Source organism: Escherichia sp. WS2035 (assembly GCF_046487065.1).
In the GTDB taxonomy this organism is placed as follows: domain Bacteria; phylum Pseudomonadota; class Gammaproteobacteria; order Enterobacterales; family Enterobacteriaceae; genus Escherichia; species Escherichia coli.
The window spans coordinates 115,343-173,013 of sequence record NZ_JBJQKD010000002.1 but is presented as its reverse complement, the minus strand read 5'-3'; the positions used below and the strand labels follow the sequence as shown (position 1 = coordinate 173,013).

Here is a 57,671-nt window from a genome sequence, read left to right as displayed (position 1 = left end):
GTTTTATGGCATCTCGCCAAGCTATATGGACGGCATTTTGTCGACCCGTACGCCTGCGGCGTTAATTACTGCGCTTAATCAGCAAGGCTATCAGCTGGGGTTATTCTCGTCAGATGGCTTTACCAGCCCGCTGTATCGCCAGGCATTGTTGTCAGATTTCTCGATGCCGAGTGTACGCACCCAATCCGACGAACAGACCGCCACGCAGTGGATTAACTGGCTGGGCCGCTACGCACAAGAAGATAACCGCTGGTTCTCGTGGGTCTCTTTCAATGGCACAAACATTGACGACAGCAATCAGCAGGCATTTGCACGGAAATATAGCCGGGCAGCAGGCAATGTCGATGACCAGATCAACCGCGTGCTCAATGCACTGCGTGATTCTGGCAAACTGGACAATACGGTGGTGATTATCACTGCCGGGCGGGGTATTCCGCTGAGCGAAGAGGAAGAAACCTTTGACTGGTCCCACGGTCATCTGCAGGTGCCATTAGTGATTCACTGGCCAGGCACGCCGGCGCAGCGTATTAATGCGCTGACTGATCATACCGATCTGATGACGACGCTGATGCAACGCCTGCTACATGTCAGCACACCTGCCAGCGAATATTCGCAAGGTCAGGATTTGTTCAACCCTCAACGCCGCCATTACTGGGTTACCGCCGCGGATAACGATACGCTGGCAATTACCACCCCGAAAAAGACGCTGGTGCTGAACAATAACGGTAAATACCGCACTTACAACTTACGTGGTGAAAGAGTGAAAGATGAAAAACCACAGTTAAGTTTGTTATTGCAAGTACTGACAGACGAGAAGCGTTTTATCGCTAACTGATTAATTATAAATCAGTTAGCAAAATATCTTACTTGCAATCGGTGTGGAAAACGGTAGTATTAGCAGCCACGAGTCGGCACGTAGCGCAGCCTGGTAGCGCACCGTCATGGGGTGTCGGGGGTCGGAGGTTCAAATCCTCTCGTGCCGACCAAAAATCCCAAGAAAACCAACCTATTGCGGTTGGTTTTTTTATATCTGCATTTAATTCGATAAACAGACCGCGACACATCACGGCCTGTTTATTTTCTGTTATCAGAACGTCCAGACCACACCCGCCTGAGTTGTGCTGCTTTCTTCACGGGAGAAACGGCTGTCGATACCAAGCGTTAGCCCCGTCAATGTTTGCTCAAAGCCAGCGCCTGCATCAGTGGTCACGTTGTTGCGGCTGTTAATTGCCGAACTCCACATCGCCGTATCGTAATTAACGCCTTTTACGCTACCAAGACGCCCACGCACGGTGTCCAGTTCTGCATCAAATACCAGCGGTTGTGCTGCCGCCATATTCAGCACATCCGTGGTTGAAGGGGGCATTTGTGCGCGATTCTCTGCGAGACTCCAGCTATGGTTGCCATTATCCAGCAAGGTATATTCATACGTACTGATATCAACAACGCCTCCGGCATTGCCCAACGTAAATGCCGCATCACCGCGCCCGTTGTTACCAGTGTAAGGTTATCTCCTGCTGCCGGGCTGGCACCGGTGTCCGTCACGAATATTTTGAAATCACCTGTTGCTTTAACCTCCAGTAGCCCTCCCTTTTCTATAACGGCAAAGACGGCAATCCCATCTTTTTCAACAATTAAGCGCCCTCCTTTAATCGTGGGATCAGTCGCCGCGCCATAAACCTGTAGCACTCCATTATTGATCGTAGTCTGGTTTACCGCGCCACCCATTTGAACAATTTGATAACCATCATTTAATACTGAGTATTCTGCGGTGCCATTTATTTCAATGTACTGATATCCCCCGTTAATTTCAGTATTACTACTTACACCAAATTCTTATATATGCTGTTCTCCGCCAGGATTGATTTTCGTATTATTGGCGGCCCTACAAACCAGCTGGATATCTTTTTCCAGGACAACACCATCAACTGTCTCACCATACTCAACAGTTGATGCCAATGCTATGGGCGAATATAACGCTGTAGCCACCAGAACAGATATTGCGGAACGACAAAGAGAAACAGAACCAGATTGGTGCATTAAGCTTTCATCCTATGAAATTAATTGCTGTTAAAAGCATTGGGGACAGAAAATACCCATAGCTCCATACCCGGAGTCAGTTTTTAAAAACTGTTTAAAGAAATGCACAAGTATTGTGATTGATTTTTTAGTTGTTTTTCCTGATGAGAAGCTGATGCAAAATTCCGTCTTTATAATAAAGATGATGCCAAAGCGAACGACAAAGTTGTAGTTTTCACTACATGTCCATACATAAAATGGGGTAACATTCACGCGCCTGGTAGCGTTACCAACGCTACGCTCAAACATAATGATTCTAATAAAACCTCAGGAGACTACTATGCCTGAAGCAACGCCTTTTCAGGTGATGATTGTGGATGATCATCCACTTATGCGACGCGGTGTTCGTCAGTTACTGGAGCTTGATTCTGGCTTTGAAGTGGTCGCCGAAGCGGGCGACGGCGCAAGCGCGATCGATCTGGCGAATAGACTGGATATCGACGTGATCTTGCTGGATCTCAATATGAAAGGCATGAGTGGCCTGGATACCCTCAATGCCTTGCGCAGGGATGGCGTTACCGCGCAAATTATTATCCTGACCGTATCAGATGCCTCCAGCGATGTCTTTGCACTGATAGACGCAGGCGCAGACGGTTATCTGTTGAAAGACAGCGACCCGGAAGTGTTACTGGAAGCGATTCGTGCCGGAGCGAAAGGCAGCAAAGTCTTTAGCGAACGCGTCAATCAGTACTTACGTGAACGTGAAATGTTTGGCGCGGAAGAAGACCCCTTCAGCGTGCTGACAGAACGCGAGCTGGATGTTCTGCACGAGCTGGCACAGGGGCTGTCAAATAAACAGATTGCCTCGGTGTTGAATATTTCCGAGCAGACAGTAAAAGTCCATATTCGCAATCTGCTGCGTAAACTCAACGTCCGCTCACGCGTGGCGGCCACCATTCTGTTCCTGCAACAACGCGGGGCACAATAAAAATAGCCCGATGGCATCACCATCGGGCCACTTTTTATTTACTCTCCTGCGGCGACAAATGTTGCATCGCCTGCGCGATACTACGTTCGATCACCGCACGGCGAGTATCGTTGGCAGGTAAGAGTTTCAACATCATTTCCCACGCGGCAACGGCTTCGCCAAATCGTTGCTGCTCAAAGGCATTAAATGCATACATGCTTAACACACGGATATTGCTATGGTCCGTTCTCACCAACTGGCGCAGCAGTTCGCCGCCGAGGCGGTTGTCGTTGGGATCAGATGAACGTGTCAACGCTTCAGCGTATCCCAGTGCAGCATCGCTGTTTTTCGGATCGAGGCGATACGCAGTGGCGTATGCATCGGTGGCGATACTGGCGTTACCCAGCGCCATGCCAACGCGGCCCAACATAATCCAGCCTTCTATATCTCCCGGATTTTTTTGCAGTTGAGTACGCATCCCCAGCGCAAGGCGCGACATCTCTTCTTCGTTGAGCGGATCGGCTTTCGGATCCAGCGCCCTGTCCAGTAACGCCGGAGCCTGTGCCGTGGCCTGCTGCCAGATTTTCACCTGCTGATAATTGCCAGTCTGGTAGTAGCTGACGCCAGCCACAATTAACGCCACCACAATACCCGGCAGATAAACAACATATCCGGCACGCTTACCTTCCGGCACGCTTTGTTCTGGAAACGCTTCCGGCACCACGCGTACCCGACGCCGCGAACGGGCGTATATGACCCAACCGCCAATGCCAATAGCCACTACTGGCAGCACCCACAGCAGCACGGTCAGCGGCGTTAACGGCGGATCGTAAGTGACGAAGTTGCCGTAACGCGCCACCATATAATCGACAATCTCTTTCTTACTTTTGCCTTCCTGCATCAGTTCATACACTTTCTGGCGCAGGTCGGTGGCAATCATCGAGTTGGAATCGGCAATGCTGTTGTTCTGGCATTTCGGGCAGCGCAGTTCTTCAGTGAGCTGACGGAACTGTTGTTCCTGTGCTTCATCTTTAAACTGCAACACGTCGATGGTCGCCAGCGCTGAGCCGGAGATCATCAGCATCAGCACGCCCAATAAAAACCTCATTGTGCGGCCTCCTTACTGTATTTCTCCCACAGTGGCTTGATCTCTTCTTCCCAGACGCGAGGATTGAGATCGCCCGCATGGCGATAGCGAATGATGCCGTTGCCGTCAATAAGGAACGTTTCTGGCGCGCCATAGACACCGAGATCCAGCCCTAACATGCCGTCGCCATCAAACAGGCTTAGCGCGTAAGGATTGCCCAGCTCTTTCAGCCAGCTGATTGCCTTCTGGCGATCGTCTTTATAGTTCATGCCGACCACGCGGATGCCCTGCGCAGAAAGCTGATTCAGATATTGATGTTCCGCACGGCAGGTCGGACACCAGGTCGCCCAGACGTTAAGCAGCACTGGTTTGCCCTGAGTCAGCACATCCGCCTGATAAAACTGCCCCGGATTGTCCAGTGATTCGAGGCGAAACTTCGGCACTGGCTTGCCAATGAGCGCCGATTCCAGATTGGTCGGATCATCCCCTTCGGCATTACGCGCCAGCTGCCACAGCAGCGCCGCGGCAATCGCCAGGAAGATAATCAACGGAATTAACAATACCTTGCGCTTCATGCAGCCTCCGGCGCAGTTTTCTGCGGGTTCACGCGCTTACGATAGCGAGGATCAAACAGACACAGCAGTCCGCCCAACGCCATCATCAGCCCGCCCGCCCAAATCCAGCGAACAAATGGTTTGTAGTAAAGACGCACGGCCCACGCGCCGTTTTCCAGCTCTTCACCGAGCGCCGCGTACAGGTCACGCGTGATGCCACCGTCAATCGCCGCTTCGGTCATCATCGACCCGGCAGTGTTGTAATAACGTTTTTCTGCATACAGCACTGTTTCCGGCTTGCCATCTCGCGTTACGCCGATAGTCGCCACACCGCCACGCCAGTTTGGACCAGTCACTTCTTTGACATCACGGAAGGTGAAGCGATATTCATGAATATCGACGCTATCGCCGGACTTCATGCGCACATCACGCTCAACGCTATAGTTCTGACTAAAAGCAATGCCAACAATTGTCACTGCCAGCCCCAGGTGAGCTGCCACCATCCCCCAATAACTGAAGGTGGTTTTCGTGCCGCGTGAAATACGCAGCGCAGCTTCCGCAATTGCCAGCACCGCAATCCAGCAGGCCATTGCCAGGCCGAGCACCGTCATCGCCACAACTTTGCTTTCGAACAGCCACGGCAACAGCAGCGACAGCACCAGCGTAGAGATGAAGGCGATAATCAACAAATTGCGGATTTTACGTGGGCGATCGCGTCCCCAGCGCACCAGAGGGCCGACACCAAGCAGTAGCGCAAACGGCACCATCAGCCAGGTAAACATGGTGTTGAAGAACGGTTCGCCAATCGAAATACTGCCCAGTCCCAGTTGCTTGTGCACCAGCGGCAGCAACGTCCCCAGCAACACCACCAGCATCGCGGCTACCAGCAAAACGTTGTTCGCTAACAGCAAAGATTCCCGCGACCACAGCGCATTGTTTACGCGTGAGCGAACTTTGTGTCCACGCGCGGCAAACAGCAGCAGCGAACCGCCAATCACCAGCACCATAAAGGCGAGGATAAACATACCGCGCGCCGGATCAGACGCAAACGCGTGTACCGATACCAGCACGCCGGAACGCACGAGGAAAGTCCCCAGCAGACACAACGAGAAGGCACTGATTGCCAGCAGTAATGTCCACGCTTTGAAGCTGGCGCGTTGTTCAGTGACCGCCAGTGAGTGCATCAGCGCAGTCCCCACCAGCCACGGCATAAACGAGGCGTTTTCTACCGGATCCCAGAACCACCAGCCGCCCCAGCCGAGTTCGTAATAGGCCCATGCGGAACCGAGCACAATGCCGAGCGTCAGGAAGATCCACGCAGCCAGCGTCCACGGACGAGTAAAACGCGCATAAGTGCTGTCCAGACGCCCACTCAACAAAGATGCAATGGCAAAAGCAAACGCCACCGAGAAACCGACGTACCCCATATAGAGCAGAGGCGGGTGGAAAATCAGCCCCGGATCCTGCAACAACGGGTTAAGATCGCGCCCTTCAATCGGGAAATTCGGCAGCGTGCGTGAGAACGGGTTAGAGGTAAAGAGAATGAACAGCAAAAAGCCGACACTGACCATCCCCATTATCGCCAGTACGCGGGCAACAATATCCAGCGGAATACGCTGACTAAAAATCGCTACCGCAAAGGTCCAGCCGCTCATCAGTAGCACCCACAGCAGGAGCGAGCCTTCATGCGCGCCCCAGGTAGCCGCCACGCGATACCACACCGGAAGCTGGGTATTGGAGTTGCTGGCAACATAGGTGACGGTAAAGTCGTTGACCACGAAAGCATTGACCAGCACCAGAAATGCGCCAGCCACAGACATAAACAGCAGCCAGGCAAACAAGCGGGAAGACGCCATCATGCGCGCGTCCCCGCGCGCCACGCCCCATAGCGGATACACAGACAGCAGCAGCGCAATTCCTAGCGCCAGACACAGCAGCCCGTTACCAATTTCTGGCATCATGATGCTGGGTCCTTATAAACACTCGCCGGGCGACGGTGGTTAGCTTCCATCGCTTTCTCAACTTCTGGCGGCGTGTAGTTTTCATCGTGTTTCGCCAGCACTTCTTTCGCGAGGATATGATTGCCTTTTTCCAGTTCGCCCTGCACCACAACGCCCTGCCCTTCACGGAACAGATCCGGCAAAATGCCTTCGTAAGAGACATCTACTGAACCTTCAGCGTCGTAAATGGTGAAAGTTACTTTTAGCGAATTGGGATCGCGCTGCACACTCCCCGGCATCACCATCCCGCCAACGCGCAGACGCTGACCGACTTCCGGCATCTGCTGAGTTTCACGCTTGCCGTAGAGAATCTCCCCCGGCGTATAAAAGAGATCGATATTCGAGCGCAGCGCATATAGCACCAGACCGATAGTCAGCGCCAGCCCCGCCAGCACGGCACAGGCAATCCACAAGCGGTTTTTACGGCGAATATTCATGCAGCCTCCTGCTGTTGCGCAGCACGTAAACGCGCCTCACGCGCCCGCTGTTGCGCCACGCCACGCAGAATTGCGCGATGTTGCATCACCGAGTGCACGACTAAAACCACCAGCGGAATAACGGTCATCACCACCGCCAGCCAGACAAAAAAGGCGTAACCGCCCATTGCGAAAAATTCATTCCAGGAAGCAAATGCAGGGGTCATTTACGGCCTCTTTTCAGTATCAGTTCACTCACCCACGGACGGCGTTTTTCCATCAGCAAAATCAAATTACGCATCCGCATCAGCGTCAGCGTGGCAGACAGGAGCAGGAAGCCCAAAATCGACCAGCGCAGCGGCGAACGCATCGCCGGATCGATACTTTGCTGCATTCGCGTTGATCCCTGATGCAGGGTGTTCCACCACTCTACGGAGTAATGAATAATCGGCAGATTCACCACGCCAATCAGCACCAGGATACCTGCCGCACGCCCAGCCAGACGACGGTCGTCGAAGGCGTGCCACAGGGCAATGACACCAACATACAGAAACAGCAGCACCAGTTCAGAAGTCAGACGTGCATCCCATACCCACCAGGTGCCCCACATCGGTTTTCCCCATGCAGAGCCGGTAACCAGGGCAATAAAGGTAAACACGGCACCAATGGGGGCCATCGCCGCCACCGCCAGGTTGGCCATTTTCATCTGCCAGACAAGGCCAATAAACGCCGCCACCGCCATTGATGCATAAATGCCCATCGACCAGATCGCCGCAGGCACATGCAGGTAGATAATGCGGTAGCTATTTCCCTGCTGATAATCAGCCGGAGCAAAGCCGAACCCCCAGATCCAGCCGACGGTAAGCACGACCACACTGGCAATTGCCAGCCACGGTATAAACCAGCCACAGATTTGATACAGCCGTGGTGGGATCGCCAGTTGATGCAGTGTTTTCCACATAGTTTCGATACCAGACTCGAACAAAAATCAGTAATCCAGCGTTATTGAATGCTGATTCGTAACGCTGCCGCCGTCGCAAAAGGACTTAATGTCGCGGTGCCTGCCAGCAACGCGCCTAAAATTGCCAGATACCCATCAACGGGCAAATGCATAGAAGCCGCGTCCATCGCGGCGGTGGCAAAGATGAGTAATGGGATAGTCAGCGGTAACACCAGTATGCTGAGCAGCACACCACCGCGCTTAAGTCCCACTGTCAGCGCCACGCCCGGCGCACCAAGAAAGCCAAGCGTAGGGGTTCCCAGCAGTAGCGTTAACGCCATCACTTGCCAGCCATAAACATCCATTCCCAGTAGCATTGCTACCAGGGGCGAAAGGATGAGTAACGGCAGACCGGTTACCATCCAGTGCGCCATCACCTTCGCCAGCACAACGGCGGGCAAGGGTAACGGCAACAACATCAATTGTTCAAGACTGCCGTCCTGCAAATCGTCACGGAACAGTCGCTCGAGTGCCAGCAAGGATGAAAGCAGCGCGGCAACCCAGATAATACCCGGCGCAATACGCGCCAGCAGTTGCGGCTCCGGACCGATACTGAGCGGAAAAAGGGTAATGACAATCAGGAAGAACCACAGCGGGTTGGCGATTTCGGCGCTGTGGCGAAACGCTACGCGCAGCTCAAGACGGAAAATGCGCCAGAACATCATGCGGCCCTCGTTTGCGTCAGTGAAATGCGGCGAATTTTACTTTCAGCAACGTTGAGCGGCTGGTGGGTAGTCAGAATCACAATCCCCCCCTGCTCCGTATGCTGCGCCATACGCTGGGTCAGACGATCGACGCCATTAACGTCAATCGCGGTAAAAGGCTCGTCGAGGATCCATAACGTGGCACGGGTCAGCCACAGACGCGCTAAAGCGACGCGGCGTTGTTGCCCGGCAGAAAGTTGATTTACCGGAATATCTTCGAATCCGGCAAGCCCGGCCTGCGCCAGGGCTTCCAGACATTGTGCGGTATCGCCATCGCGATGATAAAAGTGCAGATTTTCTAACGCCGTCAGCCGGGTTTTGATCCCCGGCTGATGGCCTATCCATAACAGGTTTTGATGGTAGCTGTCGCGTACCTGATGCAAGGGCTGCCCTTGCCAGAGAACCTCGCCTGCATCAGGGCGAGACAACCCCGTCAGCAAACGGAGAAGCGTTGTCTTCCCCGCGCCGTTGCTACCGGTGATTTGTACCCACTCTCCTGCGTTCAGCGTAAATGATAAACCACTAAATAAGGTTCGTTCATCCCGCTCGCAAAGTAACTCTCTGGCTTCAAGCATACTCACGCAATAACCCTGTTAAAAACCTGGCTCGACTTCACGCATGTCGGGCAGCTTGTGCGCTATCCCTTTATGGCAATCAATACAGGTTTGCCCATCTTTCACCGCCTGGTCATGCATCTTCGCGGCAACCGATTTCTGGGCGGTTGTATCCATATACTCGAAGTTGTGACAGTTACGGCACTCCTGCGAGTTGTTGTCCTTCATGCGCCGCCACTCATTCTGTGCCATCGTCAGGCGATGAGCTTCAAATTTCTGCGGCGTGTCAATAACGCCAAAAATTTTACCATACAGCTCTTTACTTGCTTTGAGCTTGCGTATCATCTTTGGCACAAACTCGTGCGGAACGTGACAATCCGGACAGGTCGCACGGACGCCGCTACGGTTGTTGTAGTGCACGGAATCCATGTATTCCTGATACACCGTGTTACGCATTTCGTGGCAGCTAATGCAGAACTCTTCGGTATTGGCTTTTTCCATCCCGGTGTTAAAGCCGCCCCAGAAGACGATGCCACCGACAAAACCGATCAACAGCAGCGTCCCCAGCGCCAGACGGCTGGGGGTACGCCACCATTTCCACAGGCGCTTAATCAGACCAGGCTTACGGTCAGAATTTCCCATAATAACCTCTTATTTCCCGTAACCTTTTGACGGGGTAAAGGTATTCCCCACGATTGGCGCGGTATCGGCCTGCGGTACGTGACATTGCAGACAGAAATAACGACGCGGAGCCACTTCCGCGCCCACTTTGCCGTCGCTGTCCATAAAGTGAGTAGGACTAATGCGCGGCGCGCCAGTGGTGCGATAACTTTCGACACCGTGGCACTGCAAGCAGCGGTTGGTATTGGTCGTTACCTGATAACCTTCAACGCTATGCGGGATCATTGGCGGCTGATTCACATAGTTCAGCGGCATCCGATCCTGCTCTTTTGGCATCCGAATGGCCCCTTCCTGCGTCCCGGATACTTCCGGCGACTGGCTAAAATCGACGCCATTAGCCGCCCAAACCGCGCCGCTTACCACCAGGGCCAGCATCGCCGTCCATTGACACAGCGCTTTCTTCAGGTCATGGCTTTTCATGATTTCGCTCCCGAACTCCATCGTGTAGTTATTGTAAATACATCCTCAGAACAGACATCCACGCAGCGACCGCACGTCATGCAATCGCGGCTGGTGACCTGCACCGGGCTTTGTTCATCCAGCACCGGGGCACGTAGCACATGCGGTTCCGGGCAAACATGAAAACAATCCATACAGCGGTTACATTTCTGCCGATCGGTGGCCGCAACGGTAATCACACCTTTGCTACCCAGCACGCCATACAGTGCACCAACCGGACAAATGTGCCCGCACCAGCCGTGTTCAACGACCAGTAGATCAAATAAAAACAGCGCGAGAATAAGCAGCGCGCCGCTGCCGAAGCCCATTACCAGGCTACGCCCCATCAGGGAAACGGGGTTGATCCATTCCCAGATGAGCGTGCCAGTTAAGGCCGATCCCACCAGAATGATCACCAACAGCACGTAGCGAATGTGGCGAGGGATCGTCGCAGACTGATTGAGGTCAAATCGTCTGCGTAACCAATTTGCTAAGTCGGTAATCGGGTTCAGCGGGCAGACCCAGCTGCAAAATAATCGCTTTCCTGCCAGGGCGTAGAGCACGGTGATAATCACCGCACCAGTCAGCGCTACCGTGGCAGGCAGATGACCGCTGGCAAGACTTTGCAGTGTCATCAGCGGATCGGTCAGTGGAACGGTGTCGAATAACAGGCTACTGCTGTAGTTGCCGTGCAAGATCCACACACCAAACCACGGACCGCTCAAAAACATCCCCAGCACGAAGAACTGACAAAGGCGACGTAACACTAACCAACGGTGACTGCGCCACCAGCCTTTTTTCTCCAGCGCCTCGCGCCCGGCGTCACGTTTACGATTTGCCATTGTTCCCCTCCAGCCAGCCGAAGCGGTAATGGTGACCTAACTCCCCTTTCGCCAGTGACAGCGGTAACACCTTGATTGCCGGTTGTTCCAGCACGCACACTTTTTCGCACTTACCGCAGCCGGTACAGGCGTCGCTGTGAACCGTCGGCAGAAAGCGGGCGTGCTTACCGGTTCGCGTGTTGCGCTCCAGCTCCAGGGTGATGGCCTCATCAATTTTCGGGCATTCGCGATAACAAACATCGCAGCGCAGCCCCTGAAAGTTGAGACAGTTTTCCTGGTCCACCAGTACCGCCAGCCCCATCCGCGCGTCGTCGATCGATTCGATCTCACGATCCAGCGCACCGCTCGGGCACACTTTGGCGCACGGAATGTCCTCACACATTTCGCAAGGAATATCCCGTGCGACAAAATATGGCGTGCCCGCCGACAGACCAGAGGCCAGCGTCGCCAGTTTTAAGGTGTCGTAAGGGCAAGCCTGAACACACTGACCGCAACGCACACAGGCACTGGCAAAGGCGTTCTCGTTTATGGCTCCGGGCGGGCGCAACCGCACACCAGATGCGCGTGCGGTTTGCTGTTGTAACCCCAGCGCCACACCCACGGCAGCCAGCCCGCCTGCTGTGCGAACGACATCGCGCAGAAAGCGGCGGCGACCATTTTGAGGTTTCGCTGACCGGGACATAATGGCTTACACCTTCTCCAGTTTGACCGCGCACTTCTTGAAGTCCGTCTCTTTCGAGAGCGGATCGGTCGCATCCAGCGTCAGTTTGTTAACCAGCTGTGCGGCGTCGAAGAACGGCATGTACACCAGGCCCTGCGGCGGACGGTTACGACCGCGCGTTTCGACAATCGAGATCACTTCGCCACGGCGAGAAACCACTTTCACTTTGTCGCCACGGCGCAGATCGCGCGCTTTCGCATCCAGCGGGTGAATAAACAGAACCGCTTCCGGGAAGGCGCGGTGCAGTTCCGGTACACGGCGAGTCATACTGCCGGTATGCCAGTGCTCCAGGACGCGTCCGGTAGAGAGCCACAGGTCGTACTCTTCATCCGGCGCTTCCGCCGCAGGTTCGAACGGCAGCGCGAAGATCACCGCTTTGCCATCCGGTTTACCGTAGAACTTGTAGCCTTCGCCCGCTTTCACGTACGGGTCGTTACCTTCGCTGTAACGCCACTGCGTTTCTTTACCGTTCACCACCGGCCAGCGCAGACCGCGTGCTTTGTGGTAATCATCGAACGGCGCGAGATCGTGACCGTGACCGCGACCAAACCATGCGTACTCTTCGAACAACCCTTTTTGCAGATAGAAGCCCAGCTCGCGAGATTCGTCGTTCAGCTGATCTTCCGCCAGTTCGGATACCGGGAATTTGCTCACTTCCGGAGTGGCATACAGAACCTCATACAGCGTTTTGCCACGCAGTTCCGGTTTCTTAGCCAGCAGCTCTTCCGGCCACACTTCTTCAGTTTTGAAGCGACGGGAGAACTGAACTAACTGCCAGAGATCCGATTTTGCTTCACCCGGTGCCTGTACCTGCTGACGCCAGAACTGAGTACGGCGTTCGGCATTACCGTAAGCCCCCTCTTTCTCTACCCACATTGCGGTCGGCAGGATCAAGTCCGCTGCCAGCGCACTGACCGTCGGATATGGATCGGAAACGATGATAAAGTTGCGCGGATCGCGCCAGCCCGGCATACGCTCTTCATTAATGTTCGGTCCGGCCTGCATGTTATTGGTACACATGGTCCAGTAAACATTCAGTTTGCCGTCTTTCAGCGCACGGTCTTGTGCCACCGCGTGCAGACCGATTTTCGCCGGAATGGTGCCACTCGGGATATTCCACTTCTTCTCGCAAATATCACGATGTTTCTCGTTAGTCACCACCATGTCCGCAGGCAGACGGTGAGCAAAGGTGCCCACTTCACGCGCAGTACCACACGCGGAAGGCTGCCCGGTCAGGGAGAACGGACCGCAACCCGGCTGGGAAATTTTGCCGGTCAGCAGGTGCAGGTTGTAGACCAGGTTGTTGGCCCACACACCACGGGTATGCTGGTTGAAGCCCATCGTCCAGTAGGAGATGACTTTCTTGTTCGGATCGGCATACAGCTGCGCCAGTTGTTCTAACTGGTCTTTCGGCACGCCGGTCATTTCGGCGGTTTTTTCCAGCGTATATTCAGCAACGAAGGCTTTGTAATCTTCAAAGCTCATCGGTTCGGAGGCGTCAGAACCCGGATTCTTCGCTGCTTTTTCCAGCGGATGGGTCGGACGTAAACCGTAGCCGATGTCCGTCGCCCCTTTGCGCAGGTTAACGTGTTTGCTGAAGAAGTCCTGATTTATCGCATTGTTTTGAATGATATAGTTGGCGATATAGTTCAGGATCACCAGGTCAGATTGCGGCGTAAAGATGATGCCGTTATCCGCCAGCTCGAAGCTACGATGCTGGTAGGTAGAAAGCACCGCCACGGTAACGTTCTGGTTAGAGAGACGACGGTTAGTGATGCGCGACCAGAGGATCGGGTGCATCTCCGCCATGTTTGCGCCCCACAGCACAAACGCGTCAGCCTGCTCGATGTCGTCATAGCAGCCCATCGGCTCATCCATACCAAAGGTACGCATAAAGCCAACTACTGCCGACGCCATACAGTGACGCGCGTTCGGGTCGATGTTGTTCGAACGGAAGCCCGCTTTAAACAGCTTGGACGCGGCATAACCTTCCCAGATAGTCCACTGACCAGAACCGAACATACCGATCGATTCCGGCCCTTTTTCTTTCAGGGCGGTTTTGAATTTCTCTTCCATCACATCGAAGGCCTGATCCCAGGTGATTGGGGTAAATTCGCCTTCTTTATCATATTTACCGTTTTTCATACGCAGCAGCGGCTGCGTCAAACGGTCTTTACCGTACATGATTTTGGGCAGGAAATAGCCCTTAATGCAGTTCAGGCCACGGTTAACCGGTGCGTCCGGGTCGCCCTGACAAGCCACCACACGCCCCTGCTGCGTTCCGACCAGAACGCCGCAACCCGTACCGCAGAAACGGCACGGCGCTTTATCCCATTTAATGGCTTCCTGCTGACCAACAACGGCGCGGGCAACGCCCGGCACGCTGAGACCGGCAGCCGCCGCAGCGGCCGCAACGGCGTTAGCTTTCATAAAGCTACGACGACTGAGTTTCATGGTGTTTCCTCACCTTGCTCTTCCTGCTGGTGATAAACCAGCGACACCGCCAGCACGCCCTCTACGTTGCGTACTGACTCAATGGTTTGGATCAGCGTTTCGCTGTCTTCTGCTTCCACCACCACAATCAACTGACCGCTCGGCGCGTCGCTGACAGCAACTTCACAGCCGGTAAAGGCGTTCAGTTGGGTGCTGATGTCTGAAATTCGTTCGCTTTTGGCCTGCACGACCAGGCTGCAAACTTGCCAGTTAGTGTGCATGGAGATACTCCGCAGTTATGGCTGATACCGGACAGCTGGCTGCACATGCTCCACATCCGTTGCAAAGTTGGCTATTAAGTTGCGGCTGGTAGATCCCGGAGAGCGTCGGGCGAAAGATAATTGCCATTGGCTCACAGCTATCCTGACAGCGGCGGCATTCAACTGACTGATACGCCAGGCACGCGTCCCCAATGGTGAACTGCAAATCCCAGGCCCTGGTGTGGCGCGGAGAAAATAGCGATTCGGGGCAAGCCTGCGCGCAGGCGTAACAGAAGCTGCACTCGTTATTTTTGAAATTAACGCTCGGATAGCTACCCGCGCCGCGTTGCAGAATGTTGTTTTCACAAGCATTAATACAGGCGTCGCAGCGGGTGCAATGGGTCAGAAAATGAGATTCATCACCGGACCAGGGCGGACGGATACCGTTACTGGCTTTGCGCCAGCGACCAGTGAGTATGCCCCGACGGGATGCATCAATCTTCACATTGACCTTCCATCATTAACGCGCTCTGAAAATTGAGAGCGACCAAATAAACCGCATAATTAATAAGCCATTTTTATAGCCGCTAAGATATTAAAGGATGTGTCAAAGATGCATACCCCGATCGGGGTAAAACCTGTAGCAGGATCAAAAGAGTGGCGGGAAGCGTGGCAAAAACGGGCTTTTGCTCACATTTCAAATGGTTATAAACATATTTATATAGCGATTAATTCGCCAGAGATATTTCTGCTGGTTTGTTTTCTCATCAGAATTTAACACTAAAAGAGCAGGTAAAATTATCTGAATGTTCTTTAAGTTATTCATAAAGCAAATTAATAAATCTGATGAATATGTTAACCTTCAGCGACATCATCGGTGAAAACCTATAAATGAAGAAGGAAAGCAAAAAAATGAAGACCATTCTACCTGCAGTATTGTTTGCCGCTTTCGCCACCACTTCCGCCTGGGCGGCAGAGAGCGTCCAGCCACTGGAAAAAATCGCGCCTTATCCACAAGCTGAAAAAGGCATGAAGCGTCAGGTGATTCAGTTAACTCCGCAAGAAGATGAATCTACCCTGAAAGTAGAACTGTTAATCGGTCAGACGCTGGAAGTCGACTGCAATTTGCATCGTCTCGGCGGGAAGCTGGAAAGCAAAACGCTGGAAGGCTGGGGCTATGATTATTATGTCTTTGATAAAGTTAGCTCGCCGGTTTCCACGATGATGGCCTGCCCGGATGGCAAGAAAGAGAAGAAATTTGTCACCGCGTATCTGGGCGATGCTGGAATGCTGCGTTACAACAGCAAGCTGCCGATCGTGGTGTATACGCCAGACAATGTGGATGTGAAGTACCGTGTCTGGAAGGCGGAAGAGAAAATTGACAACGCGGTTGTTCGCTAAACTGCTTTGAAGTGCTGCAACCTGTAGGCCGAATAAGGCGGTTACGCCGCATCCGACATCTAACGCCCGAGCCGGTTGCCTGATGCGACGCTGAAGCGTCTTATCAGCATACGCCACATCCGGCAAACCATGCCGGATGTGGCACATCATTACAACGCAATATCCGCCACTTCTTTTTGAACGGGTTGCGGTTTCAACTGCGGTTTCGGCGTACTATCTGCTGCCTGCGGCTTGTCGTATTTCAGACCCAGCACTTCGCTGGTGTACTGCAACTCGCGTTCTGTTGCCGCTACATCACCGTTCAGCTTGCGTCCATAAGACGGAACGATCGCTTTCAACGTAGCCTGCCATTGCGGGCTGGAAACGCGATCGCCAAATACTTTTTCCAGCAGATTCAACATAATCGGCGCGGCGGTTGACGCCCCTGGCGATGCCCCCAGGAGCGCGGCAATGGTCCCTTGCTGGTCACTGACGACTTCAGTACCGAGACGCAGTACGCCACCTTTATCGGCATCACGCTTGATAATCTGCACGCGCTGCCCCGCTTGCCACAAACGCCAGTCCTCTTTTTTCGCCTGCGGATAGTACTCTTTCAACACTTCAAAACGATCCTCTTCACTCAACATCACCTGACTCACCAGATATTTCACCAGATCGAAATTATCCAGCCCAACGTGCATCATCGGCATCACGTTAGAGGTGGTGGTGGAACTCATCAGATCCCATAATGAACCGTTTTTGAGGAATTTGGTTGAGAAGGTGGCAAATGGCCCAAACAGCACTACGCGTTTACCGTCAAGAACACGGGTATCGATATGCGGAACCGACATCGGTGGTGCGCCAACGGATGCTTTACCGTAAACCTTCGCCAGATGGTGATTAACCACGTCCGGGTTTTCCGAAACAAGGAACTGTCCGCCCACCGGGAAACCAGCGTAGTCTTTCGCCTCCGGAATCCCCGATTCCTGTAACAGTTTCAGCGCCGCACCGCCCGCGCCGATAAAGACAAATTTGGCGCGGATGTTCTGTGCAGTGCCGTTTTTCAGATCGGCAACGGTGACGGTCCAGCTGTTATCGTCATTACGCTTTAGGGCGCGGACTTCGCTGCTGAGTTGCAGCGAGAAGTTAGATTTCTTCTGTAAGGAGGCGATCAACTGGCGGGTGATCTCGCCATAGTTCACATCGGTGCCAATTTCTGTGCGTGTTGCCGCTACTTTCTGTTGCGGATCGCGCCCTTCCATCACTAACGGTGCCCACTCTTTGATCTGCGCGTGATCTTCAGAGTAACGCATACCGCGAAACAGCGAGCTTTGTTGCAACGCGGCGTAACGGGCGCGCAGGAAATTAACGTTATCCTCGCCCCAGACAAAGCTCATATGCGGAACGGTATTGATAAATGAACGCGGAGTACGCAGCACACCACGCTCGACCTGGTGCGCCCAGAACTGGCGGGAAATCTGAAATGCTTCGTTAATGGCGACTGCTTTTTCAATACTGATACTGCCGTCGGCATTTTGCGGGGTGTAATTGAGTTCCATCAGTGCAGAATGCCCGGTTCCGGCGTTGTTCCAGCCGTTCGAACTCTCCTGCGCGACACCTTCCAGGCGCTCCACCATGGTCATCGACCATTCAGGCTCCAGCTCGCGTAAATAGGTCCCCAACGTGGCGCTCATAATGCCGCCGCCAATCAACAGTACATCAGTTTCCTGCTCCTCGGACGCTTTCGCTTTTGCCGCCATCGAAACGGCATTAAGCCCCACGGCCATCGAGAAGAGCATGGCAGTCACTTTTTTCATCTTGTTAATGCCTTACTTTTAGTCGCTTTATTGCAGGTGAGATTTGCGCGGCATCAACGGTAACACTTAAGTAACAACATTTAAATAATGTTTATAAATTATATTCTAATTTTAGAAACATTATAATTTCGTTGATTAATTATAGGGTTATTAGAAACGAAGGTATTTTTAGAATATTGACCTGGCGGCAGCAGTCCGCCAGGTCAGCGTCGTAATATTATGCTGTCCGGGCAACGGCATCACGCGAAGCAGCATCGCGCTCTTCGCCTGTCAGCTCGCTAAGTTGCCCGTTGCGCATTTCCAGCAGGCGGTCGGCGTGGATAAAGTAATGATCATCATGACTGATGGCGAAAATAGTTTTACCCATCTCCTGCATCAGCGGCAGCAGCACCTGATAAAACTCACGACGGAAGTGTGGATCCTGATCCGCCGCCCATTCATCCAGCAGGATAATATCGCGTTCTTCTGCCAGCGCCAGCAACAGCGCCACGCGTTTTTTCTGCCCTTTTGATAACTTCAGGTTAACAATACGCCCGTTGCTTAACTCAAGCTTATGAGCCATTTTCAGCTGCGCCAGCCACTTCTCAACCAGTTGCGGGTTAGCGGGTTGCCCCTCCGGCCCCAGCAGTTGATCAAACAGCCAGACATCGGTAAACACTGCCGAAAACAGTTTTCGATAATCTTCCGGTTGTTCGCCGCTGACAGGTTTGCCATCCAGCAAGATTTCGCCATTTTGTGGCTGGTACAAGCCCGTCAGCAACATCGCCAGCGTCGATTTTCCACTACCGTTGCCACCAATCAGAAACAGCAGCTCGCCACGTTTAATGGTGAGATTAATTGGACCAACGGAAAACGCGTTATCCTGATAGCTAAACGTCACGTTACGCAGCTCCAGCGTTTGCCAGTTGGGAAACGCCTGCGGGCGCGGAAACTCTGCTTTGAAAGGCGCGAGCGCGAATTTGTTCAGCTTATTAAACGCCACCTGCGCCGTCAGTAGCGTCGGCAACGCGCCAACCGCCGAAAGCAGCGGCGTACGCAGGAATAACAACGTCAACGAATAGGTCGCGGCAACGTTGGTATCAGCCCAACCGAGACTGTTCGCCATCCAGAACACCAGGCCGATTGCGCCCAGCATCATGATGTTTGACCAGTTCACGGCACTAAGATGGAAGGTGTCTGCGCGGATAATATGATGGCGATACTCTTGCGCATCAGGAATGTAGAGGTTGTTAAACACATACTCGGCGCGTTCACGGTTCAGAGTCAGCTCTTTGCGCCCTTCGAGTACGGTTTGAAAATCCGTGTACAGCTTATCTTCGGTTTCACGCAGGGTCGCCATATGTTTGTACACCCGCGCCACCAGTATAAAACCACCCCAGATGGTGACTGCCATCCAGATAGCCGTTACCAGCAACATTTTGCCCGACAGCATCCACAAATACGCCGCTGAACCGATAGTGAGAATGATCCCCTGCACCAGTTCCGGCAGACGCACAAAAGCAATGGTGATATTGCGCACATCGCTGGTTAACCCCGCCAGCAACGAGGCGCTACCAAGTTGTTCAATGCGCTCGACATGGGTATCCAGAATCCGCTTGATAAATTCACTACGCAGTCGGTAAACGAAGTGATGCCCCAAAGTGGTGAGCGCCAGTTGCGATCCGAGAGTGACTGCCATCAACAGCAGCAATAACCCCAGAAACTCCGGCAATACCAGCAGACTGGTATCCGCCGTTTCGATAAGGCGCTGATTGATAAAAGCAATTAAGCCAATGCCTAATGCCGCACTGGCGAGGCTTAGCGCCATCACACTGATAAATGGCCAGCGATACTGCCGCCAGACAAGTACAAGAAGTTCCATGCAGAAAACCCGGACAATGAATTACAGCCCGCAGTTTAAACATCTTCGTGCGCACAGCAATAATAATTCTTATTTTTATTCTTTTTTACCTGCCTGACGGAATGTCAGGTTGTAGCGGCAGTCGGTGGTGAGTGGATGCCCCCCCACTTTCAACGGTTGAATGCCATGATAAAACAGCCGCGACTCACCACCCCATACCACCACATCGCCATGTTCCAACAACAAACGTTTGAGCGGATCATTTCGTTTCAGGCCGCCAAATTGAAAAATCGCGGGTAAGCCCAGAGAAACAGAAACAATTGGCGCGCGCAGATCCGGTTCGTCTTTATCCTGATGCAGCGACAGTTTCGCGCCAGGAACGTAGCGGTTGATCAAACAGGCATCTGGCTGGAAATCTGGATAGCCCGCTGCCGTAGCCGCACGTTGACATAAATGATGAAAACTCTGCGGCATGGCGGGCCACGGTTTATTTGTTTGCGGATCAATGGGCGAATAGAGATAACCTTGCCGATGGGTCGTCCAGCCCAGATGCCCACAGTTGGTCATCGCCACCGACATGGTATATCCGCCTGGAGTGACCATCTGGCGAAACGGCGACTGGCTGGCAACGTCATTAATATCGCGGATCAGTTGCTCCGCAGCGTTAAAAGCAAAACGGTGCAAAATCACCGCTCCAGCCGCCAGTGGTTCTTGCCACGGTTCAGCATCGGCAAACAGATCCAACATTACCTCTCCTCATTTTCAGCTTCGCGGCGTAGCAGTTGCGCTTTACGCGACACGCCCCAGCGGTAACCTGAAAGCGATCCATCACCGCGTACTACCCGATGACAGGGTATAACGATAGCTAGCTTGTTGGCGGCACAGGCGCTGGCAACAGCCCGTACCGCTTTCGGTTTGCCGATGGCGTTAGCCAGTTGCTGATAACTGACGGTTTCACCGCAAGGTATCGTGCGCAGTGCCTGCCAGACTTGTTGCTGAAAAGCAGTGCCGCGAATGTCCAGCGGTAACGTCAGCGGCGTATCGCGTTGATTGAGGCTGGCGATCACTTCACGCACATGTTGCTGAAACGTCAGATCAGCAGGCGCGCTGTCGGCAGCGGGAAACATCTGCTGTAACTCGCTGATTAGTGTCGCGTCATCATCGCCCAGTAATATCGCGCAAATCCCCCGCTCACTTTCTGCCACCAGGCAACGGCCCAGCTCACAATCAGCCAGCGCGTAACGCACCGCCAGATTTTCGCCACCGTGACGGAATTGTTTAGCCGTCATGCCCAGCGTTTCGTCGGCTTTGCGGTAGTAACTGCTGCTGTCGGGGAATCCGGCGTTAAGAATAGATGTAGTCACGCTCTCCCCTTTCGCCAGCAATTCGCGCAAACGGCGAGCGCGCCAGGCCTGTTGCCAGGCTTTAGGCGTCATTCCGGTAGTCGCTTTAAACAACCGATGCAAATGAAATGGACTCATCGCCACCTGGTCGGCTAAGGCTTCCAGCGTTACAGGCGTTTCCTGTTCCAGAAGTCGGCAGGCGTGGGTAATTTTATCAAGGCGATGTTGCAGGGGATTGGCTTTGTCTGGCTGACAACGTTTGCAGGGACGAAAGCCAGCGGCAAGCGCCTCGCTGGCATTTGCGTAGAAGGAGACATTTTCCCGCAAGGCATGTCTGGCTCGGCAAGACGGACGGCAAAAGATACCCGTGGTGCGCACGGCGAAAACGAATTCGCCGTCGGCATTCGAGTCGCGGGCTAAGACAGATTGCCAGCGTTGATCGTCAGTTAAGCGTATGGCGTATTTCATAATCAGCTCTCTGGTTAAGGATAGCCTTTAGTCTGCCCGGTCACCATCGCACAAAAACCAACAATCTTGCGCTTTAATTTTTTTCGCTGATAAGGAAGCTTTTAAACTGCGGCGACATCCAGGCTTTAAAATTATCGCCCTCTTTGGTGATCATGTAGACCGCCAGTCCTTCCCGGCGAACAACCTCTTTGGCTTTCTCCGGTCCGAGTACCATCAAGCCAGTATCCCAGGCATCGGCCTCCAGCGCCGTCGGGGCAATCACCGTCACGGATACCAGATTGTGTTCGATAGGACGCCCGGTTTGCGGATCGATAACATGAGAAAGACGTTTGCCGTCCAGTTCGTAATAGTTACGGTAGCTGCCAGAGGTGCTAATACCATGACCGTTGATATCCACCACGGCCTGAACCGCGTTTTCTTTATCGGTTGGTTTTTGAATCGCTACCCGCCACGGTTGGCCTGCACCGTTCATACCACGGCTGTTCAGCGCGCCGCCCACCGACACCAGATAGCGGGAAATCCCTTCCTGCTCCATCAAGCGTGCCAGGTGATCCGCCGCATAACCTTCGCCGACGGTGGAGAGATCGACATATAAATCCGGCAGGTCTTTTTGCAGATATTGCTGATGCGACTGATTAATGACCGTCAGGTGCTGTAAGCCGGTTTTGGCTTTCATCGCATCGATCTGTTCCTGGCTCGGAATTTGAACCGGTTGTTGTTCCGGGCCAAAGCCCCACAGATTCACCAGCGGCCCGATGGTTATATCCATCGCACCATCGGTCCTTGCGCCAATGCGCAGCGAGGTGGTGACGATATCGGCCATCGCTTCACTTACCGGCCACGGCGACAAACTTTGCGAGTCGTTAAAGCGCATCAGCGCGGAATCTTTTTTATAGGTCGAAAGCAGCTGATCGTCAGCGTCCAGCTGGGTCTGAATCTTTTCTTTAAGTTCGGCACTGCGTTTGGCGTCAATGCCCGGGATGCTGGCACGCCAGAAGGTACCCATGGTTTTGCCTTCAAGAACGGTAACTTCAGTAGCGTGGGTTTTGGCGGGTTGTGGTTTTTGATCGCAACCAACAAAGAAGAGCGCGGCAGCCAGCAGTGCCACGCGGGTAAAGCTTATTTCCATACGTGATTATCCTCATGCGAACGGTCGCAAGAGTACACCAAAAAACTGTGTTTGTACGCTGAAAACAATGAAAAAAGGGCCCGCAGGCCCTTTGTTCGATATCAATCGAGATTAGAACTGGTAAACCAGACCCAGAGCTACGATGTCATCAGTGTTGATGCCAGCGTCACGGGTGAAGCGGTTGTCGTCCAGCAGGTTGATTTTGTAGTCAACGTAGGTGGACATGTTTTTGTTGAAGTAGTAGGTCGCACCAACATCAACATATTTCAGGATATCTTCGTCGTCGTAGTTACGACCATTGATGACACCCAGGTTTTTACCTTTAGACTGCAGGTAGGCTACAGACGGACGCAGACCGAAGTCGAACTGGTACTGAGCAACAGCTTCGAAGTTCTGTGCTTTGTTTGCCCAACCCAAGGAACCTACGCGAGTTGCGTTGTAGGTCTGGGTATACTGAGCAGCCAGGTAGATGTTGTTAGCGTCGTATTTCAGACCACCAGTGTAGGTTTCAGCACGGTCGCCGTTACCCAAATAACGCTCACCATAACCGTTCAGGCCGAAGTTCTGATCATCAGTACGTTTGGAGCTAGAAACAGCAGCACCGATACCGAAGCCTTCGTAATCATAAGTGATAGATCCGCCAACGCCGTCGCCGTTCTGACGCAGGGCACCACGACCGTTGTTGGTCATGCCTTCGCCATCTACGCTACCGTTTTTACCCTGGTACTGAACAGCAAAGTTCAGGCCGTCAACCAGACCGAAGAAGTCGGTGTTACGATAGGTCGCGAAGCCGTTACCACGCTGCTGCATGAAGTTGTCAGAACCGTAAGTGTCGCCACCGAATTCTGGCAGTACGTCGGTCCAGGAAGTTACGTCATAAACAACGCCGTAGTTACGACCGTAGTCGAAAGAACCCACATCCTGGAATTTCAGACCTGCGAATGCCACACGGGTCCAGGAGTTGTTTTCGTTTTCAGCGCTGTTGCCCTGGATCTGATATTCCCACTGGCCGTAACCGGTCAGCTGGTCAGTAACCTGAGTTTCACCTTTGAAGCCAAGACGCATGTAGGTCTGGTCGCCGTCTTCTGACTTGTTGTCAGAGAAATAGTGCAGGCCGTCTACTTTACCGTACAGATCTAATTTGTTGCCGTCTTTGTTGTAAACTTCAGCAGCGTTTGCTGCGCCTGCTACCAGCAGAGCTGGGACCAGGAGGGACAGTACTTTAACTTTCATGTTATTAACCCTCTGTTATATGCCTTTATTTGCTTTTTTATGCCACTGCATACTGATTAACCCTCATTAATCAGTCGGCAAGTCCATTCTCCCCAAAAATGCAGAATAATCCAACACGAATATGATACTAAAACTTTTAAGATGTTTCATTTATCGCTATAGATGTTTCAAAATGTAAATACAAGGGAACTTTTTAAGATTATTGCGGAATGGCAAAATAAGCACCTAACATCAAGCAATATTAATTCAAGGTTAAAATCAATAACTTATTCTTAAGTATTTGACAGCACTGAATGTCAAAACAAAACCTTCACTCGCAACTAGAATATCTCCCGCTATCATCATTAACTTTATTTATTACCGTCATTCATTTCTGAATGTCTGTTTACCCCTATTTCAACCGGATGCCTCGCATCCGGTTTTTTTTACCCTTCTTTACACACTTTTCATTATTCTGTGCTACCACAGAAAAACTATAACGCTTGTTAACTATTTCACAAATAATTAACATCAGCATAATTTCCAGCAATCTTCGTTTATTTGCAATTAATTTCGTTGGGCTTTTTGTAGGTTATTTGTACAGCAAAATGGCGCTTGTACATCTATTTCCCCCAATGCCGGATGATAAATATCACTGGAGAATAGAGAATCATCAATCAGGTAAGAGTCTGGAATTTCACACTGTACCCTTTATACTGCCCTATCACTTCGCGAAGTTTTAACAGGTCATAAACACGAATGCGTCAGAAAGAGACAACGGCCACGACCCGCTTTTCACTCCTACCGGGGAGCATTACCCGCTTCTTTTTACTGTTGATCATTGTGTTACTGGTGACGATGGGTGTAATGGTACAAAGCGCCGTTAACGCCTGGCTGAAAGATAAAAGTTACCAGATTGTCGACATTACCCACGCAATCCAAAAGCGCGTCGATACCTGGCGTTACGTGACCTGGCAGATCTACGACAACATTGCCGCGACGACCTCCCCCTCCTCCGGCGAAGGTTTACAAGAGACGCGCCTGAAACAGGATGTCTACTATCTGGAGAAACCACGCCGCAAAACGGAAGCGTTAATCTTTGGCTCTCACGACAACTCAACGCTTGAGATGACTCAACGGATGTCCACCTATCTGGACACATTGTGGGGCGCAGAAAATGTACCGTGGTCGATGTATTACCTGAATGGTCAGGATAACAGTCTGGTGCTGATCTCAACCCTGCCCCTCAAAGATCTCACCTCCGGATTTAAAGAATCGACCGTCAGCGACATTGTTGATTCACGTCGTGCAGAGATGTTGCAACAGGCCAACGCCCTCGATGAACGCGAAAGTTTTTCTAACATGCGCCGCCTGGCCTGGCAGAACGGTCATTACTTTACCTTGCGTACCACGTTCAACCAGCCGGGACATCTGGCAACGGTCGTGGCTTTTGATCTGCCGATTAATGATTTGATCCCACCGGGTATGCCGCTGGACAGTTTCCGCCTTGAGCCAGACGCGACGGCAACGGGAAACAATGAAAATGAGAAAGAAGGGACGGATAGCGTCAGTATCCACTTTAACAGTACGAAGATTGAAATCTCCTCGGCACTCAACTCTACCGATATGCGCCTGGTCTGGCAGGTTCCTTACGGCACCTTACTGCTGGATACGTTGCAAAACATTCTGCTGCCACTGCTGCTGAACATCGGTTTGCTGGCGCTGGCGTTATTTGGCTATACCACATTCCGCCATTTCTCCAGCCGCAGTACAGAAAGCGTCCCCAGCACGGCGGTCAATAACGAATTGCGCATTTTACGGGCAATTAATGAAGAGATAGTCTCACTGCTGCCGCTCGGCCTGCTGGTTCACGATCAGGAATCAAACCGCACAGTCATAAGTAACAAAATTGCCGATCATTTGCTGCCGCATTTGAATCTGCAAAACATCACCACCATGGCGGAACAGCATCAGGGGATTATTCAGGCGACGATCAATAACGAGCTGTATGAGATCCGCATGTTCCGCAGCCAGGTTGCGCCGCGCACACAAATTTTCATTATTCGCGATCAGGATCGCGAAGTGCTGGTAAACAAGAAACTCAAGCAGGCGCAGCGTCTGTATGAGAAAAACCAGCAGGGGCGGATGACCTTTATGAAAAACATTGGCGATGCGCTGAAAGAACCCGCACAGTCCCTGGCGGAGAGCGCGGCTAAACTCAACGCCCCGGAAGGCAAACAACTGGCGAATCAGGCTGATGTGCTGGTGCGACTGGTCGATGAAATACAGTTAGCGAACATGCTTGCGGACGATAGCTGGAAAAGTGAGACGGAGCTGTTCTCCGTGCAGGATTTAATTGATGAAGTAGTGCCTTCAGTGTTGCCTGCCATCAAGCGTAAAGGTCTGCAACTGCTGATTAACAATCATCTGAAAGCACACGATATGCGCCGCGGCGATCGCGATGCCTTACGACGTATTTTGCTGCTACTGATGCAATATGCCGTGACCTCAACGCAATTAGGAAAAATCACCCTTGAGGTTGATCAGGATGAGTCCTCCGAAGACCGCCTGACGTTCCGCATTCTGGACACTGGAGAAGGCGTAAGCATTCATGAAATGGATAATTTGCACTTCCCGTTTATCAACCAGACCCAAAACGATCGCTATGGCAAGGCGGACCCGCTGGCATTCTGGCTGAGCGATCAACTGGCGCGTAAACTGGGCGGTCATTTAAACATCAAAACGCGGGATGGGCTTGGTACACGCTACTCTGTGCATATCAAAATGCTCGCAGCTGACCCGGAAGTTGAAGAGGAAGAAGAGCGATTACTGGATGATGTCTGCGTAATGGTGGATGTTACTTCGGCAGAAATTCGGAATATTGTCACTCGCCAGTTAGAAAATTGGGGTGCAACCTGTATCACACCCGATGAAAGATTAATTAGTCAAGATTATGATATCTTTTTAACGGATAATCCGTCTAATCTTACTGCCTCTGGCTTGCTTTTAAGCGATGATGAGTCTGGCGTACGGGAAATTGGGCCTGGTCAATTGTGCGTCAATTTCAATATGAGCAACGCTATGCAGGAAGCGGTCTTACAATTAATTGAAGTGCAACTGGCGCAGGAAGAGGTGACAGAATCGCCTCTGGGCGGAGATGAAAATGCGCAACTCCATGCCAGCGGCTATTATGCGCTCTTTGTAGACACAGTACCGGATGATGTTAAGAGGCTATATACTGAAGCAGCAACCAGCGACTTTGCTGCGTTAGCCCAAACGGCTCATCGTCTTAAAGGCGTATTTGCCATGCTAAATCTGGTACCCGGCAAGCAGTTATGTGAAACGCTGGAACATCTGATTCGTGAGAAGGATGTTCCAGGAATAGAAAAATACATCAGCGACATTGACAGTTATGTCAAGAGCTTGCTGTAGCAAGGTAGCCTATTACATGAACAATATGAACGTAATTATTGCCGATGACCATCCGATAGTCTTGTTCGGTATTCGCAAATCACTTGAGCAAATTGAGTGGGTGAATGTTGTCGGCGAATTTGAAGACTCTACAGCACTGATCAACAATCTGCCGAAACTGGATGCGCATGTGTTGATTACCGATCTCTCCATGCCTGGCGATAAGTACGGTGATGGCATTACCTTAATCAAGTACATCAAGCGCCATTTCCCAAGCCTGTCGATCATTGTTCTGACCATGAACAACAACCCGGCGATTCTTAGTGCGGTATTGGATCTGGATATCGAAGGGATCGTGCTGAAACAAGGTGCACCGACCGATTTGCCGAAGGCTCTCGCCGCGCTGCAGAAAGGGAAGAAATTTACCCCGGAAAGCGTTTCTCGCCTGTTGGAAAAAATCAGTGCTGGTGGTTACGGTGACAAGCGTCTCTCGCCAAAAGAGAGTGAAGTTCTGCGCCTGTTTGCGGAAGGCTTCCTGGTGACCGAGATCGCTAAAAAGCTGAACCGCAGTATTAAAACCATCAGTAGCCAGAAGAAATCTGCGATGATGAAGCTGGGTGTCGAGAACGATATTGCTCTGCTGAATTATCTCTCTTCTGTGACGTTGAGTCCGGCAGATAAAGACTAATCACCTGTAGGCCAGATAAGACGCGTCAGTGTCTTATCTGGCATTTGCACGGATTGCCGGATGCGGCGTAAACGCCTTATCCGTCCTACGATTCCCATTATTTCAACAGATTACATTAAAGTAGGCCAGATAAGACGCGTCAGCGTCGCATCTGGCATTTGCACTGAATGCCAGATGCGGCATAAACACCTTATCCGTCCTACGATTCCCGCGATTTCCTGACCCTCTCGGCATATACCGTCAGCGTCTGTTTTATCACATCCAGCGTTACCGGCTTCGACAGGCAGCTGTCCATACCGGACTCCAGACACCGCTGCTTCTCTTCAGCCAACGCATTAGCAGTTACTCCGATTACCGGCAACGTCAGTCCCAACTGACGAATGCGTTGCGTCAAGCGGTAACCATCCATATTTGGCATATTGACGTCGCTAAGCACGATATCAATATGATTCTTGTTAAGTACATTAAGCGCATCGACGCCATCATTCGCGGTTTTACATTGATAGCCCAACGATCCCAACTGATCTGCCAGCAGACGCCGGTTAATCGGATGATCATCCACGACCAGAATCATCATATCGTCATTATCGCTGACCGCTTTGTCCGTCGACGGCAGAGCGTTAGCAGGATCGTCGCTCTCCATCTCGATCAAATAAATACGCGCCAACAATGCCGGTAGCTCATGCGGAGCAGCCACACTATGTACCCACTCCCCTGGCGCTTTCTCCAGCGGAATACCAATATGGCGACGACAGAAGGTCACTACCGCTCTACCCTGCCATTTTTTGTTCACTACCTCGTCAGTAATTAACACATCTTCGGGAGTCGGTTCCTGCCCTTCGTATGTTGTAACGACGATGCCGCTGCGCTGCAAACTGGTTTCCAGGAACTGACAGAGCGACGCATTGCGGACCGCCAGCCAGCAGCGTTTACCACTCAACCCTTCCACACCTTTTTTCTGCGGGTACTGAGCGCCGTATAACGGAATACGCACGGTAAACTGGCTGCCCATTCCCGGTTCTGAATCTACCGAGATGTCGCCGTCCATCATGCTGATCAGTTTTTCACAAATCGCCAGACCCAGACCAGTCCCCTGGAAGTTACGCTGTACGCCCGTTCCGACCTGGAAGAAGGGATCAAACAAGCGCACCACTTCTTTCGCCGGTATCCCCACGCCGGTATCGCGAACACGGATAGAGAGATAATCGCCATCAGCGCGAACATGCAAAACTATACAGCCGGTATCGGTGAATTTTATGGCGTTACTCAACAGGTTGGAGATGACCTGCTGTAAACGCATCGGGTCGCCATTTAAGGCCACTGGCACATCCGGTTCAATAAAGCAGTACAAGCCTAACTGCTTGCGTACCACCAGCGGTAAATAGTTGGCGGTGATGTGGTTCATCACTTCACGCGGTGAAAACTCACGCGGTTCGATCTTCAACTGTTCTGATTCAATTTTCGAGAAATCGAGAATATCGCTGATAATTTTCAACAACAGGCTGGAAGAGTTGTTCATTGCCGTCACCAGACGATCGACGCCTTTCGGTAACTCTTTGGTTTGCAACAGATCCAGGTTACCGATAATGCCATACAGCGGCGTTCGCAGCTCATGACTGACGGTGGCCAGGAACATCGATTTTGACTGGCTCGCCTGTTCCGCTGCTTGTGCCATCTCCTGCAACGACTCTTCCATCTTCACGCGCGAAGAAACATCCACCAGCACACAAATGGCCACGTTTTCATTACGATAGCGCGAATGGACGAAGCTGATTTGCAGATTGGTATTGTTGCTGGTCAGGACATCAACAAAATTGACCTGCTGCCCACAGATAATTTGTGTCAGCCGTTGGCGGTCCTCATGCGTAAGCATATTGAGATAAGTATGCGCCAGTTCGTTACTTAAAATATTGACGCCATCAGCGGTACGCAAAATGCAGATACCCACTGGCGCGGAGGCGACAATCTTGCGATTAAACTGCTCATGTTCTTCCAGTCGCAGGGCGTCGCTTTCCGCCGGAATGAAAATACGCCGCTCGTACATCCGCGCGAGAGTAAACAATGCAGCTCCGGCAAGCACATTCAGCAAAATTGCGTTAAGGATCAACATGCGAATGCGTTCCAGCACCTTATCAACTGGCACTGAATAAACGATGCTTAGCGATGAGGGTGGCAGATTTTTCTTCAGCACCAGTTCCCGGAACCCTTCCGTATAGCCAAACCAGGAGCGTTCCTGCATCCAGCGAGGATCGCCCTTAATTTTGCTTTCTGGTCCGGTAAGCGAAATCAGGGTATGACCATTTTCATCAAGAATGGTAACCCCCATCGGCAACGTACCAGGTAAGAAAAAGTTCTCCATCCGGATGGTTTGCTCGACACCCAAAAGCGCCTGCAACCGGTTCGCCAGATAAACTGGCGTCAAGGCGTAAAAATACCCGACGCCAGGGCGCGGACCTTCGCTGATCCAGTAGAGGTTACTGCCACTATCATCTTGTGGTGCATTTCGATATTTATTAATGCGTTCATGCAAAGCTTTTAGCGCGGTATCGCGTTCCACTGGCATATCACGCAGACCGAAATTGGCCATGCAGAGGTTATCGCTGCCGATTAAAAATACCCGGTTTAGATCGTAAGCCGCAGAAAAATTATCGCGCCAGTAGCGCATAAACCACGCCAATGACTCCAGAGAACCTCGCCAGGTGTTACTCATTGCGGAACAATCAGAGTCAGCAAACAGCGGTTCAAACGCAGGCACATCCGTCTGCGTTTCTCGTCCACGCGGGGAAAGCACACCGTTTTCTGCCGATAAGCGATTTTCAGCTATGTACTTCAGCTCTTTCATCACATCAGAGGTGCGTTGAATAAAGCGCTGAGCCTGATCGGAACTCAGATTAAATTCCTGACGAATTTCCGATTCTCGCTGATGTAACGCATTAACGATGTAAAAAACGGATGAAAAAGCAATCAACAGCCAGAGCACTAACGCCAATGCTCTGAACATGTAGCGCGAGGCTTTCAGGGTTGTACGAAAAGAAGCAAGGTATTTCAAAGGGGCGAAGCTCCGCCTCAGGTGACCGATGGAGTGTGGTTAAGGTAGCGGTAAAAGCGTGTTACCGCAATGTTCTCTCTTCTCTGGAATATGATACACCGCCGAGAAATCATCACCTTAACCTCTGATAATCGTCATATACCGGACAAGACTAGTGGATTTCAGCATGCATTATATGAAGTGGATTTATCCACGCCGCTTACGCAATCAAATGATCCTGATGGCAATCCTGATGGTCATTGTCCCAACGCTTACTATTGGTTATATCGTAGAAACGGAAGGACGTTCAGCAGTCTTATCTGAAAAAGAGAAAAAACTTTCTGCCGTGGTCAACCTGCTTAATCAGGCGCTAGGCAATCGCTACGATCTCTACATCGACTTACCGCGTGAGGAGCGTATCCGCGCATTAAATGCAGAACTTGCCCCCATTACCGAAAATATCACTCACGCCTTCCCTGGCATCGGCGCTGGTTATTACAACAAAACGCTGGATGCGATAATCACCTACGCGCCTTCAGCGCTATATCAGAATAATGTGGGCGTTACCATTGCCGCAGATCACCCTGGTCGCGAAGTCATGCGTACAAATACCCCTTTGGTTTATTCAGGCAGGCAGGTGCGCGGCGATATTTTGAATTCAATGATTCCCATTGAGCGTAATGGTGAAATCCTCGGCTATATCTGGGCCAATGAATTAACCGAAGATATTCGCCGCCAGGCCTGGAAAATGGATGTGAGGATTATCATTGTGCTCACCGCCGGTTTGCTGATAAGCCTGCTGTTGATTGTCCTTTTCTCCCGTCGCCTGAGCGCCAATATAGATATCATCACCGATGGCCTCTCGACTCTGGCTCAAAATATTCCCACTCGATTACCACAATTGCCCGGTGAAATGGGGCAAATCAGTCAGAGTGTTAACAACCTCGCCCAGGCACTGCGTGAAACGCGAACACTTAACGATCTGATTATTGAAAACGCTGCCGATGGCGTCATTGCCATTGACCGCCAGGGTGATGTAACCACCATGAACCCAGCAGCAGAAGTCATCACTGGCTATCAACGTCATGAACTGGTAGGGCAGCCTTACTCCATGTTGTTCGACAATACTCAGTTCTACAGTCCCGTACTGGATACGCTGGAACATGGCACCGAACATGTTGCACTGGAGATCAGTTTTCCAGGCCGTGACCGCACCATTGAACTCAGTGTCACGACCAGTCGTATTCATAACACGCACGGTGAAATGATAGGTGCTTTGGTGATTTTCTCTGATTTAACTGCCCGCAAAGAAACCCAGCGCCGCATGGCGCAAGCAGAACGCCTCGCCACACTGGGTGAGCTGATGGCTGGCGTGGCGCATGAAGTACGTAATCCGCTAACGGCTATTCGTGGTTATGTACAGATCTTGCGCCAACAAACCCGTGACCCAATACATCAGGAATATCTGTCCGTAGTACTCAAAGAAATCGATTCAATTAACAAAGTTATTCAGCAATTGCTCGAATTTTCACGCCCACGCCACAGTCAATGGCAACAAGTCAGCCTCAATGCATTGGTTGAAGAAACTCTGGTACTGGTACAAACCGCCGGCGTACAAGCGCGGGTCGACTTCATAAGCGAACTGGATAATGAATTAAGCCCGATTAACGCCGATCGTGAACTGCTCAAACAGGTACTACTGAATATCCTGATCAATGCCGTCCAGGCTATCAGTGCACGAGGGAAAATTCGCATTCGAACCTGGCAGTATAGCGACTCGCAACAGGCCATTTCGATAGAGGACAACGGCAGTGGCATTGATCTCTCGCTGCAAAAAAAGATCTTCGATCCCTTTTTCACTACCAAAGCCTCAGGAACCGGGCTTGGTCTGGCGTTAAGTCAACGCATCATTAATGCCCATCAGGGTGATATTCGCGTCGCCAGTTTGCCGGGCTACGGCGCAACCTTCACGCTTATTTTACCGATCAACCCGCAGGGAAATCAGACTGTATGACTGCTATTAATCGCATCCTTATTGTGGATGATGAAGATAATGTTCGCCGTATGCTGAGCACCGCTTTTGCACTACAAGGATTCGAAACACATTGTGCGAACAACGGGCGCACAGCATTACACCTGTTTGCCGATATTCACCCTGACGTGGTGTTGATGGATATCCGCATGCCAGAGATGGACGGCATCAAGGCACTAAAGGAGATGCGCAGCCATGAGACCCGGACACCCGTTATTCTGATGACGGCCTATGCTGAAGTGGAAACCGCCGTCGAAGCACTACGCTGCGGAGCCTTCGACTATGTTATCAAACCGTTTGATCTCGATGAGTTGAATTTAATCGTTCAGCGCGCTTTACAACTCCAGTCAATGAAAAAAGAGATCCGTCATCTGCACCAGGCACTGAGCACCAGCTGGCAATGGGGGCACATTCTCACCAACAGCCCGGCGATGATGGACATCTGCAAAGACACCGCCAAAATTGCCCTTTCTCAGGCCAGCGTCTTGATTAGCGGTGAAAGCGGCACCGGGAAAGAGTTGATTGCCAGAGCGATTCACTACAATTCGCGGCGGGCAAAGGGGCCGTTCATTAAAGTCAACTGCGCGGCACTGCCGGAATCGTTGCTCGAAAGTGAACTGTTTGGTCATGAAAAAGGTGCATTTACTGGTGCACAAACCTTGCGTCAGGGATTATTTGAACGTGCCAACGAAGGTACTCTGCTCCTCGACGAAATTGGCGAAATGCCGCTGGTACTGCAAGCCAAATTACTACGCATTCTGCAGGAACGGGAATTTGAACGGATTGGCGGCCATCAGACCATAAAAGTTGATATCCGCGTCATTGCTGCCACCAACCGCGACTTGCAGGCAATGGTGAAAGAAGGCACCTTCCGTGAAGATCTCTTTTATCGCCTTAACGTTATTCATTTAATACTGCCGCCTCTGCGCGATCGCCGGGAAGATATTTCCCTGTTAGCTAATCACTTTTTGCAAAAATTCAGTAGTGAGAATCAGCGCGATATTATCGACATCGATCCGATGGCAATGTCACTGCTTACCGCCTGGTCATGGCCGGGAAATATTCGAGAGCTTTCCAACGTTATTGAACGCGCCGTCGTGATGAATTCAGGCCCGATCATTTTTTCTGAGGATCTTCCGCCGCAGATTCGTCAGCCAGTCTGTAATGCTGGTGAAGCAAAAACAGCCCCTGTCGGTGAGCGTAATTTAAAAGAGGAAATTAAACGCGTCGAAAAACGCATCATTATGGAAGTGCTGGAACAACAAGAAGGAAACCGAACCCGCACTGCTTTAATGCTGGGCATCAGTCGCCGTGCATTGATGTATAAACTCCAGGAATACGGTATCGATCCGGCGGATGTATAATGCCAAAACTTGCTATGCAGAAATTTGCACAGTGCGCAATTTTCTGCATAGCCGCTCATTCTCCTTATGAACCCCCATCTAATTTATCCTTTTCTATTCAATTAGTTAAATAACAACATTCAATAATCTCATTCTGGCACTCCCCTTGCTATTCCCTGACTGTACCCACAACGGTGTATGCAAGAGGGATAAAAAATGAAAACAAAATTGATGACATTACAAGACGCCACCGGCTTCTTTCGTGACGGCATGACCATCATGGTGGGCGGATTTATGGGGATTGGCACTCCATCCCGCCTGGTTGAAGCATTACTGGAATCTGGTGTTCGCGACCTGACATTGATAGCCAATGATACCGCGTTTGTTGATACCGGCATCGGTCCGCTCATCGTCAATGGTCGAGTCCGCAAAGTGATTGCTTCACATATCGGCACCAACCCGGAAACAGGTCGGCGCATGATATCTGGTGAGATGGACGTCGTTCTGGTGCCGCAAGGTACGCTAATCGAGCAAATTCGCTGTGGCGGAGCTGGACTTGGTGGTTTTCTCACCCCAACTGGTGTCGGCACCGTCGTAGAGGAAGGCAAACAGACACTGACACTCGACGGTAAAACCTGGCTGCTCGAACGCCCGCTGCGCGCCGACCTGGCGCTAATTCGCGCTCATCGTTGCGACACACTTGGCAACCTGACCTATCACCTTAGCGCCCGCAACTTTAACCCCCTGATAGCCCTTGCGGCTGATATCACGCTGGTAGAGCCGGATGAACTGGTCGAAACCGGCGAGCTGCAACCTGACCATATTGTCACCCCTGGTGCCGTTATCGACCACATCATCGTTTCACAGGAGAGCAAATAATGGATGCGAAACAACGTATTGCGCGCCGTGTGGCGCAAGAGCTTCGTGATGGTGACATCGTTAACTTAGGGATCGGTTTACCCACAATGGTCGCCAATTATTTACCGGAGGGTATTCATATCACTCTGCAATCGGAAAACGGCTTCCTCGGTTTAGGCCCGGTCACAACAGCGCATCCAGATCTGGTGAATGCTGGCGGACAACCGTGCGGCATTTTACCCGGTGCAGCCATGTTTGATAGCGCCATGTCATTTGCGCTAATCCGTGGCGGTCATATTGATGCCTGCGTGCTCGGCGGTTTGCAAGTAGACGAAGAAGCAAACCTCGCGAACTGGGTAGTGCCTGGGAAAATGGTGCCCGGTATGGGTGGCGCGATGGATCTGGTGACCGGGTCACGCAAAGTGATCATCGCCATGGAACATTGCGCCAAAGATGGTTCAGCAAAAATTTTGCGCCGCTGCACCATGCCACTCACTGCGCAACATGCGGTGCATATGCTGGTTACTGAACTGGCTGTCTTTCGTTTTATTGACGGCAAAATGTGGCTCACCGAAATTGCCGACGGGTGTGATTTAGCCACCGTGCGTGCCAAAACAGAAGCTCGGTTTGAAGTAGCTGCCGATCTGAATACGCAACGGGGTGATTTATGATTGGTCGCATATCGCGTTTTATGACGCGTTTTGTCAGCCGGTGGCTTCCCGATCCACTGATCTTTGCCATGTTGCTGACATTGCTAACATTCGTGATCGCGCTTTGGTTAACACCACAAACGCCGATCAGCATGGTGAAAATGTGGGGTGACGGTTTCTGGAACTTGCTGGCGTTTGGTATGCAGATGGCGCTTATCATCGTTACCGGTCATGCCCTTGCCAGCTCCGCTCCGGTGAAAAGTTTGCTGCGTACTGCCGCCTCCGCCGCAAAGACGCCCGTACAGGGCGTCATGCTGGTTACTTTCTTCGGTTCAGTCGCTTGTGTCATCAACTGGGGATTTGGTTTGGTTGTCGGTGCAATGTTCGCCCGTGAAGTCGCCCGGCGAGTACCCGGTTCTGATTATCCGTTGCTCATTGCCTGCGCCTACATTGGTTTTCTCACCTGGGGTGGCGGCTTCTCTGGCTCAATGCCTCTGTTGGCTGCAACACCGGGCAACCCGGTTGAGCATATCGCTGGGCTGATCCCGGTGGGCGATACTCTGTTCAGTGGTTTTAATATTTTCATCACTGTGGCGTTGATTGTGGTGATGCCATTTATCACCCGCATGATGATGCCAAAACCGTCTGACGTGGTGAGTATCGATCCGAAACTACTCATGGAAGAGGCTGATTTTCAAAAGCAACTACCGAAAGATGCTCCACCGTCCGAGCGACTGGAAGAAAGCCGCATTCTGACGTTGATCATCGGCGCACTCGGTATCGCTTACCTGGCGATGTACTTCAGCGAACATGGCTTCAACATCACCATCAATACCGTCAACCTGATGTTTATGATTGCGGGTCTGCTGCTACATAAAACGCCAATGGCTTATATGCGTGCTATCAGCGCGGCAGCACGCAGTACCGCCGGTATTCTGGTGCAATTCCCCTTCTACGCGGGGATCCAACTGATGATGGAGCACTCCGGTCTGGGCGGACTCATTACCGAATTCTTCATCAATGTTGCGAACAAAGACACCTTCCCGGTCATGACCTTTTTTAGTTCTGCACTGATTAACTTCGCCGTTCCGTCTGGCGGCGGGCACTGGGTTATTCAGGGGCCGTTCGTGATGCCCGCAGCCCAGGCGCTGGGCGCTGATCTCGGTAAATCGGTAATGGCGATCGCCTACGGCGAGCAATGGATGAACATGGCACAACCGTTCTGGGCGCTGCCAGCACTGGCAATCGCCGGACTCGGTGTCCGCGACATCATGGGCTATTGCATCACTGCCCTGCTCTTCTCCGGCGTCATTTTCGTCATTGGTTTAACGCTGTTCTGACGGCAACCCTACAGACAGAAGGAATATAAAATGAAAAATTGTGTCATCGTCAGTGCGGTACGTACTGCTATCGGTAGTTTTAACGGTTCACTCGCTTCCACCAGCGCCATCGACCTGGGGGCGACAGTAATTAAAGCCGCCATTGAACGTGCAAAAATCGATTCACTACACGTTGATGAAGTGATTATGGGTAACGTGTTGCAAGCCGGACTGGGGCAAAATCCGGCACGTCAGGCGCTGCTAAAAAGCGGACTAGCTGAAACGGTGTGCGGATTCACGGTCAACAAAGTGTGCGGTTCAGGTCTGAAAAGCGTGGCGCTTGCTGCACAGGCGATTCAGGCAGGTCAGGCACAGAGCATTGTGGCGGGGGGTATGGAAAATATGAGTTTAGCGCCCTACTTACTCGATGCAAAAGCACGCTCTGGTTATCGTCTTGGAGACGGACAGGTTTATGACGTAATCCTGCGCGATGGCCTGATGTGCGCCACCCATGGTTATCATATGGGGATTACCGCCGAAAACGTGGCTAAAGAGTACGGAATTACCCGTGAAATGCAGGATGAACTGGCGCTACATTCACAGCGTAAAGCGGCAGCCGCAATTGAGTCCGGTGCTTTTACAGCCGAAATCGTCCCGGTAAATGTTGTCACCCGGAAGAAAACCTTCGTCTTCAGTCAAGACGAATTCCCGAAAGCGGATTCTACGGCTGAAGCGTTAGGCGCATTGCGCCCGGCCTTCGATAAAGCAGGAACAGTCACCGCCGGGAACGCGTCAGGTATTAACGACGGTGCTGCCGCTCTGGTGATTATGGAAGAATCTGCGGCGCTGGCAGCAGGCCTGAATCCCCTGGCACGCATTAAAAGTTATGCCAGCGGTGGCGTGCCCCCCGCATTGATGGGTATGGGGCCAGTACCTGCTACGCAAAAAGCGTTACAACTGGCGGGGCTGCAACTGGCGGATATTGATCTCATTGAGGCTAATGAAGCATTTGCTGCACAGTTCCTTGCCGTTGGGAAAACCCTGGGCTTTGATCCTGAGAAAGTGAATGTCAACGGCGGGGCCATCGCGCTCGGACATCCTATCGGTGCCAGTGGTGCTCGTATTCTGGTCACACTATTACATGCAATGCAGGCACGCGATAAAACGCTGGGGCTGGCAACACTATGCATTGGTGGCGGCCAGGGAATTGCGATGGTGATTGAGCGGTTGAATTAACCAATAAAAACGCCCGATAGCGAAAGTTATCGGGCGTTTTCTTGAACATCGACGGCGAAGGTTACCCCATTAATCACCAGTCAAAACTTTTCACCAGCGTCAGCTCGCCAGCATTACGCATCGGTACAATAAAAGTTTCCTGTTTCTCATTGACCGACCCTTCATCGGTGATCAGCGTCAGTTGGGCCGTAGTTAATTCCGTTTCACTGCGCCCGCCGAAGTAGTTGATATACACCTGATAACGGCCGTGAACTGGCGCTGGCATGGCGAAAATCTCGGGTCCGTACCCTGTCGTGACATCCATATCCAGTGCGCCACTGTTTTTCAGCACTGTGTTACCGTACCAGGCATGTTCACCGTCAGGCGTAACGACATGAAGATCGAGGTCGGTATTGTCCGTATCCCAGGAGAGAACCAGCCGTAAACGCGCGCGAATCGCCCCAGCACCCGGCGTTGAGTAAAACTGCATTTTTTGTCGGCTTTGCCCATCTGGGCTGATGACCTGCACGCTGTTGCTGCCTTCAGTGAAAATATAAGGGCGTGCAAAAGAACCATCTGATTCAATTCTCTGCGGCATACTGGCACCGTTGACCACCAGCCGGCCCTGCTGAACTTTACCCGCCGCAGCATAATTCTTTATTTTGCCGCGGATCTGCGCTGAGATATTTTGATCATCTGCCATGTTGACGGACGACGCCGGGTAATTGATCGTTTGTGAAAAACTGGCATCTTCGCCCTCTGCCGGATGCCAGCCAGAGAGCGGTGCATCAATCTCGACTTCCTGCACACCTTCACTGTGAGCGACAGGCGAAAGCGCCACCAGTAACAACGGAAGAAAAATCTTTCGCATAGCATTAGTCCATTAATAATTGTCGGGTCAGCGTTTCGATATAGTTCTCATCAAGCCCGGTGGGATAACCATCAAAGGCCAGGTGCAGATACTCATGGGTTAAATCCAGCCGATCCTGAAGCGTAAAGAAATTACGAATAAACAGCCGTTTCTGCTGCCGATCGGTATAGGGGAAACCTGAGACTAAACGACAGACCGCAAACACGTCTGGTTCGTTGTATCCCGTCTCACCTTGTAATATACGCCGCCACTGCGGCATTTTTTTCGCCAGCCAGGCTTTCGCTTTGGGTAATAACTGGCAGGTTGAGCGTGGCGCTCCCCAGCGGCTAAGGCTGTTGTCGGGATAAGCAAACGCGAGTATCTGATCATAACGCTCTCCCTGCCCCGCCTGGGCAGTAGCGTGCCGCCAGGAAAGCGTCCCTTCGGTAGCGCGACTGCCATGATAATGAACCGGATCGCCCGCATAGATGAGATCCTGCGTCCAGGCGGTCATCGTTCGCGCCCCCGTGGTAGCTGGCGAAGCAGAAACACGCTGCGTAGCGCTGCTGTCCGGGATGGTCAGGCAATCGCCTTCCCGATCGGCGTTTTGCTGTAAAAACGTGCGAATCGCCACGGTCATGGCTTTCGCTGCCTCAGGAGGCGTACTTTTCGCCTCGCGATCCAGAACTCTGGCAACGTACTCTTCACGATCGAGATGCGACTGTAATTTCAGTTTGCCCTTTACCGTCAGTAACGTTGTCTCACCGTGGCTGACAAATGTCATGTGGTTACCATTGGCAAACGTCACACGATAGCGCCCATTGAGCACGCCTAGTTTGACTGCCGTCGTACTCTTTTCCTCAGTAACTTTCTTCAGCGGATAACGAGCAAACAGATCCACCAGCACACATTGCCCACTGGCAACTTGCGTCGGCACTGGCAAAACCCGATTAAGCGCCGTCGCATAACGGGTCAGTACCGTTTTGCTGGTGCCACTGCCAGTAACCCACAGCGGTGTACCATCGGTTAACCAGCCAGCAAAACCACCCTGACGGATTTCCTGTTTATCATCGGCAAACCAGCTCCAGGTTTTCACCCGTACCCGACTACCGAGCATGGATGCGACACCGATTTTCGCCTCGTCCAGCACCACATCCAGTAAGACTTCCTGAGCTTTGTTTTGCGCAGGTAACGTCGCTAATGAATCAAGCAGCGATTTAACCGTTACCGAGGTTTCTGGCTTCAGTGTAGTAAGAGACGCTAACCACGCAGGTGCCTGACGCTGTTGCCAGTATTGCCCCCACATATCTGCGCCAATATGCAACCGCTGCGGCGCAAAATAGAGTCCACAGGAACGTACCAGCGCGGAATCGCGCGTTATGCTCTCCCCAGCCTGACAACAATAAACCTCTTCCGGGGAGTTGCCGCGACACTGGTATGGCTGCTCCGGTTGATGGGTATCCTCCAGCCAGGCGTAAACATACAGTTTCCACAAACTCCCTAATGGCGTGGTGAGCGTGTCAGGTAATACCGAGACTTTGGTCACGCCTGATGACGACAGCTGATACAGTTGATCGTGCTGCGCACCACGCAGCGCCAGCTGTAACGGCGTCTCCTCCGCAAGCGTTGGCAGAGTTACCAACGCCAATAGCCAGACGATTCTGTACCAGTTCACTTATTTCACCTGCATCCCGATCCATTCGCTCCCTGGCGCAACACTTTGCTGTGCAGGTGCATAGGAACGCACATAACGGGCAGGCGGCAGAACGAATTGCCCTTTTTGCGAGAAACGCAGCAAATGGCGGAAGGTGACCGTTCCCGTCAGTTCTTTTACCGGCACCATATAGGCCAGTTCACCCATTTCATTGCGCGCTTTTTCCAGCAGTTGTCCTTGCTGTTTTCCGGCGTTCGGTTTATTGACCGAAATGCCCCAGGTTGTACGCTCAACGTCAGCCCCCGGCGGCAGCGGTACTTCCACCTGACCATAGCGCAGAACGGCATCCTGCTCGCTGGTAAGCGTGATTTCATCGAGATACAGCGCATCGCTGTCAATCTCATTGCTGGTGACAGGCTGTAAGGTAAAGCTCATCTCTTCTTCACCGGGGATAAGCCGATACAACTGGCGTTCAACGGTCACCGGAATATTACTTTGTTGAGCCGTTTTTGCCGGTTCACGCCAGCGGACCTGCACGTTTTGCGGCGGTAATTCGTCACCAAAAGAGAGAATGTCCGGCACGCCCTGACCAACCCAACGCCAGTATTCGCCTCCTCCGGTTAACTTATGTTTGGCCCATGCGCCCGCAGGCGCAGGTAACACAACCGGAGGCATCGTCGCCATATATTTCGCCAGCCAGTTCATGGCCAACGCGCGCTCAATGGTGGATTGCTCAGCGGTTAAACCACTTAAAATAGCGGCCGCCTGGGTAGCGTCGCCTCCACTATTGAGCAGCACAACCGTGTGCGCCAGCGGTTGGTTGCTGTTTGCTGCTTTATCCCACGCATATTGCTGAACCTGTGGCATCACAGTGGACTTCAACTGCGCTTTTTTCAGCAACGTCATGGTTAAGACGTTTGCCACCGCATCTGCCAGTGGAGATTCAGGTGTATCGAGGATCATGCTGTCATTGATATCGCTGGTGTCTTCCTCAGAGAAATCTTCAGTTTTAGTTCCGCGCCGGGCGATAGCTTCATCCAACCCTTTCAACAACGTTTTGCACGGCAGATTCATCTCCTGTGCCCACGCCAGCACCAGCGCCCGATGCAATAACGGCATGTTGTCCGCCTGCTCGGCATAACTGTCGAGCATATGTTGCCAGTATTCCGGTTGCTGCGTTACGCCGAGCGCCTGGCTGGCCTGCCAGTCGGCGTACCATGCCCATGCCGTGAGGAAGGCGTCGCCATTGCCATCTTCACCCCACCAGGTAAAGCGCGCTCCGGGCCCCGCCAGTTGCATCAGCCGCAGACGGTTATCCTGAATCATCTGACGAATGTCGTTAGCGGCGGCACTTTGATGATCGGCAAGCGAACGCCAGGCGAGACTGAGCGGGATCAGACGGCTACCGGTGTTGATCACGCCACCCCACGGTTCATCGACTAACGCATCAAGATTGTTACGGAAAATCTCCTGCGGCGTTTCGCTACTTTGTAGCCGGATATTGCTCGCCTGCTCGGGCAACATCAGCGCATTATCGCCACCGCCGAGCATGACATTTTTCTGTTGTTCAACGGGCCACCTGTTATCCACAAAAGACAGTTTTGTGCTAATGCTGTCCTGTACTTGCCCATTTTGTTGCAGTTCTGCACTTAACAAGCCAGATTGCTGAATATTCTGCGTCAGCGAAATATAATTCGCCCCTTTGTGCAGCGTCAGCGTCTGGCGCATCTCAGCACCTGCAAATTTAGTCACCAGCGCCACCGGTTCGTTATCCTGCTGACTGAAGATAAACAGTCCTGCCGCCGGTTTGTCACCCATGCGATATACCGTTGGCATACTCCACTTCATGTAGAGATTTTTTTCCGAACGCAAATAAGCACGCCCCTGCCCGACCAGCCCGTCGCCGTTCATCCCACGCGCGGTGATGCGCCAGCGGGTTAACGAATCAGGCATCAGGAACGTGAAATACGCTTTGCCTTGTTTATCGGTTGTGAGTGACGGCATCCAGGCCGCGGTATCCACCTCTTCACGCCGTGGACGTTCCAGCATTTTTACTCGCCGCTCGCTGCGGTTAGTCGCGCCAGGCGCAACCGGCTCGCTGGAGAGCGCCTGATCGTAGCTGATAAACGACAGACTGGAGCTGGTACGCACATTGTTACGCCCCAGCGGATAGAAAAATTTGCCGATATTCGGCGCGATTTCCGGTTGCAGCGCGTAGATCATTTCATCGACCACGCCTACCGTTAACTGCGCAGAAACAGGTTTACCTTTCAGCGACGAGGTTAATTCGACATTGACCAGTTCACCAGGCTGGTAATGGGTTTTGTCCGTTTTCACCCGGATATCCAGCTGGGGAACGGCAACTTTAATCCCGGCGTTCTGAAAACTGTACTGACCGTTACGGGTATACAGCACCGAAAAAGTGATGTTAGGCGCAAAGGAATTGCTCACCGGTACGCGGGCTTCATACTGGGTATCGTTTAAACGTTGTAGCGTTAGCCAGTTTGCCGGATGCGATAGCAGCGACTGCTGTTCCACGCGATCGCGTTCCAGCGTCAATAATGCTTCGTCAATTGGCTCCGGGAAGGTAATCAGCATCTTCGCGGTTTCGCCAGGCTGATACAGTGTTTTATCTGCCACGATATCTACCGTACCACTATGCGACGTGCTGTCCTTACCGCTGACTGCATGGCTTAACCCGGCGAGAATTAAGCCGTCTTTATCGCGTAATGTCAGATTGTAGTTGCCAGGTTTAGCGAAATTGACGGTAAAGGATTTGCCGCCTGACTGTAGCTCTCCGCTGTGACTCGTGCGGTCTTCGAGACGCAACCATTCATACGTAACAGGAACCTGTTTTGAAGATTCCAGCGCGGCATAACGGAACACAACCGACTCGCCGCTATTACTGTATTGTGCGGCGGTACTTAAAGAGTAATGCGCCAGGCCACGTTCAATGAGGATCTCTTTGGTGGTGGTAACTCGATACGCCGCGCCGTCACTGGCGGAGACGGTTAACAAATAACGGCTCGGTTTATCGGCGGCGGGGAGATTCAACGCCACATGACCATTATCGTCGGAAACCGTTTCACTGCCTTCCATCGACACCGGGAAACGTCCGGCATAACGCAAATCGTTACCGACCATTGATAATTGCTGAGCGCGCAAACTTAACTGCACGCGGGCATCTTTTACCGGCTCGCCATCCGGGTAAAGCAGTTGCAGTTTGCCGCTGACCGCTTCGCCAGTTTTGAACTCTTTTTTGTCGAGAGCTAAACCAATCTCAAAATGGGGTTTGATGTAGTTTGCCACGCGAAAACTGCTGCTATAGACCTGTTTGCGGTAAGCAAGACGTAACTCATAACCTCCGGCGACGGCATTTTCTGGCAGGCGGAAACTCCCCTGCCCGCCATTACGCGCATCCAGCGTGACATTGACGGTTTGCAACAGACTGCCGTTGGCGTCCAGCACCGAAAGCTTCGCCGGTGCGCTGACGATGGGGGATGAATGCAACGGATCGTGGAACTCGCGACCCATCACTTTAACATCGACACGATCGCCTGCGCGATATAGCGGGCGATCGGTAAAGATATACAAGCGGGTGTTGTAGATTTCGCTTTCGTAGAAAAAGTTCTCGGAGACAAAAACGCCGCCTTCAGCATCCTTACCCAGAATGTATGAACGTTCTGGCGATATATGTTGTAACTGCAAGGTACCGCTGCCATCGGTCACACCGCGGGTCATCACGCCAAGACCGTCAGTCCACAAGATCTCTGAGCCGGGCTTCGCTTCACCCTGTTTTTTCCCCGCGGTCCACACCAGAAGCTCGTTACCTGACACTTTGCTAAGCGCCACGGTATCGGAAACAAACACCACCGTCGTCGCCCGATACCCACCCACCATCGCTTCGACGAGATACAGTCCCGGCTCTTGTTTGCCGAGAGGAATATAGATGTTGCCCGGCTGCGGCGAGATGAAATTGCTGGATGCGCCTTCCAGTTTTACCCCTTGCTGCGGCTCGACCGGTTTTGCCTGCCATAGTGGATAGCGGAACTGTTCCACAAGTGGATATTTTTTCAGCGGTGAAAACTGGCTGTTCTGTACATAACGGGAAGGTTTAACAATGGCATTACCGAGCTGTAATTCGGGTAACGCCTGAGTCACATTCTGCCGTGACTGAGAAGAGAAAGTACGCTGCATCACGCGGCGAGATTTGCCGTACCAGTTATCCCACAGCCAGGTCAGCGTATTGTTCAGTCCGTCGCCCAGATATTGCGGTTGCACCACAATGCGATGCAGGTTTTTCTGCTGGCGCAAAAATGCCATCGGGTCAGGAATACGATACAGGCGAACGTCCACGCCGCCGTACTCTTCCATCTGATAGCGCCGATAATCACGCCCCGGCGCTTCCAGTCGCACTTTCGCCTCTTCACTGCTGCTAAAACTGCTGTCAGCGAGCAAAAAGAATGTTCCCCCGGCGGGCGGCACATAGTTACTGGAAGGAAGCGAATCCTCAGCATTAGCAAGCCCTGTTCCCACAAGAGACAGGGACAAGCACGCTGCTATCGCGCCAGAAAATTTAAACGATAAATGCCAATGAAATTGGGATTGGAATCGTTGGGTATCCATCGGGTGTCCTTCCATGTCATAAGTTGTTGCAGACTGACTGCGCGCATTCCGTTGTCAGTTTTCGTGGCGCTTCCGGTGTGGTAGATGATGTAACGCCCCATCCAGACCATTAAGTGCTGGGCATCGCCCTGATCGAAAAAAATCATATCGCCAGGCAGTGCCTGGTTTATGTCCTGGCCAATAAACTGGCTGTTGTACTGAATCAAATTAATCGCGGTCACATAGGGGCCGGTTTTCCCATTCCCCTGATTCCAGTTTTGCGCCAGTTGACGCTGTTCAGGTGTTAGCGTCATCTCTGGCGGCAAATACTGGTTAGATAAACCGTTACTTTTTAGCCATTTACTGTCGTGAACTTTCAGCGCCTCGTTCGCCGCAAATCGCACCAGGCCCGCACAATCCTGCTGATACCAGCGTGGGCTTGGCCCCTGGCGGAGCTGTTCCTGTGCAATGCGCACAAACCACGCGCGAAACAGCCCGGATTGTTCGACATTTAGCATTTCGCTATGGGCAACAACACAATACAGCCAGCAAATCAGCGCCAGCAGCCCGTGTCTCATAGCGGTTGCCAGGTTATGGGTAGCCACTGCCAGGCGACACCGGGTTCCATCTGGGCCAGCTTCATGACATAACGCGGTTGTTGAGATAAAGCGTCCAGCTTCGGCATTAATAAAGTTTGTGCGGCGTTATAAAAAACCGGTTCGAGATTCTTCGGCAGACTGGTCAGCGTTTCGTTACGCAGCAGTTTCGCCATTCCTTGTGGATTGATATAGAGCGGAACGATGCCATCAGTGGGTATTACATCCACCATTGCCGGGCGGGTTTTATTCAGTGTTTGCAGGGCGTTATTAACCAGCGTGTCATCGAGGGAGAAAAGCAGCGTTTTGTTTTGCATCGCCAGCGACACGCGGAAAAAATAATCCGACATTAATTGATCGGGTTGCGCCGCCTGCGCTTTCGGATACTGACCGTATCGGGAACTCACTTCGCGACGCCAGATTTGCGCTTCGCCCTGCTGAGTCTGGCTTACCGGCAAAACACCTTCTGGCGCTTTGCTTTCGTGCGCACCAATATTTTGCGTAAACAGTTTCCCTGGCAATTGCGCCTGTTCGGCAGTGCCATCAAACTGACCAACAAACAGTGGGGTTTGCAATTTTGAGTCTTCATACCAGCACAGCCCCGCGCCACCGTCTAACGCCCCATTCAGCTTGTCGTTTTCCTGGCTGATGTGCGAAAGCATCTCTTCGGCAATACCGTGTGAATACGGCACCGCCACACAGAAGCTGGCTCCGGCAGGCATACTGTTCCATACCGGCGTAAAATCGAAACTGGCATCTACGCTGGCGGATTCATCGTTTAACGCCAGAAAACTGTGCCAGCCGTCGTTACCCATTTCGAAGCGTACGCCAGCAAAAGAAGGCATTAATCGCTGGTAGCCAAACCCCAGCAACCTGGCGCTGACTACGATGCGCTGGCGTACTGGCGTTTTTTCGGCAGTACGCGCTTCCAGGCCAAAGCGGGTTTCCCAGCGTTTTTTACCACTCAACAAATCACTTGCGATCGCCGTGGCTTCGGTATCCTGTTGGTCATCTTTAAACAGCATATCCGAACTGGAAAAAGCCAATATTTTGTCCTGATAAGTCGCAAACATCAGGACGTTATTGCCGTTATAGCGCAACTGATAAACAGGAATAGTTTCACTATTTATCTTGATGCTACTGATTTCCGTTTTACTTAACTGGCTGTCGCTGGTAGCGGCAAACAGCAATGGCTCCAGCAGCTTGCTTAAACCACTTCGCTGGATCAGCACCATATAATGAGAAAGATGGCCTTGTTTATCGTGCCACAGTGCCGCCTGCGCGGGCTGGTCTAAGAGTGACGAAAAGAGCTTATCTTTCAGCGTGAGATCGTGTTCATAGACAATGCGGCGAATGCTGCCTTCAATGCCCAGACGATCGGCATGATTCTGATAATAGAAAACGAAATCTTCGCTCAGAACATCGTGGAGAAACGGAATGGTAAGGAGATCTTTGGGAAGCTGGCTCAGAGAGTCGCTGTCGAGAAAGAGGTCCGGCTCATTGAGATCGATTTGCAGATTGTTGTGCACCACCAGTGGCGACAACGTTTTTTCTGGCCCACTGCCAGAGTATTGTAATGCCCATACGCCAGCGGATAGCAGCGCTATTGCCCCAAAACCAACAAGGCCATAAAACCGCCAGCCTTTCGCCTTTTTTTCACCACTCATTGCCACATTCCTTGTGTATAGCCAGCCATTTTTTACGGGCACAGCCAAACTTTACCGCGCCCTAATACGACAAAAGCCCAGACTTTACAGCCTGGACTTTTCAATTCAAAAAAGGGAGATGGCTCCCTTTTGGCATGAAGCGATGAAATTATTCTTCTTCTGGCTCGTCGTCAACGTCCACTTCCGGAGCGATTTCATCGTCCCCTTCCGCGGCACTGCCGTCGATGGTATCCAGATCTTCCTCGTCAACCGGTTCAGCAACACGTTGCAGACCCACCACGTTTTCATCTTCCGAAGTACGGATAAGGATTACGCCCTGGGTGTTACGGCCTACGATGCTGATTTCCGACACGCGAGTACGTACCAGCGTACCGGCGTCGGTGATCATCATGATCTGGTCGCAATCATCTACCTGCACCGCGCCAACCACTAAACCGTTACGTTCGGTAACCTTGATGGAGATAACCCCTTTCGTCGCACGCGACTTGGTTGGGTATTCCGCCACTGCGGTACGTTTACCATAACCGTTCTGCGTTGCGGTGAGGATTGCGCCATCGCCACGAGGCACGATCAGAGAGACGACTTTATCGCCTTCGCCTAAACGAATACCACGAACACCGGTGGTGTTGCAGCCCATCGCACGGACAGAAGACTCTTTAAAGCGCACCACTTTACCTTCAGCGGAGAACAGCATTACTTCGTCTTCGCCGCTGGTCAGGTCAACGCCGATCAGCTCATCGCCGTCAACCAGTTTGATCGCCACTTTACCGGCGGTACGCAGACGGTTGAACTCGGTGAGGACGGTTTTCTTCACAGTACCGTTAGCGGTCGCCATGAAGACTTTCACGCCTTCTTCAAACTCGGTCACCGGCAGGATCGCGGTGATACGTTCGTCCTGTTCCAGCGGCAGCAGGTTGACGATCGGACGACCACGTGCGCCACGAGTAGCTTCTGGCAACTGGTAGACCTTCATCGAATAGACGCGGCCACGGCTGGAGAAGCACAGAATATGGTCGTGGGTGTTCGCCACCAGCAGTCGGTCAATAAAGTCTTCTTCTTTAATACGTGCGGCAGATTTACCTTTCCCGCCACGACGCTGCGCTTCGTATTCAGAAAGCGGCTGATACTTCACGTAACCCTGGTGAGAAAGCGTGACCACCACATCTTCCTGTGTGATCAGATCTTCCAGGTTGATGTCGGCGCTGTTAGCGGTGATTTCGGTACGACGTTTGTCACCGAACTGTTCACGAACCAGCTCCAGCTCTTCACGGATCACTTCCATCAGACGATCGGCGCTACCCAGAATACGCAACAGCTCCGCAATCTGATCCAGCAGCTCTTTGTATTCGTCGAGCAGTTTTTCGTGCTCAAGGCCGGTCAGTTTCTGCAAACGCAGATCCAGAATCGCCTGAGCTTGCTGTTCGGTCAGGTAGTACAGACCATCACGCACGCCGAACTCTGGCTCCAGCCATTCCGGACGCGCAGCATCATCGCCCGCACGTTCCAGCATCGCAGCAACGTTGCCCAGCTGCCACGGATTAGCAACCAGCGCAGTTTTCGCTTCTGCAGGCGTCGGCGCATGACGGATCAGTTCGATGATCGGGTCGATGTTCGCCAGCGCCACGGCTAATGCTTCAAGAATATGAGCACGATCGCGAGCTTTACGCAGTTCGAAAATGGTACGACGGGTCACCACTTCACGGCGGTGACGAACAAACGCCGCGATGATGTCTTTCAGGTTCATGATCTTCGGCTGACCATGGTGCAATGCCACCATGTTAATACCGAAAGAAACCTGCAACTGGGTCTGGGAGTAGAGGTTGTTGAGCACCACTTCACCGACCGCATCGCGTTTGACTTCAATCACGATGCGCATACCGTCTTTGTCAGACTCGTCACGCAGCGCGCTGATGCCTTCCACGCGTTTTTCTTTTACCAGTTCCGCAATTTTTTCGATCAGGCGCGCTTTGTTCACCTGATACGGAATTTCGTGGACGATAATGGTTTCACGTCCGGTTTTGGCGTCAACTTCTACTTCGGCACGGGCACGGATATATACCTTGCCGCGACCGGTACGGTAAGCTTCTTCAATACCGCGACGACCGTTAATGATTGCCGCCGTCGGGAAGTCCGGCCCCGGGATGTGTTCCATCAGCCCTTCAATGCTGATGTCTTCATCATCGATATACGCCAGACAACCGTTGATGACTTCCGTCAGGTTGTGCGGCGGAATGTTGGTTGCCATACCTACGGCGATACCGGAAGAACCGTTCACCAGCAGGTTAGGAATTTTGGTTGGCATGACGTCCGGAATTTTTTCCGTGCCGTCATAGTTATCAACGAAATCGACCGTCTCTTTTTCGAGATCGGCCATCAGTTCATGGGCAATTTTCGCCAGACGGATTTCCGTATAACGCATTGCCGCCGCAGAGTCGCCGTCGATGGAACCGAAGTTACCCTGACCGTCTACCAGCATGTAACGCAGCGAGAATGGCTGCGCCATACGGACGATCGTGTCATAAACCGCCAAGTCACCATGGGGATGGTATTTACCGATTACGTCACCAACGACACGGGCAGATTTTTTATAGGCTTTGTTCCAGTCATTGCCTAGTACGTTCATGGCGTAAAGTACGCGACGGTGTACCGGCTTCAGGCCATCTCGGACATCTGGCAGCGCACGGCCAACAATGACCGACATCGCATAATCCAGATAGGAGCTCTTCAGCTCTTCCTCAATGTTGACCGGTGTAATTTCTCTCGCAAGGTCGCTCATCTAACCGCTATCCCTCTACTGTATCCCGGATTCAAAGGTCGCAAATTATAACACAGCCGCGCAGTTTGAGGTAAACCTATACGCTTTATTCACATCCAATGCCTGATATACTCGTTTGTCTTGCCAATTACGGAGTAGAAGTGCCAATGAATGCCGAAAAATCGCCGGTAAACCACAACGTAGACCACGAAGAGATCGCTAAATTTGAAGCCGTCGCCTCCCGCTGGTGGGATCTTGAAGGTGAGTTCAAACCGCTGCACCGCATTAACCCGCTGCGTCTGGGCTATATTGCCGAGCGTGCTGGCGGTTTATTTGGCAAAAAGGTGCTCGATGTCGGTTGTGGCGGCGGCATTCTGGCCGAGAGTATGGCGCGGGAGGGCGCGACGGTGACCGGTCTGGATATGGGCTTTGAGCCATTGCAGGTGGCAAAACTGCACGCACTGGAAAGCGGCATTCAGGTGGATTACGTGCAGGAAACCGTGGAAGAGCACGCGGCAAAACATGCCGGACAGTATGACGTGGTGACCTGTATGGAGATGCTGGAGCACGTCCCCGATCCTCAGTCAGTGGTCAGAGCCTGTGCGCAACTGGTGAAACCGGGCGGCGATGTCTTTTTCTCGACGCTTAACCGCAACGGCAAGTCATGGCTGATGGCGGTGGTTGGTGCTGAATATATTTTGCGCATGGTGCCTAAAGGTACACATGATGTGAAGAAGTTTATTAAACCGGCAGAATTGCTGGGCTGGGTGGATCAGACCAGTCTTAAAGAACGGCATATGACCGGGCTGCATTACAACCCTATCACTAACACCTTTAAGCTCGGCCCCGGCGTGGATGTGAACTATATGCTGCATACGCAGAATAAGTGAGGTTGTTGTTTGGATTCATCCGGCAACCGCGCCAAGCCTGATGCGACGCTTGCCGCGTCTTATCAGGCCTACAAATGCTCCCCGTAGGCCAGATAAGGCGTTTACGCCGCATCCGGCAACAGTGCCGGTCAGACAGCGATTACCATTTCACTGTCATCGACAAAAACCCTGCCATCTGGGCAAAATCATCACTCCCTTTCTGCCACGCCACGCTGCCGCGCAGCGAAACTCGCTGACTGATATTGCCCGTTATTCCCACTTTTATTTCACCCCGTTGCTTCACCGCATCGTCACTGATAGTGCTGCCATCCTCTTCAATTTCCGTCGCATGGGGATCGTGATAATAATTCAGATCTAACGTTGGCGTGACACCAACAGCAGTACGCCATTCGCTGTGTAAACCCAACCGCATCTGAATATCATCACCCTGCGATTGTGACACGCGCGCATGGTTAGCGGCGGTAAAATCATCCTGCTGCACGCCCTGATAAATCACCTGCGCCTGCGGTTCAATCACCACACCACGCCCCGGTAACCACTGATAACCGGCTTCCAGCGAGGCGATAATCCCCGACGAGTGGTAATGATCCACTCCATCGTCTTGTTCGGAAACATCATTGTTAAACCACGCATATTGCAGCCAGCTATCCAACCAGGCCCCCTGCTTCTGATTACCGTGCTGATACCAGCTTGAGGTCAGCCCAACGGCATAACCGCGGTTCTGGTTATCGGCGCGAGTTCCGGTCATATTCGAGCGGCTGTCGCCCTGGTTATCGCTGTAGCCACCAACAATCCCAAGCATCCACTCGCCATCATCACCCCAGTGCCCGCTAAACAGGTTGCCGCTAAGCTGCACCGTAGAAGTGTCTTCATGCTGAGCCAACTGCCCTGCCGCCGTGTAATGATAACGCCCGCCGATAACGCGTAAATTCAGCGTCTGACCATCGCCACCTGCGTGATCGCGTCGCTCCATCACAAATGCCTGATTTGCCGCACGTAGGTTATTAAAATATCCACCAACTTTGGCATTCAACACCGGCTGGTAAGCAGGCGTAGGTTCAGGGTCGGGGGTTGGGTCGGGATCCGGCGTGGGATCAGGATCTGGAGTCGGGTCTGGATCAGGCGGCGGCGTCGGATTGACTTCTTGTGATCGCAGATACCAGTCGTTGTTATCTTCCACCAGCGTGTAGTCATACGCCCCCATATTGACGTAGCCGCTTCCTGCCAGACTGAACTGCGCATTGTTTTGAAACTGCGTGGGATCAGCTGCGAAATCAACCACTTTAATACCTGTAGATGTCGGCTCACCAATCCCTGTAATGGGATTAATCACAACCGTGGTATTGCCAGCAGTATTACCGTTCAACACCAACTGGTCGCTTGCCGAGTCATCGCCGTTTAATTCGCTGTCGAGCAGTAGCGTACCGCCGCCGGTATAATCACCATTTACCGTCAGCGTGTCGCCAGCGATGCCATTTTGCAGACTGACAGCACCGGACGTATTGGTCAGATTGCCATTAACCGTCACGTCGGAAAGATAAGTCAGGCTGTCAGTTTCAAGGTTGGTATTAAGCTCACCTGTCAACGTCACGCCATCGGTGGCATTCACCAGCGTACCGTCGCCGCTAAACAGCGAGGCATCCAGCGCCTGGTTCGTATCCTGCTGCGTCAATCGCAACACAGTACCATCGGTTATGTCGATATCGCCGCCAGAGGTGGCATCGATTGAGCGAATATCCTGATTTTGCCCGGTTTCAAAAACACCGTCTTCCCCCACCCACAGTGAAGAAACATAAGGAATAATATTCTCCGCTTCACCTTTTAGCGTTCCGTCTTCCACACGTACCGCAGACGTCGCAGTGCCGCTGGCGGTCAACTCCAGCGTCCCGCCGCCACTTTTAGTCAACGTGCTTACGCTATCCAGTTGTTGCCCGGTACTATCCGCCATCAACCCGCCCCATTGCGTATCTACGCCATCCTCAACGTGTATTTCGCCATCAGCGCGCATTTCAATATTCCTGCCCTGACCTGTTGTAGCCGAGCGAGTGTCAACATCAGTCGTCACATCCATTTCACTGTGTTGTTGGGGATCTGTGAAGATCACTGAACGGTTGTAACTTGTGTCCCCCAATTGCGAATTATCGCTGACTTCAAGCGTACCGGAGGCGATTTGCGTATTACCGAGATAACCGTTGTTATTCGCCAGCGTTACGCGCTGATCCCCCGCATTAATGACGACATAAACGCCATTCTGGCTGGCATCACTGCCGCCAATATGTAAATCATCGCCACTGCTGATATCAACGACATCATTACTGCCAATCACTGTCCCCCCGCTGCCGCTGATTTGCAGACCGTCATTGTATGAGCTATCGCCATCCCAGGTGGTGAAATCAGAGAGATCCAATACTCCGCCATTTAGCACGATCGATTGCGGATCGCTCTGCATTGCCCGTAAATCGGCCTGATTCCCCGCCAGCGACAATACGGCGTTATCTTCCACCACAATATCGCCGGTTAATGCCATCGACTGCGCCCCTGTCAGGAGATAGCTGCCATCTTGCGCTACCGTCAACTGTCCTTCACCCTGAATCGAGCCGGAAAAACCGCCCTGGTTTACGGTAACATTGCCGCCTGCGTCGATATTCAAAATGCCATTAGCAAAACCGGTTAATGAGTGCACAAACGTTTGTTGTGTATTGCCAACATTCAGTTCTGCCTGATACTCAGAATGAACAGTGCTGCCGACCATCAGACCAAAGCAATCCTGCGGATCGCTCTGACAGTGCGTGTCGCCGACATTCATTAACTCATCGCTGCGCCCCAACGTCACCTCGCCATTCTGGATACTCATCTCGCCGGTAAACGCATTATTGTCGGCATTGAGGACTAACTCTCCCGCTCCCTCTTTCACGATGACTCCCGTTCCGGCAAGAGAATCAATCGCGCCATCGTTGCTGGTATTGCCTATTACCAGCGTTTTATCGGCGGCAATGTTAAATTCAGCCACACTATGACCGATATACATAAAGCCCCCCGCCGCTGCCGTCGCCGAATGGTCATATCCCGAGGCGCTGTTATTTTCATCAATCATCACACCATTGTTTTGGTCATAATTATCATCAACAGAAATATCAATAAGATACGGGGATGTGGTGCTGCTGGTATAAATTGCTCCGCCATAACCTTCTGCATAGTTATTGGTAAAGGAGGTATTATTAATTATCGTTTTTCCTGAAAGATGTGTCTTATCCGTACTATTATCCGTAACATCAATGGCGCCGCCATCCCCATCACTATAACTTGTTGATGTATATGCCTGGTTATTATTAAAAGCATCATCACTTAAATAGACGTCATTATTGATGGTATAAATTGCACCGCCTTTGCCGTCATTAGCGATGTTATTGTGAAATACGGCGTTAGTGACTCGTAAATCGGCGGCACCGGTATCATTGGTACCGGCAGAATAGATTGCTCCGCCATAGCCTCCTGCAACATTACTGTCGAAAATAACATTCGCAAGATTTATCGTTGAGTTTTCTTTAGCAAAGATAGCCCCGCCATTATTATATTCGCCACTAACCGAGTTATCAGCAAACAGGGTCATCCCTGTTTCATTTTGTGGTGATATCGTAAATTCAGCACTGTGCTGCAAAAATACTGCGCCACCGCTGGCATTATTGACCATACCCGAAAAAATCAACCATTGTCCATCCGCGATGCTCCAGTCCTGTATATTACCCGAAAGGCTTTGCCTGCTGGCCTGACAGCTCGCTTTGATATCATATCCCTGGCATGAATCAATGACCGCTGCGGCACCGTTAGCAGAGAAAAGAGATGCAATCATTGACGGGAGTAAAGATAAATACTCCTTGCGTAGAGAGATAATCCGCATATTCATCTAACCATCATTTTCTATAAGATGGCGTATTTAATCGCATTATGCGATATAGGGTATTTTTCTTTTGTAAATTCTGCCCCCGATGTAATAACCACTTTGTTATTATTTGATGATTAATTTAGATGCATCACAATTCAGATTAATAACTTTAAGGTAAGTCGGTTATATTTAAACTGAATTAAAGCAATAAATAATATTCTTATAATATATGCAAAAGTAACAAATTGGCTTAGTATTTAACAATAACCGAATATAAAACAACCATTTCCGACTCAACAATCGCTTACATTCGCTTATATATTGACCACAACAGATACATCAGATTATGTGACGACTTGTGCCTAGATCAATTTTGGCAATCATTAGCAACAAGATTAATAAACCATCTATATCAATTTACCTATCCTATTTTACCGTTCAAGAATTCACCGAACGGTTATTTTTAACAAATTTTTCTCTTCCCATTGACTTTCCCGGACACCTTGTCTGACCTAAGGTGCGCGGAAGCCACTTTTTCCTTCCTGAGTTATCCACAAAGTTATGCACTTGCAAGAGGGCCAGTTTCACACTATCTTGCAGTGAATCCCAAACATACCCCCTATATATAGTGTTCTTAGCAGCTTCCCTCACTACAGGTAGTCTGCATGAAGCTATTGAAAAACAGGTACGACATACATGAATCAGAATCTGCTGGTGACAAAGCGCGACGGTAGCACAGAGCGCATCAATCTCGACAAAATCCATCGCGTTCTGGATTGGGCGGCAGAAGGACTGCATAACGTTTCGATTTCCCAGGTCGAGCTGCGCTCCCACATTCAGTTTTATGACGGTATCAAGACCTCTGACATCCACGAAACCATTATCAAGGCTGCCGCAGACCTGATCTCCCGTGATGCGCCGGATTATCAGTATCTCGCCGCACGTCTGGCGATCTTCCACCTGCGTAAAAAAGCCTACGGTCAGTTTGAGCCGCCTGCGCTGTACGACCATGTGGTGAAAATGGTCGAGATGGGCAAATACGATAATCATCTGCTGGAAGACTACACGGAAGAAGAGTTCAAGCAGATGGACACGTTTATCGATCACGACCGTGATATGACCTTCTCTTATGCTGCCGTTAAGCAGCTGGAAGGCAAATATCTGGTACAGAACCGCGTGACCGGCGAAATCTACGAAAGCGCCCAGTTCCTTTATATTCTGGTTGCCGCGTGCCTGTTCTCGAACTACCCGCGTGAAACGCGCCTGCAATACGTGAAGCGTTTTTACGACGCGGTTTCCACATTTAAAATTTCGCTGCCGACGCCAATCATGTCCGGCGTGCGTACCCCGACTCGTCAGTTCAGCTCATGCGTGCTGATCGAGTGCGGCGACAGCCTGGATTCCATTAACGCCACCTCCAGCGCGATTGTTAAATACGTTTCCCAGCGTGCCGGGATCGGCATCAACGCCGGGCGTATTCGTGCGCTGGGTAGCCCGATTCGCGGTGGCGAAGCGTTCCATACCGGTTGTATTCCGTTCTACAAACATTTCCAGACAGCGGTGAAATCCTGCTCTCAGGGCGGTGTGCGCGGCGGTGCGGCAACGCTGTTCTACCCGATGTGGCATCTGGAAGTGGAAAGCCTGCTGGTGTTGAAAAACAACCGTGGTGTGGAAGGCAACCGCGTGCGTCATATGGACTACGGGGTTCAAATCAACAAACTGATGTATACCCGTCTGCTGAAAGGTGAAGATATCACTCTGTTCAGCCCGTCCGACGTACCGGGGCTGTACGACGCGTTCTTCGCCGATCAGGAAGAGTTTGAACGTCTGTATACCAAATATGAGAAAGACGACAGCATCCGCAAGCAGCGTGTGAAAGCCGTTGAGCTGTTCTCGCTGATGATGCAGGAACGTGCGTCTACCGGTCGTATCTATATTCAGAACGTTGACCACTGCAATACCCATAGCCCGTTTGATCCGGCCATCGCGCCAGTGCGCCAGTCTAACCTGTGCCTGGAAATCGCCCTGCCGACCAAACCGCTGAACGACGTCAACGACGAGAACGGTGAAATCGCACTGTGTACGCTGTCTGCTTTCAACCTGGGCGCAATTAACAGCCTGGATGAACTGGAAGAGCTGGCAATTCTGGCAGTACGCGCACTCGACGCGCTGCTGGATTATCAGGATTACCCGATCCCGGCCGCCAAACGTGGAGCGATGGGTCGTCGTACGCTGGGTATTGGTGTGATCAACTTCGCTTACTACCTGGCGAAGCACGGTAAACGCTACTCCGACGGCAGCGCCAACAACCTGACGCATAAAACCTTCGAAGCCATTCAGTATTACCTGCTGAAAGCGTCTA

43 protein-coding genes, 1 tRNA gene and 1 pseudogene (2 of these 45 running past the window's edge) are annotated in these 57,671 nt (G+C 51.9%); 15 read left to right on the top strand and 30 right to left on the bottom strand.

Going from position 1 to position 57,671, the window contains the following annotated elements:
• Together yejM and ACJHX4_RS05575 are read left to right on the top strand one after the other, a co-directional pair.
• On the top strand, positions 1 to 835 hold the 3' end of the coding sequence (gene yejM / locus ACJHX4_RS05580) for an LPS biosynthesis-modulating metalloenzyme YejM (RefSeq protein WP_000256203.1). Its footprint begins 926 nt before the window's first position; only the last 835 of its 1,761 coding nucleotides appear in the window; its start codon lies beyond the left edge, outside the window; the stop codon is at positions 833 to 835.
• A 74-nt stretch (positions 836 to 909) separates the two neighbouring features.
• Positions 910 to 986, top strand: a tRNA-Pro gene (locus tag ACJHX4_RS05575).
• A gap of 131 nt (positions 987 to 1,117) precedes the next feature.
• Here the strand turns inward: ACJHX4_RS05575 and ACJHX4_RS05570 are convergent.
• Positions 1,118 to 2,040: pseudogene (locus ACJHX4_RS05570) on the bottom strand (autotransporter outer membrane beta-barrel domain-containing protein); the annotation flags it as partial.
• 319 nt (positions 2,041 to 2,359) lie between these two features.
• Between ACJHX4_RS05570 and narP the strand changes: the two are divergent.
• Positions 2,360 to 3,007, top strand: coding sequence for a nitrate/nitrite response regulator protein NarP (gene narP / locus ACJHX4_RS05565; RefSeq protein ID WP_001113641.1), 648 nt, complete (start codon positions 2,360 to 2,362; stop codon positions 3,005 to 3,007).
• Between the two features lie 34 nt (positions 3,008 to 3,041).
• Here narP and ccmH read toward each other — a convergent pair whose 3' ends face one another.
• Genes ccmH through napF form a run of 15 tightly spaced genes read right to left on the bottom strand, consistent with a single transcriptional unit; the run spans position 3,042 to position 15,181 of the window.
• Positions 3,042 to 4,094, bottom strand: a complete 1,053-nt coding sequence (gene ccmH, locus ACJHX4_RS05560) for a cytochrome c-type biogenesis thiol:disulfide oxidoreductase CcmH (protein WP_001211575.1) — start codon at positions 4,092 to 4,094, stop codon at positions 3,042 to 3,044.
• Positions 4,091 to 4,648 carry a thiol:disulfide interchange protein DsbE gene (dsbE, locus tag ACJHX4_RS05555; protein ID WP_000824439.1) on the bottom strand — a complete coding sequence of 186 codons (558 nt, stop codon included), beginning with the start codon at positions 4,646 to 4,648 and terminating at the stop codon, positions 4,091 to 4,093. Before dsbE ends, ccmH begins: the two co-directional genes overlap by 4 nt.
• The gene (gene ccmF / locus ACJHX4_RS05550; RefSeq protein WP_000982445.1) at positions 4,645 to 6,588 is read right to left on the bottom strand and encodes a cytochrome c-type biogenesis heme lyase CcmF; all 1,944 of its coding nucleotides are present in this window, start codon (positions 6,586 to 6,588) and stop codon (positions 4,645 to 4,647) included. The genes dsbE and ccmF overlap by 4 nt, the downstream gene beginning before the upstream one ends.
• Positions 6,585 to 7,064 (bottom strand): cytochrome c maturation protein CcmE, encoded by a 480-nt coding sequence (gene ccmE, locus ACJHX4_RS05545; RefSeq protein ID WP_001026418.1) that lies wholly within the window; start codon positions 7,062 to 7,064, stop codon positions 6,585 to 6,587. The genes ccmF and ccmE overlap by 4 nt, the downstream gene beginning before the upstream one ends.
• Positions 7,061 to 7,270: a heme exporter protein CcmD gene (gene ccmD / locus ACJHX4_RS05540; RefSeq protein ID WP_000186540.1), complete on the bottom strand. Its 210-nt coding sequence runs from the start codon at positions 7,268 to 7,270 to the stop codon at positions 7,061 to 7,063. The genes ccmE and ccmD overlap by 4 nt, the downstream gene beginning before the upstream one ends.
• Positions 7,267 to 8,004 (bottom strand): heme exporter protein CcmC, encoded by a 738-nt coding sequence (ccmC, locus tag ACJHX4_RS05535; protein WP_001296242.1) that lies wholly within the window; start codon positions 8,002 to 8,004, stop codon positions 7,267 to 7,269. The genes ccmD and ccmC overlap by 4 nt, the downstream gene beginning before the upstream one ends.
• A 41-nt stretch (positions 8,005 to 8,045) precedes the next feature.
• Positions 8,046 to 8,708 carry a heme exporter protein CcmB gene (gene ccmB / locus ACJHX4_RS05530; protein WP_000971730.1) on the bottom strand — a complete coding sequence of 221 codons (663 nt, stop codon included), beginning with the start codon at positions 8,706 to 8,708 and terminating at the stop codon, positions 8,046 to 8,048.
• Positions 8,705 to 9,328, bottom strand: coding sequence for a cytochrome c biogenesis heme-transporting ATPase CcmA (gene ccmA, locus ACJHX4_RS05525; protein ID WP_023908537.1), 624 nt, complete (start codon positions 9,326 to 9,328; stop codon positions 8,705 to 8,707). Before ccmA ends, ccmB begins: the two co-directional genes overlap by 4 nt.
• A 12-nt stretch (positions 9,329 to 9,340) precedes the next feature.
• Complete coding sequence (gene napC / locus ACJHX4_RS05520; RefSeq protein WP_000528376.1) at positions 9,341 to 9,943, bottom strand: cytochrome c-type protein NapC; 603 nt, start codon at positions 9,941 to 9,943, stop codon at positions 9,341 to 9,343.
• Between the two features lie 9 nt (positions 9,944 to 9,952).
• The gene (gene napB / locus ACJHX4_RS05515; protein WP_000835174.1) at positions 9,953 to 10,402 is read right to left on the bottom strand and encodes a nitrate reductase cytochrome c-type subunit; all 450 of its coding nucleotides are present in this window, start codon (positions 10,400 to 10,402) and stop codon (positions 9,953 to 9,955) included.
• Positions 10,399 to 11,262 (bottom strand): quinol dehydrogenase ferredoxin subunit NapH, encoded by an 864-nt coding sequence (napH, locus tag ACJHX4_RS05510; RefSeq protein ID WP_000013499.1) that lies wholly within the window; start codon positions 11,260 to 11,262, stop codon positions 10,399 to 10,401. The genes napB and napH overlap by 4 nt, the downstream gene beginning before the upstream one ends.
• Positions 11,249 to 11,944 (bottom strand): ferredoxin-type protein NapG, encoded by a 696-nt coding sequence (napG, locus tag ACJHX4_RS05505; protein ID WP_000091291.1) that lies wholly within the window; start codon positions 11,942 to 11,944, stop codon positions 11,249 to 11,251. Before napG ends, napH begins: the two co-directional genes overlap by 14 nt.
• 6 nt (positions 11,945 to 11,950) lie before the next feature.
• Positions 11,951 to 14,437, bottom strand: coding sequence for a periplasmic nitrate reductase subunit alpha (gene napA / locus ACJHX4_RS05500; RefSeq protein ID WP_000778067.1), 2,487 nt, complete (start codon positions 14,435 to 14,437; stop codon positions 11,951 to 11,953).
• The gene (gene napD / locus ACJHX4_RS05495; RefSeq protein WP_000557384.1) at positions 14,434 to 14,697 is read right to left on the bottom strand and encodes a chaperone NapD; all 264 of its coding nucleotides are present in this window, start codon (positions 14,695 to 14,697) and stop codon (positions 14,434 to 14,436) included. The genes napA and napD overlap by 4 nt, the downstream gene beginning before the upstream one ends.
• A complete protein-coding gene (napF, locus tag ACJHX4_RS05490; RefSeq protein ID WP_000686738.1) occupies positions 14,687 to 15,181 on the bottom strand; it encodes a ferredoxin-type protein NapF in 495 nt (164 codons plus the stop codon). The genes napD and napF overlap by 11 nt, the downstream gene beginning before the upstream one ends.
• A gap of 108 nt (positions 15,182 to 15,289) precedes the next feature.
• On the opposite strand from napF, the gene ACJHX4_RS05485 reads away from it, so the two are divergent.
• Together ACJHX4_RS05485 and eco are read left to right on the top strand one after the other, a co-directional pair.
• A complete protein-coding gene (locus ACJHX4_RS05485) occupies positions 15,290 to 15,454 on the top strand; it encodes a hypothetical protein (RefSeq protein ID WP_001296243.1) in 165 nt (54 codons plus the stop codon).
• A gap of 113 nt (positions 15,455 to 15,567) precedes the next feature.
• On the top strand, positions 15,568 to 16,077 hold the full coding sequence (eco, locus tag ACJHX4_RS05480; protein WP_000712252.1) for a serine protease inhibitor ecotin: 510 nt from the start codon (positions 15,568 to 15,570) through the stop codon (positions 16,075 to 16,077).
• A gap of 149 nt (positions 16,078 to 16,226) precedes the next feature.
• Here eco and mqo read toward each other — a convergent pair whose 3' ends face one another.
• From mqo to ompC, 6 genes are all read right to left on the bottom strand, one after another.
• Complete coding sequence (mqo, locus tag ACJHX4_RS05475) at positions 16,227 to 17,873, bottom strand: malate dehydrogenase (quinone) (protein ID WP_000758053.1); 1,647 nt, start codon at positions 17,871 to 17,873, stop codon at positions 16,227 to 16,229.
• Positions 17,874 to 18,090: 217 nt separating this feature from the next.
• Complete coding sequence (gene yojI, locus ACJHX4_RS05470) at positions 18,091 to 19,734, bottom strand: microcin J25 efflux ABC transporter YojI (protein WP_000422200.1); 1,644 nt, start codon at positions 19,732 to 19,734, stop codon at positions 18,091 to 18,093.
• A gap of 75 nt (positions 19,735 to 19,809) precedes the next feature.
• Entirely contained in the window at positions 19,810 to 20,460 is a 651-nt protein-coding gene (alkB, locus tag ACJHX4_RS05465; RefSeq protein ID WP_000884927.1) for a DNA oxidative demethylase AlkB, read from the bottom strand.
• Positions 20,460 to 21,524, bottom strand: a complete 1,065-nt coding sequence (gene ada, locus ACJHX4_RS05460) for a bifunctional DNA-binding transcriptional regulator/O6-methylguanine-DNA methyltransferase Ada (RefSeq protein WP_000872491.1) — start codon at positions 21,522 to 21,524, stop codon at positions 20,460 to 20,462. The genes alkB and ada overlap by 1 nt, the downstream gene beginning before the upstream one ends.
• Before the next feature lie 73 nt (positions 21,525 to 21,597).
• On the bottom strand, positions 21,598 to 22,653 hold the full coding sequence (gene apbE, locus ACJHX4_RS05455; protein ID WP_000406076.1) for an FAD:protein FMN transferase ApbE: 1,056 nt from the start codon (positions 22,651 to 22,653) through the stop codon (positions 21,598 to 21,600).
• Positions 22,654 to 22,764: 111 nt separating this feature from the next.
• Positions 22,765 to 23,886, bottom strand: a complete 1,122-nt coding sequence (ompC, locus tag ACJHX4_RS05450; protein WP_000865587.1) for a porin OmpC — start codon at positions 23,884 to 23,886, stop codon at positions 22,765 to 22,767.
• Positions 23,887 to 24,624: 738 nt separating this feature from the next.
• Here ompC and rcsD point away from each other — a divergent pair.
• Together rcsD and rcsB are read left to right on the top strand one after the other, a co-directional pair.
• A complete protein-coding gene (rcsD, locus tag ACJHX4_RS05445; protein ID WP_001249136.1) occupies positions 24,625 to 27,297 on the top strand; it encodes a phosphotransferase RcsD in 2,673 nt (890 codons plus the stop codon).
• 16 nt (positions 27,298 to 27,313) lie between these two features.
• Positions 27,314 to 27,964 carry a response regulator transcription factor RcsB gene (gene rcsB / locus ACJHX4_RS05440; protein ID WP_001061917.1) on the top strand — a complete coding sequence of 217 codons (651 nt, stop codon included), beginning with the start codon at positions 27,314 to 27,316 and terminating at the stop codon, positions 27,962 to 27,964.
• A 199-nt stretch (positions 27,965 to 28,163) separates the two neighbouring features.
• Here the strand turns inward: rcsB and rcsC are convergent, their stop codons facing one another.
• A complete protein-coding gene (rcsC, locus tag ACJHX4_RS05435) occupies positions 28,164 to 31,013 on the bottom strand; it encodes a two-component system sensor histidine kinase RcsC (RefSeq protein ID WP_000876055.1) in 2,850 nt (949 codons plus the stop codon).
• A 166-nt stretch (positions 31,014 to 31,179) separates the two neighbouring features.
• Here rcsC and atoS point away from each other — a divergent pair, with 166 nt between their 5' ends.
• The 6 genes from atoS (at position 31,180) to atoB (ending at position 38,430) form a co-directional block, all read left to right on the top strand.
• Positions 31,180 to 33,006 (top strand): two-component system sensor histidine kinase AtoS, encoded by a 1,827-nt coding sequence (gene atoS / locus ACJHX4_RS05430; RefSeq protein WP_001296244.1) that lies wholly within the window; start codon positions 31,180 to 31,182, stop codon positions 33,004 to 33,006.
• Complete coding sequence (atoC, locus tag ACJHX4_RS05425) at positions 33,003 to 34,388, top strand: acetoacetate metabolism transcriptional regulator AtoC (RefSeq protein ID WP_000125287.1); 1,386 nt, start codon at positions 33,003 to 33,005, stop codon at positions 34,386 to 34,388. The genes atoS and atoC overlap by 4 nt, the downstream gene beginning before the upstream one ends.
• A gap of 195 nt (positions 34,389 to 34,583) precedes the next feature.
• Positions 34,584 to 35,246 (top strand): acetate CoA-transferase subunit alpha, encoded by a 663-nt coding sequence (gene atoD / locus ACJHX4_RS05420; RefSeq protein WP_000850538.1) that lies wholly within the window; start codon positions 34,584 to 34,586, stop codon positions 35,244 to 35,246.
• A complete protein-coding gene (gene atoA, locus ACJHX4_RS05415) occupies positions 35,246 to 35,896 on the top strand; it encodes an acetate CoA-transferase subunit beta (protein ID WP_000339055.1) in 651 nt (216 codons plus the stop codon). Before atoD ends, atoA begins: the two co-directional genes overlap by 1 nt.
• Positions 35,893 to 37,215: a TIGR00366 family protein gene (locus ACJHX4_RS05410; protein ID WP_000580278.1), complete on the top strand. Its 1,323-nt coding sequence runs from the start codon at positions 35,893 to 35,895 to the stop codon at positions 37,213 to 37,215. The genes atoA and ACJHX4_RS05410 overlap by 4 nt, the downstream gene beginning before the upstream one ends.
• Before the next feature lie 30 nt (positions 37,216 to 37,245).
• The gene (gene atoB, locus ACJHX4_RS05405) at positions 37,246 to 38,430 is read left to right on the top strand and encodes an acetyl-CoA acetyltransferase (RefSeq protein ID WP_000786535.1); all 1,185 of its coding nucleotides are present in this window, start codon (positions 37,246 to 37,248) and stop codon (positions 38,428 to 38,430) included.
• Positions 38,431 to 38,503: 73 nt separating this feature from the next.
• On the opposite strand, the gene ACJHX4_RS05400 is transcribed toward atoB, so the two are convergent.
• From ACJHX4_RS05400 to gyrA, 6 genes are all read right to left on the bottom strand, one after another.
• Positions 38,504 to 39,280 (bottom strand): YfaP family protein, encoded by a 777-nt coding sequence (locus ACJHX4_RS05400; RefSeq protein ID WP_001225878.1) that lies wholly within the window; start codon positions 39,278 to 39,280, stop codon positions 38,504 to 38,506.
• A gap of 4 nt (positions 39,281 to 39,284) precedes the next feature.
• Positions 39,285 to 40,934, bottom strand: a complete 1,650-nt coding sequence (locus ACJHX4_RS05395; protein WP_001104802.1) for a YfaQ family protein — start codon at positions 40,932 to 40,934, stop codon at positions 39,285 to 39,287.
• Entirely contained in the window at positions 40,935 to 45,449 is a 4,515-nt protein-coding gene (locus tag ACJHX4_RS05390; protein WP_001296246.1) for an alpha-2-macroglobulin family protein, read from the bottom strand.
• A 23-nt stretch (positions 45,450 to 45,472) separates the two neighbouring features.
• Positions 45,473 to 46,096 (bottom strand): DUF1175 domain-containing protein, encoded by a 624-nt coding sequence (locus ACJHX4_RS05385; protein WP_001296247.1) that lies wholly within the window; start codon positions 46,094 to 46,096, stop codon positions 45,473 to 45,475.
• Positions 46,093 to 47,781, bottom strand: coding sequence for a DUF2138 domain-containing protein (locus tag ACJHX4_RS05380; RefSeq protein WP_000012323.1), 1,689 nt, complete (start codon positions 47,779 to 47,781; stop codon positions 46,093 to 46,095). Before ACJHX4_RS05380 ends, ACJHX4_RS05385 begins: the two co-directional genes overlap by 4 nt.
• A 148-nt stretch (positions 47,782 to 47,929) precedes the next feature.
• The gene (gene gyrA, locus ACJHX4_RS05375; protein WP_001281219.1) at positions 47,930 to 50,557 is read right to left on the bottom strand and encodes a DNA topoisomerase (ATP-hydrolyzing) subunit A; all 2,628 of its coding nucleotides are present in this window, start codon (positions 50,555 to 50,557) and stop codon (positions 47,930 to 47,932) included.
• 146 nt (positions 50,558 to 50,703) lie between these two features.
• On the opposite strand from gyrA, the gene ubiG reads away from it, so the two are divergent.
• Positions 50,704 to 51,426, top strand: coding sequence for a bifunctional 2-polyprenyl-6-hydroxyphenol methylase/3-demethylubiquinol 3-O-methyltransferase UbiG (gene ubiG / locus ACJHX4_RS05370; protein ID WP_000990769.1), 723 nt, complete (start codon positions 50,704 to 50,706; stop codon positions 51,424 to 51,426).
• A 139-nt stretch (positions 51,427 to 51,565) separates the two neighbouring features.
• On the opposite strand, the gene yfaL is transcribed toward ubiG, so the two are convergent.
• Positions 51,566 to 55,324: an AIDA-I family autotransporter adhesin YfaL/EhaC gene (gene yfaL / locus ACJHX4_RS05365; protein ID WP_012896818.1), complete on the bottom strand. Its 3,759-nt coding sequence runs from the start codon at positions 55,322 to 55,324 to the stop codon at positions 51,566 to 51,568.
• Positions 55,325 to 56,005: 681 nt separating this feature from the next.
• On the opposite strand from yfaL, the gene nrdA reads away from it, so the two are divergent.
• Positions 56,006 to 57,671 carry the 5' portion of a class 1a ribonucleoside-diphosphate reductase subunit alpha gene (gene nrdA / locus ACJHX4_RS05360; RefSeq protein ID WP_001075170.1) on the top strand. Its footprint extends 620 nt past the window's final position, so only the first 1,666 of its 2,286 coding nucleotides appear in the window; it begins with the start codon at positions 56,006 to 56,008; its stop codon lies beyond the right edge, outside the window.

Bases quoted from the DNA above. Each gene is read 5' to 3' on its own strand.
- narP (WP_001113641.1), top strand. From the start codon at position 2,360: ATGCCTGAAGCAACGCCTTTTCAGGTGATGATTGTGGATGATCATCCA.
- ccmH (WP_001211575.1), bottom strand. From the start codon at position 4,094: ATGAGGTTTTTATTGGGCGTGCTGATGCTGATGATCTCCGGCTCAGCG.
- dsbE (WP_000824439.1), bottom strand. From the start codon at position 4,648: ATGAAGCGCAAGGTATTGTTAATTCCGTTGATTATCTTCCTGGCGATT.
- ccmF (WP_000982445.1), bottom strand. From the start codon at position 6,588: ATGATGCCAGAAATTGGTAACGGGCTGCTGTGTCTGGCGCTAGGAATT.
- ccmE (WP_001026418.1), bottom strand. From the start codon at position 7,064: ATGAATATTCGCCGTAAAAACCGCTTGTGGATTGCCTGTGCCGTGCTG.
- ccmD (WP_000186540.1), bottom strand. From the start codon at position 7,270: ATGACCCCTGCATTTGCTTCCTGGAATGAATTTTTCGCAATGGGCGGT.
- ccmC (WP_001296242.1), bottom strand. From the start codon at position 8,004: ATGTGGAAAACACTGCATCAACTGGCGATCCCACCACGGCTGTATCAA.
- ccmB (WP_000971730.1), bottom strand. From the start codon at position 8,708: ATGATGTTCTGGCGCATTTTCCGTCTTGAGCTGCGCGTAGCGTTTCGC.
- napC (WP_000528376.1), bottom strand. From the start codon at position 9,943: ATGGGAAATTCTGACCGTAAGCCTGGTCTGATTAAGCGCCTGTGGAAA.
- napB (WP_000835174.1), bottom strand. From the start codon at position 10,402: ATGAAAAGCCATGACCTGAAGAAAGCGCTGTGTCAATGGACGGCGATG.
- napH (WP_000013499.1), bottom strand. From the start codon at position 11,262: ATGGCAAATCGTAAACGTGACGCCGGGCGCGAGGCGCTGGAGAAAAAA.
- napG (WP_000091291.1), bottom strand. From the start codon at position 11,944: ATGTCCCGGTCAGCGAAACCTCAAAATGGTCGCCGCCGCTTTCTGCGC.
- napA (WP_000778067.1), bottom strand. From the start codon at position 14,437: ATGAAACTCAGTCGTCGTAGCTTTATGAAAGCTAACGCCGTTGCGGCC.
- napD (WP_000557384.1), bottom strand. From the start codon at position 14,697: ATGCACACTAACTGGCAAGTTTGCAGCCTGGTCGTGCAGGCCAAAAGC.
- ACJHX4_RS05485 (WP_001296243.1), top strand. From the start codon at position 15,290: ATGCATACCCCGATCGGGGTAAAACCTGTAGCAGGATCAAAAGAGTGG.
- eco (WP_000712252.1), top strand. From the start codon at position 15,568: ATGAAGAAGGAAAGCAAAAAAATGAAGACCATTCTACCTGCAGTATTG.
- mqo (WP_000758053.1), bottom strand. From the start codon at position 17,873: ATGAAAAAAGTGACTGCCATGCTCTTCTCGATGGCCGTGGGGCTTAAT.
- yojI (WP_000422200.1), bottom strand. From the start codon at position 19,734: ATGGAACTTCTTGTACTTGTCTGGCGGCAGTATCGCTGGCCATTTATC.
- alkB (WP_000884927.1), bottom strand. From the start codon at position 20,460: ATGTTGGATCTGTTTGCCGATGCTGAACCGTGGCAAGAACCACTGGCG.
- ada (WP_000872491.1), bottom strand. From the start codon at position 21,524: ATGAAATACGCCATACGCTTAACTGACGATCAACGCTGGCAATCTGTC.
- apbE (WP_000406076.1), bottom strand. From the start codon at position 22,653: ATGGAAATAAGCTTTACCCGCGTGGCACTGCTGGCTGCCGCGCTCTTC.
- ompC (WP_000865587.1), bottom strand. From the start codon at position 23,886: ATGAAAGTTAAAGTACTGTCCCTCCTGGTCCCAGCTCTGCTGGTAGCA.
- rcsD (WP_001249136.1), top strand. From the start codon at position 24,625: ATGCGTCAGAAAGAGACAACGGCCACGACCCGCTTTTCACTCCTACCG.
- rcsB (WP_001061917.1), top strand. From the start codon at position 27,314: ATGAACAATATGAACGTAATTATTGCCGATGACCATCCGATAGTCTTG.
- atoS (WP_001296244.1), top strand. From the start codon at position 31,180: ATGCATTATATGAAGTGGATTTATCCACGCCGCTTACGCAATCAAATG.
- atoC (WP_000125287.1), top strand. From the start codon at position 33,003: ATGACTGCTATTAATCGCATCCTTATTGTGGATGATGAAGATAATGTT.
- atoD (WP_000850538.1), top strand. From the start codon at position 34,584: ATGAAAACAAAATTGATGACATTACAAGACGCCACCGGCTTCTTTCGT.
- atoA (WP_000339055.1), top strand. From the start codon at position 35,246: ATGGATGCGAAACAACGTATTGCGCGCCGTGTGGCGCAAGAGCTTCGT.
- ACJHX4_RS05410 (WP_000580278.1), top strand. From the start codon at position 35,893: ATGATTGGTCGCATATCGCGTTTTATGACGCGTTTTGTCAGCCGGTGG.
- atoB (WP_000786535.1), top strand. From the start codon at position 37,246: ATGAAAAATTGTGTCATCGTCAGTGCGGTACGTACTGCTATCGGTAGT.
- ACJHX4_RS05400 (WP_001225878.1), bottom strand. From the start codon at position 39,280: ATGCGAAAGATTTTTCTTCCGTTGTTACTGGTGGCGCTTTCGCCTGTC.
- ACJHX4_RS05385 (WP_001296247.1), bottom strand. From the start codon at position 46,096: ATGAGACACGGGCTGCTGGCGCTGATTTGCTGGCTGTATTGTGTTGTT.
- ACJHX4_RS05380 (WP_000012323.1), bottom strand. From the start codon at position 47,781: ATGAGTGGTGAAAAAAAGGCGAAAGGCTGGCGGTTTTATGGCCTTGTT.
- gyrA (WP_001281219.1), bottom strand. From the start codon at position 50,557: ATGAGCGACCTTGCGAGAGAAATTACACCGGTCAACATTGAGGAAGAG.
- ubiG (WP_000990769.1), top strand. From the start codon at position 50,704: ATGAATGCCGAAAAATCGCCGGTAAACCACAACGTAGACCACGAAGAG.
- yfaL (WP_012896818.1), bottom strand. From the start codon at position 55,324: ATGCGGATTATCTCTCTACGCAAGGAGTATTTATCTTTACTCCCGTCA.